This window comes from Oerskovia gallyi (assembly GCF_014836745.1).
Lineage (GTDB): Bacteria > Actinomycetota > Actinomycetes > Actinomycetales > Cellulomonadaceae > Oerskovia > Oerskovia paurometabola.
On the sequence record NZ_JACSQE010000015.1, the window covers coordinates 72,607 to 130,277 of the forward strand.

51 protein-coding genes and 2 riboswitches (1 of these 53 running past the window's edge) are annotated in these 57,671 nt (G+C 72.7%); of the genes, 19 read left to right on the forward strand and 32 right to left on the reverse strand.

From position 1 onward, the window contains the following. Positions 1-50: 50 nt before the first annotated feature. The gene (purL, locus tag H9640_RS16980) at positions 51-2,423 is read right to left on the reverse strand and encodes a phosphoribosylformylglycinamidine synthase subunit PurL (RefSeq protein ID WP_191791958.1); all 2,373 of its coding nucleotides are present in this window, start codon (positions 2,421-2,423) and stop codon (positions 51-53) included. Positions 2,424-2,631: 208 nt separating this feature from the next. On the opposite strand from purL, the gene H9640_RS19785 reads away from it, so the two are divergent. Then, positions 2,632-3,609: a DUF2599 domain-containing protein gene (locus H9640_RS19785; protein ID WP_191791959.1), complete on the forward strand. Its 978-nt coding sequence runs from the start codon at positions 2,632-2,634 to the stop codon at positions 3,607-3,609. 108 nt (positions 3,610-3,717) lie between these two features. Here H9640_RS19785 and H9640_RS16990 read toward each other — a convergent pair whose 3' ends face one another. The 3 genes from H9640_RS16990 to H9640_RS17000 all read right to left on the reverse strand — a co-directional run bounded on the left by H9640_RS16990 (position 3,718) and on the right by H9640_RS17000 (position 7,758). Next, on the reverse strand, positions 3,718-4,446 hold the full coding sequence (locus H9640_RS16990; protein ID WP_191791960.1) for a GNAT family N-acetyltransferase: 729 nt from the start codon (positions 4,444-4,446) through the stop codon (positions 3,718-3,720). Between the two features lie 406 nt (positions 4,447-4,852). Further along, positions 4,853-7,033 carry an acyl-CoA dehydrogenase family protein gene (locus H9640_RS16995; RefSeq protein ID WP_191791961.1) on the reverse strand — a complete coding sequence of 727 codons (2,181 nt, stop codon included), beginning with the start codon at positions 7,031-7,033 and terminating at the stop codon, positions 4,853-4,855. 38 nt (positions 7,034-7,071) lie between these two features. Continuing rightward, on the reverse strand, positions 7,072-7,758 hold the full coding sequence (locus H9640_RS17000) for a TetR/AcrR family transcriptional regulator (RefSeq protein ID WP_191791962.1): 687 nt from the start codon (positions 7,756-7,758) through the stop codon (positions 7,072-7,074). 323 nt (positions 7,759-8,081) lie between these two features. Here H9640_RS17000 and H9640_RS17005 point away from each other — a divergent pair, with 323 nt between their 5' ends. Genes H9640_RS17005 through H9640_RS17015 form a run of 3 tightly spaced genes read left to right on the forward strand, consistent with a single transcriptional unit; the run spans position 8,082 to position 11,907 of the window. Next, entirely contained in the window at positions 8,082-9,569 is a 1,488-nt protein-coding gene (locus H9640_RS17005; RefSeq protein ID WP_191791963.1) for an acetyl-CoA C-acetyltransferase, read from the forward strand. Between the two features lie 11 nt (positions 9,570-9,580). Then, the gene (locus H9640_RS17010; protein ID WP_191791964.1) at positions 9,581-10,933 is read left to right on the forward strand and encodes a 3-oxoacyl-ACP reductase; all 1,353 of its coding nucleotides are present in this window, start codon (positions 9,581-9,583) and stop codon (positions 10,931-10,933) included. After that, complete coding sequence (locus H9640_RS17015) at positions 10,930-11,907, forward strand: MaoC/PaaZ C-terminal domain-containing protein (RefSeq protein WP_191791965.1); 978 nt, start codon at positions 10,930-10,932, stop codon at positions 11,905-11,907. Before H9640_RS17010 ends, H9640_RS17015 begins: the two co-directional genes overlap by 4 nt. Before the next feature lie 85 nt (positions 11,908-11,992). On the opposite strand, the gene H9640_RS17020 is transcribed toward H9640_RS17015, so the two are convergent. The 3 genes from H9640_RS17020 to H9640_RS17030 form a co-directional block, all read right to left on the reverse strand. Continuing rightward, complete coding sequence (locus H9640_RS17020; RefSeq protein WP_191791966.1) at positions 11,993-14,173, reverse strand: CocE/NonD family hydrolase; 2,181 nt, start codon at positions 14,171-14,173, stop codon at positions 11,993-11,995. Between the two features lie 86 nt (positions 14,174-14,259). Beyond that, positions 14,260-15,753, reverse strand: a complete 1,494-nt coding sequence (locus H9640_RS17025) for a peptide MFS transporter (protein WP_225227383.1) — start codon at positions 15,751-15,753, stop codon at positions 14,260-14,262. Between the two features lie 104 nt (positions 15,754-15,857). Further along, positions 15,858-16,478, reverse strand: coding sequence for a GNAT family N-acetyltransferase (locus H9640_RS17030; protein ID WP_191791967.1), 621 nt, complete (start codon positions 16,476-16,478; stop codon positions 15,858-15,860). A gap of 122 nt (positions 16,479-16,600) precedes the next feature. Here H9640_RS17030 and H9640_RS17035 point away from each other — a divergent pair, with 122 nt between their 5' ends. Beyond that, positions 16,601-16,777: a CsbD family protein gene (locus tag H9640_RS17035; protein WP_191791968.1), complete on the forward strand. Its 177-nt coding sequence runs from the start codon at positions 16,601-16,603 to the stop codon at positions 16,775-16,777. Positions 16,778-16,849: 72 nt separating this feature from the next. On the opposite strand, the gene H9640_RS17040 is transcribed toward H9640_RS17035, so the two are convergent. The 3 genes from H9640_RS17040 to H9640_RS17050 form a co-directional block, all read right to left on the reverse strand. Next, positions 16,850-17,683, reverse strand: a complete 834-nt coding sequence (locus tag H9640_RS17040) for a GNAT family N-acetyltransferase (RefSeq protein ID WP_318243819.1) — start codon at positions 17,681-17,683, stop codon at positions 16,850-16,852. Positions 17,684-17,764: 81 nt separating this feature from the next. Next, positions 17,765-19,165 carry an aminotransferase class V-fold PLP-dependent enzyme gene (locus H9640_RS17045; RefSeq protein ID WP_191791969.1) on the reverse strand — a complete coding sequence of 467 codons (1,401 nt, stop codon included), beginning with the start codon at positions 19,163-19,165 and terminating at the stop codon, positions 17,765-17,767. A gap of 41 nt (positions 19,166-19,206) precedes the next feature. Beyond that, positions 19,207-19,321: riboswitch (SAM riboswitch) on the reverse strand. A gap of 80 nt (positions 19,322-19,401) precedes the next feature. Next, positions 19,402-20,244, reverse strand: a complete 843-nt coding sequence (locus tag H9640_RS17050; protein WP_191791970.1) for a phosphotransferase enzyme family protein — start codon at positions 20,242-20,244, stop codon at positions 19,402-19,404. 73 nt (positions 20,245-20,317) lie between these two features. Then, positions 20,318-20,410, forward strand: a riboswitch (SAM riboswitch). Between the two features lie 6 nt (positions 20,411-20,416). Between H9640_RS17050 and H9640_RS17055 the strand changes: the two genes are divergently transcribed. The 5 genes from H9640_RS17055 (at position 20,417) to H9640_RS17075 (ending at position 24,924) form a co-directional block, all read left to right on the forward strand. After that, a complete protein-coding gene (locus H9640_RS17055; RefSeq protein WP_191791971.1) occupies positions 20,417-20,881 on the forward strand; it encodes a rhodanese-like domain-containing protein in 465 nt (154 codons plus the stop codon). 20 nt (positions 20,882-20,901) lie between these two features. Further along, the gene (locus tag H9640_RS17060) at positions 20,902-22,161 is read left to right on the forward strand and encodes an O-succinylhomoserine sulfhydrylase (protein ID WP_191792008.1); all 1,260 of its coding nucleotides are present in this window, start codon (positions 20,902-20,904) and stop codon (positions 22,159-22,161) included. Positions 22,162-22,275: 114 nt separating this feature from the next. Next, complete coding sequence (locus H9640_RS17065; protein WP_191791972.1) at positions 22,276-23,325, forward strand: LLM class flavin-dependent oxidoreductase; 1,050 nt, start codon at positions 22,276-22,278, stop codon at positions 23,323-23,325. A gap of 66 nt (positions 23,326-23,391) precedes the next feature. After that, the gene (locus H9640_RS17070) at positions 23,392-24,186 is read left to right on the forward strand and encodes an MBL fold metallo-hydrolase (RefSeq protein ID WP_307824277.1); all 795 of its coding nucleotides are present in this window, start codon (positions 23,392-23,394) and stop codon (positions 24,184-24,186) included. A gap of 66 nt (positions 24,187-24,252) precedes the next feature. Next, on the forward strand, positions 24,253-24,924 hold the full coding sequence (locus tag H9640_RS17075; protein ID WP_191791973.1) for a DUF1345 domain-containing protein: 672 nt from the start codon (positions 24,253-24,255) through the stop codon (positions 24,922-24,924). Between the two features lie 10 nt (positions 24,925-24,934). On the opposite strand, the gene H9640_RS17080 is transcribed toward H9640_RS17075, so the two are convergent. From H9640_RS17080 to H9640_RS17100, 5 genes are all read right to left on the reverse strand, one after another. Further along, a complete protein-coding gene (locus tag H9640_RS17080; RefSeq protein WP_191791974.1) occupies positions 24,935-25,216 on the reverse strand; it encodes a hypothetical protein in 282 nt (93 codons plus the stop codon). A gap of 139 nt (positions 25,217-25,355) precedes the next feature. Further along, a complete protein-coding gene (purQ, locus tag H9640_RS17085; RefSeq protein ID WP_191791975.1) occupies positions 25,356-26,084 on the reverse strand; it encodes a phosphoribosylformylglycinamidine synthase subunit PurQ in 729 nt (242 codons plus the stop codon). Next, positions 26,084-26,356: a phosphoribosylformylglycinamidine synthase subunit PurS gene (purS, locus tag H9640_RS17090; protein WP_030151045.1), complete on the reverse strand. Its 273-nt coding sequence runs from the start codon at positions 26,354-26,356 to the stop codon at positions 26,084-26,086. The genes purQ and purS overlap by 1 nt, the downstream gene beginning before the upstream one ends. A gap of 265 nt (positions 26,357-26,621) precedes the next feature. Then, positions 26,622-27,278, reverse strand: coding sequence for a hypothetical protein (locus H9640_RS17095; RefSeq protein WP_191791976.1), 657 nt, complete (start codon positions 27,276-27,278; stop codon positions 26,622-26,624). Continuing rightward, on the reverse strand, positions 27,278-27,676 hold the full coding sequence (locus H9640_RS17100) for a PadR family transcriptional regulator (protein WP_225227384.1): 399 nt from the start codon (positions 27,674-27,676) through the stop codon (positions 27,278-27,280). Before H9640_RS17100 ends, H9640_RS17095 begins: the two co-directional genes overlap by 1 nt. 85 nt (positions 27,677-27,761) lie before the next feature. Between H9640_RS17100 and H9640_RS17105 the strand changes: the two genes are divergently transcribed. Continuing rightward, on the forward strand, positions 27,762-28,121 hold the full coding sequence (locus H9640_RS17105; protein ID WP_191791977.1) for an HNH endonuclease signature motif containing protein: 360 nt from the start codon (positions 27,762-27,764) through the stop codon (positions 28,119-28,121). On the opposite strand, the gene H9640_RS17110 is transcribed toward H9640_RS17105, so the two are convergent. Together H9640_RS17110 and H9640_RS17115 are read right to left on the reverse strand one after the other, a co-directional pair. Beyond that, on the reverse strand, positions 28,099-29,055 hold the full coding sequence (locus tag H9640_RS17110) for a phosphoribosylaminoimidazolesuccinocarboxamide synthase (protein WP_307823940.1): 957 nt from the start codon (positions 29,053-29,055) through the stop codon (positions 28,099-28,101). The two genes, H9640_RS17105 and H9640_RS17110, sit on opposite strands and share 23 nt — an antisense overlap. Before the next feature lie 5 nt (positions 29,056-29,060). Beyond that, positions 29,061-31,349, reverse strand: a complete 2,289-nt coding sequence (locus tag H9640_RS17115) for a substrate-binding domain-containing protein (protein WP_191791979.1) — start codon at positions 31,347-31,349, stop codon at positions 29,061-29,063. Between the two features lie 10 nt (positions 31,350-31,359). Here H9640_RS17115 and H9640_RS17120 point away from each other — a divergent pair, with 10 nt between their 5' ends. Beyond that, positions 31,360-32,553, forward strand: a complete 1,194-nt coding sequence (locus tag H9640_RS17120) for a LacI family DNA-binding transcriptional regulator (protein WP_225227385.1) — start codon at positions 31,360-31,362, stop codon at positions 32,551-32,553. Between the two features lie 186 nt (positions 32,554-32,739). After that, complete coding sequence (locus H9640_RS17125; RefSeq protein WP_318243820.1) at positions 32,740-35,028, forward strand: glycoside hydrolase family 6 protein; 2,289 nt, start codon at positions 32,740-32,742, stop codon at positions 35,026-35,028. A 193-nt stretch (positions 35,029-35,221) separates the two neighbouring features. Here the strand turns inward: H9640_RS17125 and purD are convergent, their stop codons facing one another. The 7 genes from purD to H9640_RS17160 form a co-directional block, all read right to left on the reverse strand. Continuing rightward, entirely contained in the window at positions 35,222-36,511 is a 1,290-nt protein-coding gene (purD, locus tag H9640_RS17130) for a phosphoribosylamine--glycine ligase (protein WP_191791981.1), read from the reverse strand. An 11-nt stretch (positions 36,512-36,522) separates the two neighbouring features. Continuing rightward, complete coding sequence (locus H9640_RS17135) at positions 36,523-37,143, reverse strand: signal peptidase I (protein ID WP_191791982.1); 621 nt, start codon at positions 37,141-37,143, stop codon at positions 36,523-36,525. A 54-nt stretch (positions 37,144-37,197) separates the two neighbouring features. Further along, positions 37,198-38,544: an RCC1 domain-containing protein gene (locus H9640_RS17140; RefSeq protein WP_191791983.1), complete on the reverse strand. Its 1,347-nt coding sequence runs from the start codon at positions 38,542-38,544 to the stop codon at positions 37,198-37,200. Positions 38,545-38,607: 63 nt separating this feature from the next. Next, entirely contained in the window at positions 38,608-39,231 is a 624-nt protein-coding gene (locus H9640_RS17145; protein WP_191791984.1) for an LPXTG cell wall anchor domain-containing protein, read from the reverse strand. Between the two features lie 136 nt (positions 39,232-39,367). After that, the gene (locus H9640_RS17150) at positions 39,368-39,904 is read right to left on the reverse strand and encodes a hypothetical protein (RefSeq protein WP_191791985.1); all 537 of its coding nucleotides are present in this window, start codon (positions 39,902-39,904) and stop codon (positions 39,368-39,370) included. Positions 39,905-40,279: 375 nt separating this feature from the next. Beyond that, positions 40,280-41,566, reverse strand: a complete 1,287-nt coding sequence (locus tag H9640_RS17155; protein WP_191791986.1) for an adenylosuccinate synthase — start codon at positions 41,564-41,566, stop codon at positions 40,280-40,282. Between the two features lie 338 nt (positions 41,567-41,904). Further along, positions 41,905-42,357: a DUF3151 domain-containing protein gene (locus tag H9640_RS17160; RefSeq protein WP_191791987.1), complete on the reverse strand. Its 453-nt coding sequence runs from the start codon at positions 42,355-42,357 to the stop codon at positions 41,905-41,907. A 69-nt stretch (positions 42,358-42,426) separates the two neighbouring features. Between H9640_RS17160 and H9640_RS17165 the strand changes: the two genes are divergently transcribed. Then, on the forward strand, positions 42,427-42,765 hold the full coding sequence (locus tag H9640_RS17165; RefSeq protein WP_191792012.1) for an STAS domain-containing protein: 339 nt from the start codon (positions 42,427-42,429) through the stop codon (positions 42,763-42,765). Between the two features lie 47 nt (positions 42,766-42,812). Here the strand turns inward: H9640_RS17165 and H9640_RS17170 are convergent, their stop codons facing one another. Beyond that, a complete protein-coding gene (locus H9640_RS17170) occupies positions 42,813-45,173 on the reverse strand; it encodes a SpoIIE family protein phosphatase (protein WP_191791988.1) in 2,361 nt (786 codons plus the stop codon). Positions 45,174-45,287: 114 nt separating this feature from the next. On the opposite strand from H9640_RS17170, the gene H9640_RS17175 reads away from it, so the two are divergent. Then, complete coding sequence (locus tag H9640_RS17175; protein ID WP_138826418.1) at positions 45,288-45,743, forward strand: STAS domain-containing protein; 456 nt, start codon at positions 45,288-45,290, stop codon at positions 45,741-45,743. 203 nt (positions 45,744-45,946) lie between these two features. On the opposite strand, the gene fbaA is transcribed toward H9640_RS17175, so the two are convergent. Then, on the reverse strand, positions 45,947-46,969 hold the full coding sequence (fbaA, locus tag H9640_RS17180; RefSeq protein WP_191791989.1) for a class II fructose-bisphosphate aldolase: 1,023 nt from the start codon (positions 46,967-46,969) through the stop codon (positions 45,947-45,949). Positions 46,970-47,138: 169 nt separating this feature from the next. Next, entirely contained in the window at positions 47,139-47,831 is a 693-nt protein-coding gene (locus H9640_RS17185) for a TrmH family RNA methyltransferase (protein ID WP_191791990.1), read from the reverse strand. 157 nt (positions 47,832-47,988) lie between these two features. Here H9640_RS17185 and H9640_RS17190 point away from each other — a divergent pair, with 157 nt between their 5' ends. After that, complete coding sequence (locus H9640_RS17190; protein ID WP_318243821.1) at positions 47,989-48,897, forward strand: DedA family protein; 909 nt, start codon at positions 47,989-47,991, stop codon at positions 48,895-48,897. After that, a complete protein-coding gene (locus H9640_RS17195) occupies positions 48,897-49,670 on the forward strand; it encodes an HAD-IIA family hydrolase (RefSeq protein WP_191791991.1) in 774 nt (257 codons plus the stop codon). Before H9640_RS17190 ends, H9640_RS17195 begins: the two co-directional genes overlap by 1 nt. Positions 49,671-49,831: 161 nt before the next feature. Here H9640_RS17195 and H9640_RS17200 read toward each other — a convergent pair whose 3' ends face one another. The 4 genes from H9640_RS17200 to H9640_RS17215 are packed head-to-tail and all read right to left on the reverse strand — an operon-like array spanning position 49,832 to position 53,522. After that, entirely contained in the window at positions 49,832-50,221 is a 390-nt protein-coding gene (locus tag H9640_RS17200; RefSeq protein WP_191791992.1) for a universal stress protein, read from the reverse strand. Next, positions 50,221-51,780 carry a tripartite tricarboxylate transporter permease gene (locus H9640_RS17205; protein ID WP_191791993.1) on the reverse strand — a complete coding sequence of 520 codons (1,560 nt, stop codon included), beginning with the start codon at positions 51,778-51,780 and terminating at the stop codon, positions 50,221-50,223. The genes H9640_RS17200 and H9640_RS17205 overlap by 1 nt, the downstream gene beginning before the upstream one ends. Beyond that, complete coding sequence (locus H9640_RS17210) at positions 51,773-52,447, reverse strand: tripartite tricarboxylate transporter TctB family protein (RefSeq protein WP_191791994.1); 675 nt, start codon at positions 52,445-52,447, stop codon at positions 51,773-51,775. Before H9640_RS17210 ends, H9640_RS17205 begins: the two co-directional genes overlap by 8 nt. A gap of 1 nt (position 52,448) precedes the next feature. After that, positions 52,449-53,522, reverse strand: a complete 1,074-nt coding sequence (locus H9640_RS17215; RefSeq protein WP_191791995.1) for a Bug family tripartite tricarboxylate transporter substrate binding protein — start codon at positions 53,520-53,522, stop codon at positions 52,449-52,451. Between the two features lie 225 nt (positions 53,523-53,747). Between H9640_RS17215 and H9640_RS17220 the strand changes: the two genes are divergently transcribed. Together H9640_RS17220 and H9640_RS17225 are read left to right on the forward strand one after the other, a co-directional pair. Then, complete coding sequence (locus tag H9640_RS17220) at positions 53,748-55,514, forward strand: ATP-binding protein (protein ID WP_191791996.1); 1,767 nt, start codon at positions 53,748-53,750, stop codon at positions 55,512-55,514. Further along, positions 55,511-56,239, forward strand: coding sequence for a response regulator (locus H9640_RS17225; RefSeq protein ID WP_191791997.1), 729 nt, complete (start codon positions 55,511-55,513; stop codon positions 56,237-56,239). The genes H9640_RS17220 and H9640_RS17225 overlap by 4 nt, the downstream gene beginning before the upstream one ends. 79 nt (positions 56,240-56,318) lie before the next feature. On the opposite strand, the gene H9640_RS17230 is transcribed toward H9640_RS17225, so the two are convergent. Next, positions 56,319-57,671, reverse strand: the 3' end of a protein-coding gene (locus H9640_RS17230; protein ID WP_191791998.1) for an HtaA domain-containing protein. Its footprint extends 2,706 nt past the window's final position; only the last 1,353 of its 4,059 coding nucleotides appear in the window; its start codon lies off the right edge, out of view; its stop codon occupies positions 56,319-56,321.

Genomic DNA, 57,671 nt, shown 5'->3' on the forward strand with positions numbered 1-57,671 from the left:
GGGCGCCCGAGGAAGACCTCGCGCGCCCCGCCCTGTCGGCGGCCTGACGACTAGCCGAAGATCCCGGGCAGCGTCGCGCGGAACACCTGGTCGGCCTCGCTCAGCGGGATCGTGAAGATGCCCTCGATCTCGAGCGACTCCCCGGTCTCGCTGACCTCGGCGGGCTCGGTGCCGGTCTCGCCGATCTTGAGGACGGGCACGCCACGCGCGACGCACGCGTCGACCAGCTTGGTCTCCTCGCCGCGCGGCACGGCGACGAGCGCACGGGCCGTCGACTCGGAGAACAAGGCCTCGAACGGGGTCACGCCGTCGCGCGCGGCGAGGGCGTCGATCGAGACCTTGGCGCCGGTACCGAAGCGCAGCGACGCCTCGAGGAGGCCCTGGACCAGGCCGCCCTCGGAGAGGTCGTGCGCGGCGGAGACCAGGTCGTCGCGGCTCGCGTTGACGAGCACCCCGGCCAGTGCGCGCTCGGCCGCGAGGTCGACCTGCGGGGGCACGCCACCGAGGTGCTGGTGGACGACGTCGGCCCAGGCGGAGCCGTCGAGCTCGGGACGGGTCGTGCCGAGGAGGTAGATCGCTTCCCCGGCCTCGCGCCAGCCGGACCCGGTGGCGTGCGCGACGTCGTCGAGCACGCCGAGGACGCCGACGACGGGCGTCGGGTGGATCGAGGAGTCGATCTGCCCGGGCTCGCCCGTGCCGTTGTAGAGCGAGACGTTGCCGCCCGTGACGGGGACGCCGAGGGTCTGGCACGCGTCGGCCAGGCCTTCGATGGCCTCGACGAGCTGCCACATGGAGTCGGGGTCCTCGGGGGAGCCGAAGTTGAGGCAGTCGGTGATGGCGAGCGGGCGGGCGCCGGTCGTGGCGACGTTGCGGTACGCCTCGGCGAGCGCCAGCTGGGCACCCGTGCGCGGGTCGAGCTTGGCGTAGCGGCCGTTGGCGTCGGTCGCGAGGGCGACCCCGAGGCCCGTGGTCTCGTCGACGCGGATCACGCCGCCGTCGTCGGGCTGGGCGAGGGCCGTGTTGCCCTGGACGAAGCGGTCGTACTGGTTGGTGACCCACTCCTTCGACGCGAGGTTGGGCGAGCCGAGCAGGCGCAGCGCGGTCGCGCGGAGCTCGTCGGCGGTCTCGGGACGTGCCAGCGCGGCAGCAACCACGGTGTCCGCGTTGAGGCCGTCCATCCACGTGGGGCGCGCGTAGGGGCGGTGGTAGGTGGGGCCCTCGTGCGCCACGGACTTGGGGTCCACGTCCACGATGCGCTCGCCCTGGTGGTCGATCGTGAGGCGACCGGTGCCGGTGACCTCGCCGATGACGGACGTCTCGACGTCCCACTTGCTCGTGATGGCGAGGAACTCGTCGAGCTTGTCGGGAGCGACGACCGCCATCATGCGCTCCTGCGACTCCGACATGAGGATCTCGCCCGCGTTGAGCGACGGGTCGCGCAGCAGGACCGAGTCGAGCTCGACGTGCATGCCGCCGTCACCGTTGGAGGCGAGCTCCGAGGTGGCGCACGAGATGCCGGCCGCACCGAGGTCCTGGATGCCCTCGACGACGCGTGCCGCGTAGAGCTCGAGGCAGCACTCGATGAGGACCTTCTCCATGAAGGGGTCGCCCACCTGGACCGAGGGGCGCTTGGCGGGGACGCCGTCCTCGAACGTCTCGGACGCGAGGATCGAGGCGCCACCGATGCCGTCGCCGCCCGTGCGCGCACCGAACAGGACGACCTTGTTGCCGACGCCCGAGGCGTTGGCGAGGTGGATGTCCTCGTGGCGCAGCACGCCGATGCACAGCGCGTTGACGAGCGGGTTGCCCTGGTACGACGAGTCGAACACGAGCTCGCCGCCGATGTTCGGCAGGCCGAGGGAGTTGCCGTAGCCGCCGACGCCCGACACGACGCCGTGCACGACGCGCGCGGTGTCCGGGTGGTCGACCGCGCCGAAGCGCAGCTGGTCCATGACAGCCACGGGGCGTGCACCCATCGAGATGATGTCGCGGACGATCCCGCCGACGCCCGTCGCGGCGCCCTGGTAGGGCTCGACGAAGCTCGGGTGGTTGTGGGACTCGACCTTGAACGTCACGGCCCAGCCGTCACCGATGTCGACGACGCCCGCGTTCTCGCCGATGCCGACGAGGAGGTGCTTCTTCATCTCGTCGGTCGTCTTCTTGCCGAACGTGCTCAGGTGCACCTTGGACGACTTGTACGAGCAGTGCTCCGACCACATGACGGAGTACATCGCGAGCTCGGCGGCCGTGGGGCGCCGCCCGAGGATGTCGCGGATGCGCTGGTACTCGTCCGGCTTGAGGCCGAGCTCCGCGAAGGGCTGCGCCTCGTCGGGGGTGGCGGCTGCGCGCTCGACCGTGTCGAGGTGCGGCCGGTGCTCGGAGGTCGCTGCGGCGGGCGTCGGGGCGTTGCTGGGGGCGGTCATCGAATCCCTCGGGGTGGCGTGCCAGCCGGCGCGTTTCGACGAGCGAGTCATCGAGGAGGCGACCGGCACGGGGCTGCACAGGTGCGGCCAGTTTACCGGCGGTCGGGAGCGGTGGGGTCGGGCGTCCAGGAACGCGTGCGGCGGACGGTTCCCGGGCACGTGGGCGGCGGGGTGCGGCCCCCTCGGCGAGCGGCGATAGCCTCGCACGGTGACTCCCGTCGTTCGCCGCCGCCCCCGCTCCACCCTCACCGTGGTGGGCGTCGTCGTGGCCGCCCTGCTGGCGGGATGTTCCCCGCCCGACGGCGCCGCTCCCGTCCCGCCCACGTCCGCGGCTTCCGAGGGGGCCGCGTCGGGCGATCCCTCGACGGCACCGTCACCCGAGCGGGCGACCGTGACGCGGGCACTCTCGGCCGACGGGATCGAGCTCGTGCTGACGGTGCCGCTCGGGGCGGCCGACGAGGCCAGCGCTGGAGGCGAGCCCGTCACGATCACCCCGGACGAGGACGGGTCGAGCCGCGTCGCGTTCGTGCTGCCCGCCGCCGAGGCGGCGAACGTCGCCTCGTCGGGGAGCACCCCGACCGGCCCCACCGACGGCACCGACGCAGTGCGCACCGCGGTACCCGCGACGCTCGACCTCGTCTCCCCCGCCGACGGCTCCCTGGTGCGCAACAGCGACGGCAGCATCACGGTCCACGACGCCGCGGGCACCCCGGTCGGCGGCCTGTCGGCGCCGGAGGTGACGGAGGCGCCCGGACCTGCGGGCCGTGCAGGAGTCGTGGTCGTGGCGCCGACCCGCGCGGAGGTGCACGTGAAGGCCCGGGGGGCGGCGCCGTCGGGCACCGGGAGCGCGACGGGCGACGCTGCCGGTCCGGGGAACGGCTGGACCGTGACCACGTGGCTCGGCGCGCAGGGCGTGCGCAGCGCGACCTGGGGGAACCGCGAGGGCGGACGCTCGCTCGCGGTCGACCCGACGCCGTGGGCGCGGCAGTCGGGCATCGTGGGCGAGGCGACCGCCTGGGCGCAGCTCGTCGCGAGCGAGCCCGAGGCCGCCTCGACGACCATGCGCGACCAGTTCGACTGCCACGCCCTGGGCGCGACCGACAAGAAGACGTGGAACCTGGAGCCGTGGCGCCCGGACGTCGGGTTCCTGGCGACGGCCGCTGCCCGCTGCAACCCCACGCCCTAGCCCCGGCGGACCCCGCCCCCTCTCGGTGCCGAACATGCGGTTGGCGTCGAGAATCGGCCGGATCCGGACGCCAACCGCATGCTCGACCGACAGCAACCGCATGGTCGCTCAGTCGAGGCCCAGCATCTCCCTGACCGGTCCGACGCCGTGGAGCGTCACCTCGGGGCGCAGCGCCTCCGGGCGCGCGTCCCAGTCCTCGCGGTCGAGGCGGTACCGGACGTCGGCCGCCGCCTTGCCCTCGCGGGCGAGCGCCGCGGTGCCGTTGGGCCGGTAGCCGAGCTTGCGCGTGACGCCGTTCGAGGGGCCGTTGTCCTCCCAGGCGGACGTCGTGGCCGTCCGGGCGTCGAACCCCGCGAAGAGGAGCTCGAGGATCATGAGCCGCGCGAGCGTGCCGACGCCGGCCCCCTGGTGCCGACGCCCCAGCCACGAGCCCGACTCCGCGGTACGTGTCACGACGAAGTCCGACGCCGTGAGGGCCTGCACGCCGAGCACCTCGCCGTCGCGGACCACGGCCAGCTCGATCGCCCAGGACGCGGGCGCGATCCGCGACGCCGCACCCCACTGGTAGGCCAGGATGCTGCGGCCGACCTCGACCGCCGAACCGCGCGACCACGGGAACATGAAGGGCATGAACCCCTCGTCGTGGATGCCCTCGCCGCCGACCACGGCGAGCCGGTACAGGAGGTCCTCGTCGAGGTGACGCAGCTCGAGGTCCCCCGAGACGACGCGCAGGCCGGACGGAGGCCAGAGCTCGGTGCGCGTCGGGTGTGCGGGGGCGGTGCCTGCCGACGCGGGGGCGTCGGGGACGGGTGCGTCGGGGACGGGGTCGGGTGCCATCGGTGCAGCCTGGCGAAGTCCGCGAGGTGCGTCAACAGCAATGCCGGGGACTCGCCGTCGGGCCGACGACGGACGACGCGCCGGGACCGCGACGGTCCGAGCGCCCGGCCCCACGGACCCACGGACGCACGGACCCACGGACCCACGGACGCACGACGGGACCCGCCGGCCCGACCTGACGGCTGGTGGTCGTCAGGTCGGGCGGGCGGGTCCCGGGTTCCCTCGGTGGCGGTACCGCTCCGCCGTCGGTCCGAGGTCGTTCGTACGCCCGCAGCCGGGCCGAACATGCGGTTGTCGTTGCTCGACCATGCGGTTGTCGTCCGGAATCACCGCGATTCCGACGCCAACCGCATGCTCGGCGCCGAGACGGCACCGCGGGCGGCACCGAGACGGCACCGAGACGGCGTCAGCGCCTGGCGACCTTCGACCCGCCGCGGGCCGCCTTCGCCGCGGCCTTCTCGCGGGCCTTGATCGACTTCTCGCTCACGGGCTCGTCGCCGCTCGCGCGCAGCTGACGGTAGTACTCGCGGGCCTCGTCCTGACGGACCTGCTCGGCGCCCGACGCGATCTTGGCGCGCAGGTGCTCGGGGCCGTAGCCCCAGGCGTCGACGAGGTCCTGGGCGTGCGGGCGCAGGCGGGCGACGAGGCGGTCGACGTACCCGCTGACGGTGCGCGCACGCTGCGCCGACAGGCGCCCGTTGATGAGGTACCACGCGAGGTTGCGCTCGATGGTCGTGAGCCCGAACAGGTCGCGCACCCACGTGAGGACCTGGCGCGTGCCCGCGTCCTCGATCGTGTCGAGGGCCTGCGTGAAGGCCTCCCAGTGCAGCAGGTCGGCGTGCGCCCTCGCCATCTCGATGAGCTCGTGCTGGTGCTCGTTGAAGAGCTCGGCGGCCTTCTCGGGCGTGGCCTTCTGGGCCGGGCGCAGGGCCGCGGCGACGTCGGCGACCATGGTCTCGACCCGGTCGGTCAGCAGGTCGCGCTGGTTGCCGACGTCCTTGAGGTGCCCGACGGCGCGGCGCGGGTCGCCCACGTCCGCGATGGTCTGCGCGGCGCGCTTGAGCGGCGTGCGGTGCAGTGCGGCGTCGGCCGCCTGCTCGACGACGAACCGGGCCATCTGCCCCGGGGAGATGTCCTTGAACTCCTTGCCGTAGTCGGCCAGGAGCCGCTTCGCGACGAGCTGGAGCAGGACCGTGTTGTCCCCCTCGAACGTGACGTAGACGTCCAGGTCGGCGCGCAGGCTCGTGAGCCGGTTCTCGGTGAGGAACCCGGCGCCGCCACAGGCCTCGCGCGCCTCCTGGAGCGTGTCGAGCGCGAACCACGTGCTCATCGGCTTGAGGGAGGCCGCCATGGTCTCGAGGTCCTCGCGCGACTCGGGGGTGTCGTTCTCCCCCGAGAACACGGTGTCGAACAGGTCGAGCAGGCGGTCGTGCGCGAAGTGCATCGCGTAGGTCTGCGCGATGCGCGGGAGGAGACGGCGCTGGTGGGTGCCGTAGTCGAGGAGGACGACCTCGTCGACGGCCGACGCACCGTTGAACTGGCGGCGCTGGTTGCCGTAGGTCACCGCGGTCGCGAGCCCCAGCTTCGACGCGGTGATCGCGGCCCCGTCGAGCGAGACGCGCCCCTGGACGAGCGAGCCGAGCATCGTGAAGAAGCGGCGCCCGGGGCTGTCGATGGGCGAGGTGTACGTGCCGTCCTCGGCGACCTGGCCGTAGCGGGCCAGGAGGTTCTCGCGCGGGACGCGGACGTGCGTGAAGTGCAGGCGCCCGTTGTCGATCCCGTTGAGCCCGCCCTTGAGCCCGTCGTCCTCCCCGCCGACGCCGGGCAGAAAAGCACCGGCCCCTCCGTCAGCAGCGGTCTCCCGGATGGGCGCGTAGAACGCGTGGACGCCGTGGTTGACGCCGTTCGTCACGAGCTGCGCGAAGATGACCGCCGCGGTCCCGTTGACGGCCGCGTTGCCCAGGTAGTCCTTCCACGCCCCGCGGAACGGGGTGTGGACGACGAACTCCTGCGTCGCGACGTCGTACGTCGCGGTCGTCGCGATGGAGGCGACGTCCGAGCCGTGACCCGTCTCGGTCATGGCGAACGCGCCGGGGACGGAGGCGTCCATCGCCCCCGGCAGCAGGCGGTCCTGCTGCTCGGGCGTGCCGAGGTGCAGGATCGCCGACGCGAACAGACCCCACTGGACGCCCGCCTTGATCTGGAGCGAGGGGTCGGCGGCGACGAGCTCCTCGAACCCGGCCAGGTTGCCGCCCGCGTCGTCCTGCCCGCCGAGCCGCGTGGGGAACCCGCGGTGCACCTGCCCGATCTCGACGAGCTGCTTGACCTGGTCCATGACGCGCTCGCGGTGCTCGGTGAGCGAGAGTCCCTCGATGCGGTGGAAGCGCTCCTCGCCGGCGGTCGCGCGAGCCTTGGCCCGCAGGTCCGCCCAACGGCCCAGGAGCTGGTGGGAGAGGTCGGCCACGTCGATGCGGACCTCGCCCGCAGGCATCGAGGGTGTGACGCCCGCGGCGGGGATCGACGTGGAGGCGGCTGCGCCGTCGCCGCGGGTGTCGCGGGCGGTGGTGCGGTCTGAGGTGGTGGTCATCGGGACTCCTGTGTGCCGGTGGTAGCCATGAGAGAGGTTCAGAGGTCGTCGGTCGAGGGGGTGGCGGTGTCGTCCGCAGCCGGTGCCGCGCCCCGACCGCGGGCCATGACCCCGACGGGCCCGCCCCACAGCCAGGCGGCGACGCGCTCGGTGAGCTCGTCGCGGTCGGGGGCGTCGGGCCCGTCGTGGTTCCCGAGCCACCACTCGCCGGCCCCGCGCACGAACCCGACGGCGCCCGCGGCCCACGCGGCGGCGTCGGCGGGGCTCACGTCGGTCGCCCGCGTGAAGGGCTGGGCGACGAGCTGGGTCACGGAGTCGAGGAACGCCGCGAGGGGCGCGGAGGCGGTGCGGGCCGTGCCGTCGGTCCCTGCGATCGCGCCCGTGCGGGTCACGAAGTAGTAGACGTTGGGCGAGCTCGCGATCATCTCGAGGTAGACGCCGACCATGGCGCGCAGCGCGCGGCGCGGGGTCTCGGCGGACTCCGCGGCCTGGGTCAGGGCGTCGTGCATCTGCCCGACGACCGAGGCGCCGATCGCGATCTGCAGCCCCGTCTTGTCCTCGAAGTAGCGGTAGATGATCGACTTGGACGTGCCCGAGGCCGCCGCGATCTCGTCCATGGACACTCCGGGGCCGCCCTTGTGGACGGCCTTGCGGGCCGCGTGCACGAGCTCGGCGCGACGGATCGCTCGGTGGTCGTCCCAGCGGGTCGAGCGGCCGTCGGTCACGGGGGCGGGGGGCGGGGTGCGTCCGGGGTCGCGAGAGAGCACGGCAGTGCGGGGTCTCCCGGCTCGTCCGTTCGTGTCGCCGTTGATCACGCAGTCCTCCAGTGGTGCCCGACGTCGGTGTCGTCCCTGGTCGTCCGTCCGGCGGTCCGCGAGTGGCCGGCCGGGCGGCGCCCCCTCGAGGCGGGTGCCGCCGGGGCGCAGGGAGCGAGGGGTGTGACCCACCTCACGGTACCGAGAGTATCAGGTACTGTGGGTCTTGGACACCGCGTGGATCGCGCCCGCGGTCCCCACCCTCAGCAACGACGCGAGAGAGAGCAGGCGAAGTGGCCACCCCGAAGACACCCCAGACCACCACCCCCGGAACCGACGAGCGGCCGGACGCGCAGCACGTCGAGCAGCCCGGGCGCACTCCCGCCCTCCGCGACGCCTACGTCCTGGGCGGCAACCGCATCCCGTTCGCCCGCGCGGGCGGCAAGTACACGGGAGCCGGCAACCAGGACATGTTCACGGCCGCCCTCGAAGGCCTCGTCGCGCGCTACGGCCTCCAGGGCGAGCGGCTGGGCGAGGTCGTCGGCGGTGCCGTGCTCAAGCACTCGCGCGACTTCAACCTGGTCCGGGAGTCCGTCCTCGGCTCCTCGCTCTCGCCGCAGACCCCCGCGTTCGACCTCCAGCAGGCGTGCGCGACGGGCCTCGAGGCCGTCGTGACCGTGTCCAACAAGATCCGCCTCGGCCAGATCGAGTCGGGGGTCGCGGGCGGCTCGGACACCGTGTCCGACGCGCCCATCGCCGTGAGCGAGGGGCTGCGCAAGGCGCTCCTCAAGGCCAGCCACGCCAAGACCCTGGGCGCTCGCCTCAAGGCCTTCGCCGCCGTGCGCCCGGGCGACCTGGCGCCGTCGACGCCCAGCACGGGCGAGCCCCGGACGGGCCTGTCGATGGGCGAGCACCAGGCGATCACGACCGCAGCCTGGGGCATCAGCCGCGAGGCGCAGGACGAGGTCGCCCTGAACAGCCACCTGAACCTCGCCGCCGCCTGGAAGGCAGGGTTCTTCGACGACCTCGTGACCCCGTTCCGCGGCCTGACGCAGGACCAGAACATGCGCGCCGACTCGTCCGCCGAGAAGCTCGCGTCGCTCAAGCCGGTCTTCGGCAAGCACCTCACGCCGAGCGCACCCACGCACGGGGCGGCGGCCGGAGGGTCCGCTGGCGCGGCGGCGGCAGGCCCCGCCCTGCCTACCATGACCGCCGGCAACTCGACCCCTCTGACCGACGGCGCCTCGGTCGTCCTGCTCGGGTCGCGCGAGTGGGCGGCCGACCACGACCTGCCCGTCCTCGCCCGCGTGGTCGACGCCGAGTCCGCTGCGGTCGACTTCGTGCACGGCCACGAGGGGCTGCTCATGGCCCCTGCGCACGCGGTCCCCCGCCTGCTCGCCCGCAACGGCCTGGCGCTCGAGGACTTCGACTTCTACGAGATCCACGAGGCCTTCGCCTCGACCGTCCTGACCACGCTGGCCGCATGGGAGGACGACGACTACTGCCGCACCGAGCTCGGGCTCGACGGTGCGTTCGGCTCGATCGACAGGTCTCGTCTCAACGTCCACGGGTCGTCGCTCGCCGCAGGTCACCCGTTCGCCGCGACCGGCGGGCGCATCGTCGCGACGGCCGCGAAGCTCGTGGCCGACAAGGCGCGCGAGACGGGCCGCCCGGCCCGCGCGCTCATCTCGATCTGCGCGGCCGGTGGCCTGGGCCTCGCCGCGATCCTCGAGAGCGCCGCGAGCCCGGCCGCCACGCCCGCACAGAGCACCGAGAGCTGAGGGAGCCCACCATGACCGACAAGTACCTGTCCGCCGTCAACTCGGGCTTCACCAAGACCCTCGCCAAGAAGCTCGGCCTGCCCCGGCCCGCGGTCCTGCGCCGCTACCGCCCGGGCGACCCGCTCGTGCCCGGCCCGGTGCTCGTGATCGGCGAGCCCGGCTCGGCCAAGGACACGAACGCCGTCGCGCAGGCCCTGCTCGGGTGGGACCTCGACGTCCGGCAGAACGCCGGCGACGGGGAGACCCGCTGGGGGGCGGTCGTCGTCGTCCTGACGGGCGCCACCAGCCCCGCTGACTTCTCGGCCCCCGTGCTCGAGCTCGGCGCGAACCTGCGCCGCCTCGCGCCGGGCGGGCGCGTCGTGACCGTCTCGCGCGCACCGGCCGACGACGACACTCCCCTGCTCGCGGCGACCCGCCAGGGCGTCGACGGGTTCCTGCGCTCGCTCGCCAAGGAGCTGCGCGCGGGCGCCACGGCCAACGGCATCCAGCTCACGGACGGCGCCGCACCGGACTCGGGGTCGGCACTGGCCACGCTGCGGTTCTTCCTGTCGGGCAGCTCGGCGTTCGTCGACGGGCAGCTCCTGCACGTGGGCCCGGCCGCGACCGAGAGCACCCCCGACTGGGACCGTCCCCTCGCGGGCCGCGTCGCGGTCGTGACGGGCGCCGCCCGCGGGATCGGCGCAGCCATCGCCCGCACGCTCGCACGCGACGGCGCGACGGTCGTCGTGGTCGACGTCCCCGCCGCGGGCGAGTCCCTCGCGAAGGTCGCCAACGAGATCAAGGGCACTGCCCTGCAGCTCGACGTGACGGCCGAGGACGCGGGAGCCCGCATCCTCGAGCACGCCCGGACCCGCCACGGCGGACTGCACATCCTGGTCCACAACGCCGGGATCCTGCGCGACAAGCTGCTCGCCAACATGTCCCCCGACAAGTGGGACGCCGTCATCGCGGTCAACCTGCTCTCGCAGCTGCGGATCAACGAGTACCTGCTGGGCGCGAACGGCTTCTCGGAGGCGCCGCACATCGTCTCGCTCGCCTCGACGAGCGGCATCGCGGGCAACCGGGGCCAGACGAACTACGGCGCCTCCAAGGCCGGGGTCATCGGGCACACGCGGGCGACCGCGCGCCTCCTGGCCCCGCTCGGCGGCTCGGCCAACGCCGTCGCGCCCGGGTTCATCGAGACCGACATGACCGCCTCGATCCCGCTCGTCCAGCGCGAGATGGCCCGCCGCGTGTCCTCGCTCCAGCAGGGCGGCCTGCCGATCGACGTCGCCGAGGCCGTCGCGTTCCTCGCGTCCCCGGCCGCGGCGGGCGTCAACGGCCAGGTGCTGCGCGTGTGCGGCCAGAGCCTGGTGGGCGCGTGACGGCCGCCGCGCAGGAGGCCCCCGAGCGCCGCAACCCGCGTCTCGTCACGCTGCCCACGCTGCCGGGGCTCGGCGGCCTGTACGCGAAGGGCGTGGCGTCGTCGGGCCGGATCGCCGTGACCCGCTCCCCCGTGGGGCGCGTCCTGCCCGGGCCGCGCGACGTCGTCCTGCCGGACGTCGTCTACCGCGTCGCCGACGTCCCGACCGCGGACGTGACCGAGCACCTGACCACGTACCAGCGGCTGGTCGGCGAGCGTGTCGACGACACCCTGCCCGCGGGCTACCTGCACGTGCTCGCGTTCCCGCTCGCGACCGCCCTCATGGTCCGCGGCGACTTCCCGCTGCCTCTGCTGGGCCTGGTGCACGTGTCGAACGCGGTGTCGCTGCATCAGCCCGTGCGGGTCGGCGACGTGCTCGAGGTGCGCGCGACCGCCGAGAACCTGCGCGCGCACCGGCGCGGGGTCCAGGTGGACCTCGTGACCGAGGTGAGCACGGGCGGCGAGCTCGCGTACCGCGGCGTCTCGACGTACCTGGCCAAGGGGTTCGGTCTGCCGTCGGAGGAGGAGGCGCCCTCTCAGCGGACCGACGAGGCGCCCCGCGAGGACTTCGTGCCACCGCTCCCGACCGCACGCTGGGAGCTCGGCAGCGGGACCGGGCGCGCGTACGGCGCGATCTCCGGCGACCGCAACCCCATCCACACCTCGGCCCTGGGCGCCAAGGCGTTCGGCTTCCCGCGGACCATCGCGCACGGCATGTACACGGCGGCTCGCGCGCTGGCCGAGGTCGGCGCCGCTCGCGGCGACGCCTACGACTGGACGGTCGAGTTCGAGAAGCCGGTCCTGCTTCCGGGCACGGTCCAGGTCGCGATCACCCGAACGCCCGACGACGCCGCTCCCCCGGGCATCTTCACGTACGCAGGCTGGAACGGCCGGAGCGGCAAGCGCCACTTCAGCGGGACGGTCACGCCCCGCTGAACGCTGTTCCTGCCGCTCGCCGAGAAGTGAGCAGACGCCCCTGATCGGGTCAGATCAGGGGCGTCTGCTCACTTCTCGGCGGAGCTCACCCCGCAGTGCGGCGGATGCTGCGCCGCCACCTGCGCTCGAACACCACGGTCTCGCCGTCGCGCGCCACGACCTCGTCGTCGGTGTGGAAGAACTCGGCGTCGCACGAGATCTCCGAGCGCGTCACGACGCTCGCGTCCCACGCGAGGTCGGACCGTGTGGCCCCTGGCCTGCGCAGCCGCACGCTCCAGTCGGAACGCGTGCGTGCGCTCAGCGGGTCGCGCCCGATCCAGTAGCGCTCGAGCGCGTCCTCGGTGAACTCGAGACCGTCCGGGTAGACGCGCGTCCCGCCGTACCGCGGGTCGACCTCCAGGAGCCATTCGTCCGCCGCGACGTCGCGCACGACGCGCCGCTCGGGCCGCTGGTCCGCGTTGTCCGGGTAGACGACACCGAGCGGGGGCGCCTGCTCGGGCTCCTCGAAGGTGACGACGGGGTGCCCGCCGGGAGCGGCGCCGTCGTGCAGCGGAAGCTCGAGCGAGCTGCCCGCGGGCGCGACCGCGAGCGCCGCACCGCCCGGCTGCGGCCACACCCACGGCCAGTACGCCGACGAGACCGCGAGCCGGAGCCGGTGCCCGGGGGCGAGGGCGTACCCGACGCCGCTGAGCTCGAACGTCACGTCGCGCGTCGTGCCGGGCTCCCAGGGGACCACGCGGTCGCGCCCCTCGCGGGCCGACAGGTTGAGCACGCCACGGGTCACGAGCGTCGACGAGCCGTCGGGGCCCACGTCGCACAGCCGCGCCACGACCTGCCCCTTGTCGCCCGCGCACGACAGGCGCAGCCGGACCCGTGCCCGGCCCAGGATCTCGAGCCGCTGGGCGAGCGGGGCCGAGTCGAAGCACACGGACCGCCCGTCCTCCTCGCGCTGGTCGGGCGGCAGGTCCGCGTCGTTGCCGAACGGGAAGAAGCGCCCCGCGTCGATCCCGGTGTGCTGCGGAGAGGCCACGAGGCACGACGGCGGCACGTCCGCCGGGGCCGTCGGCCCGCCGCTCACAGGTCCCCGGTGGGCGGGAAGCTGCGTGACGAGCGGGGCGGTCGTGCGGAGCACGGGGGCGACTGCGCCGTCGTCGGAGTCTGTATCGTCCGTACCATCCGGCGCTCCCGCGAGCGGGAGCACCGTGGGCCGGACGTGCGGGGACGGCCACTGCGCCTCCCCGACCCAGCGGCCGGGCAGCTCGTCGTAGACCGTGGCGGGCGGCACGGACTCGGTGACCCACGCGCGCAGCGCCGGTTCGTCGAGCGCGCCCGTGTCCTCGTCCTTGAGGAACTGGTCCCACCAGCGCAGGGTCTCCTGGAGGAACCCGATCGAGGGGCCGGGCGGCAGGCCACGGTCGGGGTACTGGTGCGACCAGGGGCCGACGATGCCCCGGACCGGACCGCCCAGGGCGCGGTCGCCCTCGGCCGCCTGGTCCCCCGCGGCGACGAGCCGCAGGACCGTGTCACGGTAGGGGTCGTTCCACCCGCCGACCGCGAGCACCGCGGCTGTGATCGCCGAGTAGTCCTCGATCACGCTGCCGTGGCGCCAGTAGTCGTCGCGCACCTGGTGGTCGAGCCAGGTGTGGACGAACGGCTCGGTGTGCTCGAGGCGGTCGAGCCACTGCTCCTTCCACCGTTCGCCCACGACGGCCGGGTCCGGGGGCCGGGAGCAGAACGCGAGCATGGTCGCGGCCCACGCGTGCATGTCGACCGCGAGGACGGACCCGCCCGTGTAGTGCACGTCGTTGTCGTACCGGTCGTCGGTCGAGCACACCGTGACGATCGCCGCGAGCGCCTCGGGCGCGAGGGCCGCGACCTGCAGGGCGTTGAACCCTCCCCACGAGATGCCGAACATCCCGACCTTGCCGCTGCACCATTCCTGCGCGGCGAGCCACTCGACGACCGCGACGCCGTCGGCGAGCTCGGTCGGGGAGTACTCGTCGTCCTGGTGGCCGTCCGAGTTCCCGCTGCCGCGGATGTCGACGCGCACCGACGCGTACCCGTGGCCCGCGTAGTACGGGTGGCGCTGCGCGTCGCGCGGGGCGGTCCAGTCGGACAGCCGGTACGGCAGGTACTCCAGGATCGCGGGGACGGGCGTGGGGTCGACCGGTCGCCAGACGCGCGCAGCGAGGCGTGTCCCGTCGGCGAGGGGTATCCAGTGGTCCTCGACCGTGGTCTCGAACGGGAGCTCGGTCACGTACCGCATGGTCATTCCTCCGGTGCTGGGTCGTTCGGGTGGTGCAGTCGTTCGGGTGGTGCAGTCGTCAGGGTGGTGCCGGTGGCGCGCACCGGTCAGTGGACGGGGTGCATGGTCCGCTTCATCCAGGGCGAGAGGACCAGGACGACGACCGCGACGAGCACCGCGACCGCGCCGTTGAGCGTGAAGTACAGGCCGTCGGGGATCTCGCCGTAGAACCTCACGGTCTGCGCCTGGATACCGTTCGCGAGCGCGATCGACAGGAACCACACGGCCATCGACTGGCTCGAGAACGCCGCGGGGGCGAGCTTGGTCGTCGCGGACAGGCCCGTCGTCTGGAGCAGCACGTCACCGAGGCCGAGCAGCAGGAGCGAAGCCAGGAGCCACCACACGGCGATCTTCCAGTCCCCGCTCTGCCCCGTCACGGCGGGCACGAGGACCAGGTAGGACAGCCCGCCGAGCAGCGCGCCGATCGCGATCTTCTTGGACGCGTGCGGCTGTCGGGGCCCGAGCCAGGTCCACAGCGCCGCGACCACGGGCGCGACGAGCACCTCGACGCCGCCCAGGAACGAGCTGAACCAGGCCGCGGGAGCCTCCCACCCGAAGATCGTGCGCTCGACGTGCTGGTCGGCCAGCAGGATCAGGACGCTGTACGCCTGGAAGAGCACGAAGTTGAACGCGACCGACGCGAACCACAGCACGAGGAACGGCCGCAGGCGGCCGCGCTCCTCCCCCGTCACGCGGGGGCTGCGGAACATGACGGTGAAGTAGACGATCGGGGCGGCCATGGCGACCACGGTCAGCGCGTCGACGACGCCCGCGATGCTGAGCCGCCCCACGAGCGCGAGCCCGACGGCGAGGATCACCACCCCGGCCGCGGCGCCTCCCAGGATCCACAGGGTCCGGCGCATCACGGCCGGTGGCAGGGGCGCCTCGGGGCCGCGCCCGTGCCCGGGGACGTGCTTGCGACCGACGACGTACTGGACCACTCCCGCGGTCATGCCGATCGCGGCGGCCGAGAACCCCCAGTGCCACCCGACGTCGGCGCCGAGCCACCCCGTCACGAGGGGCCCGAAGAACGCCCCGACGTTGATGCCCATGTAGTAGAGCGCGAACCCGGCGTCCCGGCGTTCGTCCGTGGTCGAGTAGAGCTTGCCCACGAGGGTCGACACGTTGGGCTTGAGCAGGCCCGTGCCCAGGCTGATGAGGACCAGCCCGAGCCACGTCGAGAGCTCGGCGGGGATCGCCATGGTGTAGTGCCCGCACGCGATGAGGATGCCGCCCCACAGGACCGCGCGGTACGAGCCCAGGACCCGGTCCGCGATCCACCCGCCCCCGACCGAGACCAGGTAGACCATCGTCCCGTAGCCCGCCGCGATCGATGCGGCCGGCCCCGCCGCCATCCCGAGCCCGTCGTCCGCGACGGTCGCCGTGAAGAACAGGACGAGGATCGCCTGCATCCCGAGGAAGGAGAACCGCTCCCAGACCTCGAGACCGAACAGGGTCGACAGGCCCCGCGGGTGCCCGAAGAAGGCCCGGTCGTCCGGGTCGACCACAGGTCCTGCCGGTCGTGCGCCCTCGGTCGTCAACAGCCCTCCAGCGGTCGGTGCGCCCACCGCAGGCTCGCGGAGGCATCCTTCCAACCTAAGGAGGATCGGGGAAAGAGGCCACAGGGGCGGCTCGCGTCAGCCCGTCACCTCGACCGCTGCCCCGGCGGCAGGCGATGCACGCGGTCCAGCAACCCGTCCCGCACGGCCGGCCACTCGTCCGCGAGGATCGAGAAGTAGGCCGTGTCGCCGCGCGACCCGTCGGGCGCGACACGGTGGCTGCGCAGCACCCCCTCGGGGATCGCGCCGAGCCGCTGGATCGCCGCGATCGACCGCGCGTTGCGAGCGTCGGCCCGCAGCGCGACGCGCTCGACGTCGAGCACCTCGAACGCGTGCTGCAGCAGCAGGTACTTGCACGCCGGGTTGGTCACGCCGCCCCACCAGGGCCGGTCGTAGAAGGTCGAGCCGAGCTCGACGCGGCCCTGCGAGGGCGACCACTCGTAGAGCGAGGTGCTGCCGCGGACGGACGTGACGCCGTCGGGCCCGGAACCCGGAGCCACCGGCCCGACGACGGCCCACGCCAGGCGCCCCGGCGCCGCCACCGCCTCGCGCACGTAAGCGGACATGGCGGGCGTCCCGCGCGGCGTGGGCGACGACATCCCGGCCCACAGGGCGTCGTCGACGAACGCGCCGAGCGCGGGCGCGTGCTGCTCGGCGAGCGGTTCGAGGCGCAGCCCGAACCCTTCCAGGACGACGTCGTTCTCCATGCGGGCATCCTGCCCGACCACTTGTGAAGGTCTCGTGGACCGCCCGTCCTCCGAGATGCGAGTCCCCGGCAGCCCTGCCTACGGTCGTCAGGAAGCACCCACCAACACCGAGGGAGGACCCCATGGGACTGGGAGACAAGATCAAGCACGGTGCCGAAGAGGCCAAGGGCAAGGTCAAGGAAGGCACCGGCAAGGCGACCGGCAACGAGCGCCTCGAGGCCGAGGGCCACGCCGACCAGGCGAAGGCCAACGTCAAGCAGGCCGGCGACGACGTCAAGGACGCCTTCAAGAAGGACTGACGCCCCGACGAAGACCGCCCCGGGACCCATCTGGGTCCCGGGGCGGTGCTGTGGACAGGGGGGACGAACCGGTCAGAGCGCGATGACCGGGGGCAGGTCGGCGGCCGCGGCGCGGTCGGGGGACGACCCTGCGACGGCGTCGAAGCCGCCGGCCCCCGCGAGCGACAGCTCGCCGACGGCCGGTACCACCGTGAGGACCGGCGGTCCCACGGGCACCCCGGCCCCAGGACCCACGGCGTCGGGCTCCCCGGTGGCGGTGAGCCCGACCGGGCCGAGCACGGGCACGATGCGCGGGCTCGTGATCCGGGCGAGCAGGCCGAGCTCGACGCCGGGCCACTCGTGCGCCAGGATCGAGAAGCACACCGAGTCGGCCCGGGTCCCGTCGGGAGCCGTGCGGTGACCACGCATGACGCCCTCCTCGTACGCGCCGAGGCGACGCATCGCGGCGAGGGAGCGCGTGTTGCGCGCGTCGACCCGGAAGCCGACACGGTGCACGTCCCACGACTCGAACGCATGTCGGAGCAGCAACCATTTCGAGACCGGGTTGACGAGGCTCCCCCACGTGGAACGGGCGTAGAAGGTCCGCCCGATCTCCACGCGCCTGTCATCGAGCGACAGGTCACGGAAAGCGGTGCTCCCCACCACGAGACCCGAGCCCGCGTCGACGACGGCGAACGCCGTCAGCGCGCGCGTGGCGCGGGTGTCCTCGATGAAGTTCACCATCCCGACCTCCCCCTCGGGGAGGGTCGTACTCATGCCTGCCCACATCGACGGATCGACGATCTGGGCCAGCGCACCGGCGTGCGCGACAGCCAGGGGTTCGAGGCGGAACCCGTGGCCTTCAAGGTGGACATCGTGCTGCACAGCGCATATCAGAACACACGCAGGCGTCGCCGCCAAGACCACGGAACGGTCGTTCGTGAACGGCGAGGTGACGCCCCGGTGAACGTTGCGCTCCAGGCAGCGTCTCCGCAGGTCAGAGGGTGCTCAGGCGGGGGCGGGTCCGCAGCCCACGGCGGCCGTGATGTTGCCCGCGGCGGCCGTCGCGAACAGGCCCGAGAGCCCCGCGACCTGCAGGAGCGGTCGCGGGTCGTCGCTCACGACCCAGCAGCCGTCCACGACCTCGTACCGGGCCTTCGCCCCCTCGCTCACCCAGGTGCGCAGCGCGGAGACGAGCCGGTCGATCTCCTCACCCGTGGTGCCGACCCCGATCGACGCCCGGATCGCCCCCGCCGGGAAGCCCAGCCGCGCCAGGAGCGGGTGCGCGCAGAAGCGGCCGTCGCGCACGCCGATGCCGTGCTCGGCCGACAGGTAGGCCGCGACCAGCCCCGCGTCGGAACCGTCGACCGAGAACGTCACGACCCCCACGGGGTCGACCGCGTCGGCCCAGGCGCGCACGACGCGCACGCCGTCGATCGCCTCCAGGCCCTCGACGAGGCGGGCCCGCAGCTCGGTCTCGTGCGCGACGAGCACGCCGGGCTCGAGGGCCGCGAGCGCGTCGCACGCGGAGGCGAGCGCGACCGCGCCGATCACGTTGGGCGACCCGGCCTCGTGCCGCGCCGGGGCGCTCTGCCACGTGGTGCCGTCGAGCGTCACGTTGCGCACCGCGCCGCCGCCGGCGAGGTAGGGCGTGCCGGTGTCGAGCCAGTCGCGGCGGCCCACGAGCGCGCCCGCACCGAACGGCGCGTACGTCTTGTGCCCAGAGAACGCGACGTAGTCCACGTCGCTCGCGGCGAGCGAGACGCCGCGGTGCGGGACGAGCTGTGCGCCGTCGAGCAGGACGCGCGCGCCGGCGTCGTGCGCCGCGGCCACGACCTCGGCGAGGGGCAGCGACTCGCCCGTGACGTTCGAGGCCCCCGTGATCGCGACGAGCGCGTACGGGAAGCGCGAGAGCTCGGCGCGCAGGCCCGACAGGGTCTCGGCGACGGTCGCACCGCCGACCAGGACCGTGGCGCCCCCCGTGCGCTGCCAGGGCAGGAGGTTCGCGTGGTGCTCGACGTCGAGGACGAGCACCCGCCCCGGCGAGCCGTCGGCCTGGGCCGGGACGCAGCCCGCGAGGAGGTTGAGGGAGTCCGTGGTGTTGCGCGTGACGATCGTGACGTCGTCCTCGCGCGCCCCCACGAACGCGCCGATGGTCTGACGCGCAGCCTCGTAGAGGGCCGTCGACACCTGGGAGAGGTAGCCCGCGCCGCGGTGCACGCTCGCGTACAGCGGCAGGACCTCGGTGACCCGGTCGGCCACGACCTGGAGCGCCGGTGCCGAGGCCGCGACGTCGAGGTTCGCGTACGGGACGCTGCGCCCGTCGACGAGGGGGACCAGGGTGTCGCTGCCCACGACGGGCAGCACGGCACACGAGGTAGGGGCTTCGATGACTGCATGTGCGCTCATGGCACGTCCTCCGGTGGTCGTCGGAGTTCGCCGTGCCGGCCCCTCCGCGCTTGCCCCCCTCCTGATAGAGAGGGACCTGGTCGTCACCCGGGGCACCCCACCGCGGAGGAGGGTTGCCGGCCAGCAAACCGGGGTTTTGCGCTGGCACTCATGACCTGGTGTCCAGGATGGTCGAGGCGCGCGGAGCGTGTCAACCGGTGGGCACAGCGTCTCGGATGATGAGCAGAGGCAACCTGTCAGGTGGGCAGATCCGGCGAATCGGACGCCGTCGCGAGACTCTCGACCCGCTGCGCGTCGGAGCGGTACATGGCCGCGTGCTCCCGGAAGTCGTCGCGTCCGGTCGCGGCCGCACGCTCGTCCGTGAACGCCGCGAGCTCGTCGAGCCGCGCGACCACGACGGTCAGGACCTCCCGGCGCGAGTACGGCATCCCGTACGCGCGGACCAGGGCGTCGAGGCGCGCCAACGGGTCCAGCCGCCCGACGACGTCGCTCCCCTCCGACTCCCCCGCGTCCGCCACGAGGGGCGCGAGCCGGTAGCCGAGGTAGGCCAGGTCCCAGATCCGGGGGCCGGGGCTCGCGGTGTCGAAGTCGATGAGCCCGACCACGGCCCCGTCACGGAAGACCAGGTTGTACGGGGCGACGTCGTTGTGGCACACGACCTCGGCAGGCTCGTGCGGTGCGGTCTGCCAGGTGGGGGCCGCCGGCGGAGCGTCGGGGACAAGGGCGGCGGCGCCTGTGTCGAGGAACCCGACGCTCGCGTCGTGCACGCGCCGCAGCAGCGCGCCCGCGTCCCGGAGCACCGACTCGTCCCAGACCCACGGTGGCAGCGGGTAGTTCCCGACGTCACCGGGGAGGAACGACAGCACCTCGCGCCCCTGCTCGTCCGTCCCGAGCGGCTCGGGCACCTCGGCGACGCCCTGTGCGCGCAGGTGCCGCAGGAGCGCCTGGACCGTGGGCGTCCAGGGCCCTGCGGTGCGGCGGACGGTGTCGCCTCGCCGCACCACGGTCGTCGAGTTCCCACCGGCCAGGGGCTCCTCGGCCTGGTCGGGCGCGCGGTCGGGTTCGGGGAGGTGGCTCATGCGCAGAACCTAGCCCGACCACCCTGCGAGACACCTGTTCTTTTCCGTGGTCACGGTGGCGTACGATCCGACGCAACCATCCAGAGCGGCTGAGTGACTTGGCACGATGACGCCGCAGCAACCCCCCGGTGACGGGCGAGGGTGCTACCGCCACGACCGATGGAGGATCACCATGAGTGCCCCCGACCGCGCGACCGCTGCCCCGGTCCCCGACGCCCGTCCCGCCGACGGGTACGCCGGCGACATCACGCCCCAGCAGGCGTGGACCCTTCTCCAGAACGACCCGAGCGCCGTCCTCGTGGACGTCCGCACCGACGCCGAGTGGCGCTTCGTCGGGGTCCCCGACCTGTCCTCGACGGGCCGCGAGCCCGTCCTGACCCAGTGGGTCGACGTCGCGGGCCGCCCGAACCCGGCGTTCGTCGCGGAGCTCACCGCGGCCGGGCTGAGCCCTGAGCGTCCGGTCGTCTTCCTGTGCCGCTCGGGAGCCCGCTCGATCGGCGCGGCCAAGGCCGCGACCGCCGCGGGGCTGGGTCCCGCGTACAACGTCCTCGAGGGTTTCGAGGGAGCGCTCGACGGCGCCGGTCACCGTGGTTCCGACGGCTGGCGCGCCGCGGGCCTCCCCTGGACGCAGTCGTGAGCGCCGCGACCGGGGACGGCGTGCTCCGCATCCCCGCCGGCATCCCGGGCGGCTCGGGTCGTGGCCCCCTCCCCCGTTCGGTCCGTCCCGACACGCTCGCGGTGCGCGGCGGCCACGCCCGCACCAACTTCGAGGAGACGAGCGAGGCGCTCTTCCTCACGCAGGGCTACGTGTACGGGAGCGCCGCGGAGGCCGAGGCCGCGTTCACGGGCGAGGTCGACCGCTTCATCTACTCGCGCTACGGCAACCCGACGGTGCACACGTTCGAGGAGCGGCTGCGCCTCATCGAGGGCGCCGAGGCCTGCTACGCGACCGCGTCGGGCATGTCCGCGGTCTTCACCTCGCTCGCGGCGCTGGTCGGTGCCGGGTCGCGCATCGTCGCGGCCCGCGCGCTGTTCGGCTCGTCGCTCGTGATCTTCGACGAGATCTTCGCCAAGTGGGGCGTGCGCACCGACTACGTCGACGGTCACGTGCTCTCGCAGTGGGAGGAGGCGCTGTCGACCCCCGCGGACGTCGTCTTCTTCGAGACCCCGTCCAACCCCATGCAGGACGTGATCGACGTGCGCCGCGTGAGCGAGCTCGCGCACGCCGCGGGTGCCGTCGTCGTGCTCGACAACGTGTTCGCCACCCCCGTCCTGCAGAAGCCGCTCGAGCTCGGCGCCGACGTCGTCGTGTACTCGGCGACCAAGCACATCGACGGGCAGGGCCGCGTGCTGGGCGGCGCGATCCTGGGTTCCGAGGAGTACGTCAAGGGACCCGTCCAGACCTTCATCCGCAACACGGGCCCCTCTCTCAGCGCGTTCAACGCCTGGGTCCTGGTCAAGGGGCTCGAGACGCTGTCGGTGCGCGTCAAGGCGCAGAACGCCTCGGCCCTCCAGGTCGCGACCGCGCTGGAGGAGCTGCCCGGCGTCACGGCCGTGCGCTACCCGTTCCTCGCCTCGCACCCGCAGGTCGAGCTCGCCAAGGCCCAGCAGAGCGGGGGCGGGACGGTCGTGACGTTCAACCTCGACGTGCCGGGCGCCGACGACCCGGGCACCGACCCCGAGCTCCTCAAGAAGCGCACGTTCCAGTTCCTCGACGCGCTGCGGGTCGTGGACATCTCCAACAACCTGGGTGACGCCAAGTCGCTCATCACGCACCCCGCGACCACGACGCACCGCAAGCTGGGGCCGGACGGGCGTGCCGCCGTCGGGATCGCGGAGACGACCGTGCGCCTGTCGATCGGCCTCGAGGACCCGCTCGACCTGATCGAGGACGTCGAGCAGGCGCTGCGCCGCTGACCGTCCGGCCGGGTGCGGAGTACGTGTCGTGAAACCTGCCCGACGACGACACGTACTCCGCACCCAGCGGCCGCGCAGGAATACCCCGGCCGTATCCCGGGGTTGCACCAGGCGATGACTACCTCGCCGCGCCTCTCCGTCCTCGACCTCGTCCCCGTCCGCTCGGGACAGTCCTCCGCCCAGGCCATCGCCGCCTCCCTGGACCTCGTGCGCCTCGCCGACCGCCTCGGCTTCACGCGCTACTGGTTCGCCGAGCACCACAACATGCCCGCGGTCGCCGCGTCCGCACCGCCCGTCATGATCTCGGCGGCCGCCGCGGTGACCGAGCGGATCCGCGTCGGGTCGGGCGGCGTCATGCTCCCCAACCACGCGCCGCTCGTCGTCGCGGAGCAGTTCGCGGTCCTGGAGGCCATGGCCCCGGGGCGCGTCGACCTGGGCATCGGGCGCGCGCCCGGCAGCGACCCGGTCGTCACCGCCCTGCTGCGCAGCAGCGGCCCGACGTCCGACGTCGACCGCTTCCCCCAGCACGTCCAGGACATCCGCTCGCTCATGAGTGCCGAGGGCGCCTCGGTCCGCCTCACGACCGGTCAGGTCTACGACGTCCACGCGACTCCGGCCGCCGAGTCGGTGCCGACCGTGTGGTTGCTCGGGTCGAGCGACTACTCCGCGCGCCTGGCCGCCGAGCTCGGCCTGCCGTACGTGTTCGCCAACCACTTCTCGGGCGCCGGCATCGACGAGATCCTCGCCCTCTACCGCGACGGCTACCGCCCGTCGGCCGAGCACCCCGCGCCGGAGACGTTCCTGACGGTCAACGTGTCGGTCGCCCCGACGCTCGACGAGGCACGCGCCCGCGCGCTGCCGCAGGCGCGCATGATGGCCCGCCTGCGCTCGGGGAAGCCGCTGGGCGCCCAGGAGACGGTCGAGGACGCCGCGTCCACGCCGCTCGACGGGCTCACGTCCCAGATGGCCGAGGAGATGCTCGACCGCTGGATCGTCGACGAGCCCCAGGCCGCGGCCCGCCGCGTGCGCGAGCTCGCCTCCCGGCACGGCGTCGACGAGGTCATGGTCGTGCCCGTCGCGGGCTCGCGCGCCGACGAGTCGCTCGACGCGACGCCCGGCCGCACGCAGACGATCGAGCTGCTCGCGGCCGCGCTCGGAGACTGACGCCGAGCCGTGACCCCACCGAGCGACGACCGCACCCGACGGCCCGCCCACGCGGCGCCGTCGGGCGTGCCCGTCCTCGTCACGAGCCAGGCCTCGGTGCTGCTCGCCCCCAACCCTGGACCCATGACGCTCGACGGGACCAGGTCCTACGTCCTGGCCGCGCCCGGGGCGGGCACCCGCGTGGTCGTCGACCCCGGGCCCGACGACGTCGCTCACCTCACGACCCTGGCCGCCGGGCCGCCCGTCGAGCTCGTCCTGATCACGCACCGCCACGCGGACCACACCGCAGGGGCGGCACGCTTCGCCGAGCTCACGGGCGCACCGGTCCGCGCGGCCGACCCCGCGCACTGCCACCCGGCTCGTTCCCGCGACGCAGCGCCGTTGCTCGGCGGCGAGACGATCCACGCGGCCGGCCTGCGGATCGAGGTGCTCGCGACACCCGGGCACACGGGCGACTCGACGAGCTTCCGCCTCCCCGACGACGGCCCGCACGGCAGCGTGCTGACAGGCGACACCGTCCTGGGCCGCGGTACGACCGTCATCGCCGAGCCCGACGGCTCGTTGCGCGACTACCTCGCGAGCCTCGACCTGCTCGAGTCGCTCGGCGCTGCGACCGTGCTGCCCGCGCACGGCCCGCACCTGGACGACCTGTCCGTCGCCGTGCGGTCGTACCGCGAGCACCGGGCCGACCGGCTCGCGCAGGTGCGCACCGCGCTCGGGGACCGGGCGGGCGAGGCGGTGACGGAGGCGCTCGTCGACGACGTGACCGCCTCGGTGTACGGCGACGTCGCCCTCGGCGTGCTCCCCGCGGCGCGCCAGAGCGTCCGGGCGCAGCTCCGGTACCTCGCCGAGGGCGCATAGCGGCGGACGCCGCGGGACGAGCCCGGCCGACGCGCCGGGCCGCGGCGCCGGTGGTTGACTGACCGCGTGACCCCCTCCCGCCCGGACCTGCCCTCGACCCCCGTCCCGCGCGACCGCCTCGGGGCCGGCCCTGCGGTGCGTCTCGCGGTCGGGCTGCTCGTCGGGGCGGGCGTCGGGTTCTGGTTCGGCTCGCAGGGATACCCGCGCTTCGCATTCCTCGCGGGGTGGAGCGTCGCGGCCCTGCTGTTCATCGCGTGGACGTGGCTCGTCATCGCCCCCATGGACGCCCGGGTCACGGCGAGCCATGCCACACGCGAGGAGCCCTCGCGCCGGGTGACGCACCTGTTCATCCTGGCGGCGTCGGTCGTGAGCCTCGTGGGGGTCGCGCTCCTGCTGCTCGCGTCGCCCGACGACAAGCGGGCCCAGGCGCTCACCGCGGTGTTCGCCGTGGGGAGCATCGCGATCTCGTGGGCCGCCGTCCACACCCTGTTCGGCCTGGCCTACGCACGCCAGTACTACACGGGCACCGACGGCGGCATCGACTTCAACCAGGCCGAGCCGCCCCGGTACCTCGACTTCATGTACGTCGCGTTCACGGTCGGGATGAGCTTCGCGATCTCCGACACCAACGTGACGTCGGGCGAGATCCGACGCACGACGCTGGGCCACGCCCTGCTGTCCTACCTGTTCGGGACCGTGATCATCGGCGCCGTCGTCAACCTGGTCGCGGGGCTCTGACCCCGCCGTCTCACCGGCTCCGGCGCGTCACGACGCTCGACACGAGCGCGGCGACCGCCGCCACGGACATGACCAGGAAGAGCGCGAGAGCTACCCGCAGCGGCGTGTACGCGATGCGCTCGGTCATCTCGCCCGCCGGGCCGAACCAGCCCCAGTCCGCGACCACGGCCTCGATGCGCGAGCCGATCGCCCCTACCCGACCCGGCGCCGCGCCGAGCACACCGGTCACCCACGCGACGCAGTCGATCATCAGGGCGCCGAACACGGAGGAACCGGACAAGAGGGTGAGCACCGGACCAGGGTAACGGGTCGGGCGGCGGGGAGGCGGGTGATATCCGTCCCCGAGGACGCCACTGCCCGACGGCGGCGCTCACCTCGGGAGGTGAGCGCCGCCGTCGGGCGGTGCGCGTGTCGCGCGGGGCGACGGGCTCTCAGGCCTGGACGAGCGTGCTCAGCACCGAGGTGAAGAAGCCCAGCCCGTCCGTGCCCGCGCGCGGGCCGGACGCGTTCGCGGGGCCGAACCCGGCCTCGACCGCGTGCTCGGGGTGCGGCATGAGGCCCACGACGTTGCCCGCCGCGTTCGAGATGCCCGCGATGTTGCGGCGCGACCCGTTGGGGTTCCAGCCGTCGTAGCGGAAGACGACGCGGCCCTCGGCCTCGAGCTCGTCGAGCGTGCGCTCGTCGGCGACGAACTGGCCGTCCTGGTTCTTGAGCGGCACCGTGATGCGCTGGCCCGCGGTGTAGTCACGCGTCCAGGCGGTGTCGGCGTTCTCCACGACCATGGTCTGCTCGCGGCAGATGAACGCGAGGTGGTCGTTCTTGATCATCGAGCCGGGCAGCAGGTGCGCCTCGGTGAGGATCTGGAAGCCGTTGCAGATGCCCAGGACGGGCAGCCCGCCCCTGGCTGCGTCGACGAGCGAGTCCATGACGGGAGCGAAGCGGCTGATCGCCCCGGCGCGCAGGTAGTCGCCGTACGAGAAGCCGCCCGGCAGCACGACCGCGTCGACCCCGTGCAGGTCCGCGTCCGCGTGCCACAGGGACACGGGCTCGCCGCCGGCCAGGCGCACCGCACGCGCGGCGTCGCGGTCGTCGAGCGTGCCGGGGAACGTGATGACACCGATCCGGGCCGTGGCCAGGCCGGTCGCTGCGGGGGCGCTCATCAGGCGCTCTCCCCGCCCAGCTCGGCCGTGAGCTCGGCGACGAGGACGACGTCCTCGATGACCGGGTTCGACAGGACCTTCTCGCCGGCCTCGCGGGCCGCGGCGAGCACCTCGGGGGTGACGTCACCCTCGACCTCGAGCTCGAACCGCTTGCCCTGGCGCACGCCGGTGAACTGGGTGAAGCCCAGGCGCGGGAGCGCCCCGACGACGGCCTTGCCCTGCGGGTCCAGGATCTCGGGCTTGGGCATGACCTCGACGACTACGCGTCCCACAGGAGCTCCTCGGGAAGTTGGTCCGGCCGGCTCGGCTCGGACAGGTCCGCACGAGGCTCGGGGCGCGCCGCGAGGGCGGCGACGAGGTCGCACGGATCTCGGTGGGTGGGGATTCCGGGGCCAGTTTACCCGGGCCGCGCACGGGGCCGGGTCGCGTCTCAGGCGTCGGTCGGGTGCCCCCTGCGGGGGTGCCCGAGAACGAGGTCGTGGCCGTTCTGCGCGCCACGGCGACCTCGACCTCGTTCTCGACCGCGGGGGTCTCCCGTCAGGAGGTCGGCCCGGCGTCCCGGGGGGTCGATGAGGCGGGCGTGGGTGCCGGACGTTCGACGCCGGGCGGCAGCGGGGCCGGTGCACGCGGCGGCACCGGCATGTTGCCCTCCATGACGTGCCGACGCCAGGCCCGACGGACTCGGTCCTTGCGGAAGGCCGTGCCCCCGACGACGATCGTCAGCGCCATGAACGCCCACCAGTACCAGGACGACAGGTAGATCGGGACGTAGACCCCCTGCCCGGTCAGGAACGCGACGGGCGTAGGCCACGTCGTGGCCAGGACGAGCATGGCGACCACCCCGGCCTGTGCCCGGAACGCGTAGGCGGCTCCGTGGATGTCGTCCGCGACCCACCACCAGTACTTCTCGGGCAGCCGCCTGTCGAACATCCGGTACAGGACCCACTGCCACAGCGGCGGGTGCTCGCGCCACCGCAGCCCCCAGCCGGCGCGCAGCAGGCTGCGGACCTCGTCGGTGCTCAACCGGTCGGGCGCGGGCGTCCCCGCGGCCTCGGCCCCCGCGTGCGCGACGTCCAGCTGGACCGCGAGCAGCTCGTCACCGTGGACCTCGCGCCAGCGGCGCGGGTAGGCGCGGGCCCACCAGCGCGCCGACCGTTCGAAGCGCTCGTAGAGTGTCAGGTCGCGGCGGCGCATCAGGCCAGCCCTCCGGCGAGCCTGCCCGACGTCGGGCGCACTGCCGTGCCGCGCGTGTCGAGGGCCTTCTGCGCCCTGGCGGCGAGCTCGCGGAGCCTGGCCGTCTCCTGCTCGGCCGCGCGGCGGCCGTCGTCGGTGATCCGGTAGTAGCGCCGGAGGCGACCGTTGACGACCTCCTCACCTGCGGGCTCGACGAGGCCGGCCCCCGAGAGCCGGTCGAGGTTGCCGTACAGGGTTCCGGCGCCGAGGGCGGTGGCGCCGTCGGACAGCTCGGCGACGGCCTGGATGACGGCGTAGCCGTGCAGCGGCTCGGGGGTGAGGGAGAGCAGGATCAGGTAGGCCTGCTCGGTCATGCGGAAGGGCTTCCCGCCGGCCGGGCCGCTCGTCGCTGTGGGCATGGTCGATATATATCGTGCGACGACCCATCGGGGCAAGAGGCAGCCCCGACCTGCGGTGTCAGAGGCTCGACCTAGGATCGAACACATGTTCGATCCGTCGCTCGCAGCCCGCCCCGGGCCAGGGGTCCAGGTGATCGCCGCCGTGCTCGCGCGGGACCGCACGTGCACGTTCCCGGGATGCTCGGTGCCCGCCTTCCGGTGCGACCTCGACCACGTGGCCCGCCCTGCGCCGCGAGAGCCGGACGCCCCCGAGCCCGACGTCCGGCCCGAGGACCTCATCTCGCTGTGCCGGCACCACCACGTGGTCCGGGCACGGTCCGGCTGGCGCCCCGAGCTCACGGCCGACGGCACGGTGCGCTGGACGTCACCGACCGGCCACCGCTACGTCCGCGAGCGCCTCGGCTCCCCGACGGGCTCAGGGCTCAGAACAGGGACTCGCCCGTGATCCGCTCGTAGGCCTCGAGGTAGCGGTCGCGCGTGCGCTCGACGACGTGGGCGGGCAGCGAGGGCGGCGGCGCGTCGGACGCACGGTCCCAGCCCGAGGCCTCGGAGGCGAGCCAGTCACGGACGTACTGCTTGTCGAAGCTGGGCTGCGAGCGCCCCGGCTGCCACTGGTCCGCGGGCCAGAAGCGCGAGGAGTCGGGAGTCAGCACCTCGTCCCCCAGGACGGTCGCGCCCGAGACGGGGTCGATCCCGAACTCGAACTTGGTGTCGGCGAGGATCACGCCGCGCGCGCGCGCGATCTCCTCGGCGCGCGAGTAGACGGCGAGCGTCAGATCGCGCAGGCGGGTCGCGGCGTCGATCCCGATCGTCTCCGCGACGACATCGAACGACACGTTCTCGTCGTGCTCCCCCACCTCGGCCTTGGCCGCGGGCGTGAAGATCGCCTCAGGCAGGCGCGACCCGTCGACCAACCCCTCGGGCAGCGGAACTCCGCACACCGTACGGTCCACGCGGTACTCGACGAGGCCGGAGCCCGTGAGGTACCCGCGGGCGACGCACTCGACCGGGAACATCTCGAGCCGGCGGCAGACCATGGCACGCCCCGCGACGGCGTCGGGCACCAGGCCGTCGCCCGGCATGGCGCTGGCCTCGGTGCTGACGACGTGGTTCGGGACCAGGTCCGCGAGCTTGTCGAACCACCACAGGCTGAGCTGGGTCAGGACGACGCCCTTGTCCGGGATGCCCGGGGACAGCACGTGGTCGAACGCGCTGACACGGTCGCTCGCGACCACGAGGACCACGTCGCCGAGCGGGTGCGCGCCACCGAGCTGCGCGAGGTCCGGCTCGTAGAGGTCGCGCACCTTGCCCGAGTAGACGTGCCGCCACCCCGGGAGATCGAGGTGGGCCGTGTCGAGGGCGTCGCGCGAGTCAGTCACGGCGCCTAGTCTCTCATCCACCCGCCCTCGCCTCGGGAGGTGATCTCCTGTCGTTCGTCCGAGCAGTCCGTCAGGACTCCGACCATGCGTGTCGGACATCCTGCGCCGTCGCTCACCGTCACGGCGCGGCAGTGCACCCGCAGGTAGCGGCCGTCGGCCGCCAGCAGCCGGTGCTCCAGGTCGAGCATCCCGCCGACGCCGCCGAGCTGGACCGCGAGCGCGACCTGGACTGCGGGAAGGTCCTCGGGATGGACCCGGTCGAGCCACTCCTCGGGGTCGGCGGTCTTCAGGTCGTCGGCGGGGAGGCCGAGCATCGCCCTCCAGGACGGCGAGAAGTAGACCGTGCCGGTCGCGACGTCCCAGTCCCAGGTCGCGTCGTACGCGGCGACCGAGGCCAGGGCGTAGCGTTCCTCGCTCACGCTGATCTCCTCCGCCAACCGTCGCTCGCGCAGCGCCGCCTCCTCGAGCTCCGTCCGCTGGGCACGCAGCGCGGCGAGGTGGTCCTCCTGGTCGAGCGCGACCGCGAGCATCGCTGCCCAGTGGTTGTACCTCTCGCGTGCGCTGGTCGCACGGGTGTCGACCGGGCCGCCGATCACGAGGTACCCCCAGTCGCTCGCGTCGGACGCCACGGGGATGACGAACGAGAGAGCGTCGGCACTCAGGAGCGCGCGCGGAGGGAACTGCGCCGCGGGAAACCTGTGCCCGACGAGCCGTCGGCCGGCCAGGCTGCCACGGACGCCGGCGACCTCCAGCGCGCCCCCTCCCGGTCCTGCACCGGGAGGGTTCCAGAGGGCGATCGCAGCCGGCCCCACCTGGCCCCTCGGCAGCCACTCGAGGTGACGCAGCGACGCGCTGTCGGCATGCATGAGCTCGAGGTCGAGCTCGTACTGGTCGACCATCGCCCGCTCGAGGTTCCCCGAGCGGACGAGCAGCGCGTGGGTGCATCCTTTGGCGAGCGCGACGAGGACCTCGGTCGTCACGTCGCTCAGCGCCAGAGAGCGTCCCTGCGGGCGTCCCCGCGCCCCGCCGACCCCGACCACGGCGCTGATCGACCCCGCCGGGCCACGGCGCTTGGTCCCGGCCCCGAGCTCGGCCTCGAGCGCACGCACGGCCGGCACGAGCAGCTCGAGCGCCTCGGGCACGGGGCGCAGCACGGCGGTGCGGTCGGCGAGCGCCCGGTAGAAGTGCGGCGTGGGCACCGTGCCGTCGCCGGCCGCGTCGGTCATCGTGCCGACGACCGCCCGCACCCATCCACCGACGGCGCTCTCGCCGGAACCGGTCGGGCCGGTGCTCCCCGGGCCTCGGCGGGCTCGCAGCACGACGGAGTCGTCGAGCACGGCGCGCGCGACGGCGTCGAGGCGGGCCGTGGCGGTGCCGGCCTCGGCCGCCTCGGCCGACGTCGGTATGCCGTCGACGAGCAGGTCCGTCCGTGTGCTGTCGACGCAGCCGCAGGACTCGCGGCAGACCAGCGTCGCCTCGGCGAGGTGCTGCCCGGGCCCCACCTGCTCACCGTGGATGCGCGCGAGCAACAGCTCGGCGGCCAGCTCACCGACCCGGTCGTGGTGGGGGTCGACCGACGAGAGCCGCGGTCGGGACCGGGCACCGCCGTCGGAGTGGTCGAAGCCGATCAGCGCCTGGTCGCGGGGTAGCACGAGGCCGGCATCGGCGAGCGACCGCAGGAAGCCCACCGCGTTGCGGTCGGTGCCCGCGACCGTCGCGGTGGTGTCGAGCCCTTCCTGGAGAGCGGCCCGTGCCGCTGCCGCCCCCGCCGCCTCCTGGTTGTCGCGGGTCTGGTAGATCCACTCGGGTCGCGGTTCGATCCCGCGGGCGCGCAGCGCGGCCTCGTACGCGGCGTGCCGCTCGACGAGGTCGTGCTGGCGCGGGTTCCCGAGAAACCCGATGCGCTCGTGGCCGTGCTGGAGGAGGTGCTCGACGGCGGCGCGCACACCACCCGCGTTGTCGGGTGTGACCACGGGCGCCCCGAGGTCGTCGACGGTCTCGCTGATCACCACGAGAGGCTTGCCCGATCGATCGAGCCCACGCAGGACGTCGTGCTCGACCGCGGACGTCACCACGATGACGCCGTCCATCACGTCGAGCCCCACGATCTGCCGGTGCGGCGGCCGGTCGGGGAACTCCTCCCGGTCCAGGTCGGCCGGATAGGTCTGGAACGCGACCACCCGGTGGCCGCCCGTCCGTAGTCCTCGTGAGATCCCCGCGAGGATCTTCCCGAAGTAGAAGCCGCCCACGACGGGCGAGAGCACACCGATCGTGAGGTTTCGTCGGTGGGTCATGACATCGACCATGGTGTCCACTCCGTCGTGTACCGCGTTCTCCGTGCGACCGGTCCGCCGTCGGGCCGGTCGGGTCGTGCTGTGTGCGCTGCCTGCGGCATGCTGTGTGACCGTGGCCACATTCTCACGTCCGGAAAGCCCGATTGCTACCGGTAGGCGTCCCACCATCACGGATGTCGCCCGCACGGCCGGGGTGTCGATCGCGGTCGTCTCCTACGCACTCAACGGGCGACCGGGCGTCTCCGAACGCACCAGACGCCGCGTGCTCCAGGTCGCCGAGGACCTCGGCTGGCGACCGAGCGTGGCGGCCAGGGCCTTGCGCGGAATGTCCGGGACGGTCGCTCTGCTCCTCGTCCGGGACGAGATCGGGACTGCGTCGACCGACGCCGATCTCGAGCTCGCCGACGGGCTCCGCGACGTCCTCGACACCGACCTCCCGTTGACCGTGCACCTCGTCGACTCCCTCCCCGAGGCGGCAGCCGGGGTCGCCACCTGGTGGGCCGAGCACCGCTACGACGCCGTCGTCATGACCGGGATCCGCACCGACGACCCTCGCCTCGCCGTCGTCGAACGGCTCGGCGTCCTGACCGTGCTGGTCGACCAGGTCTCCTGGTCCTCGGCGGCCCCGGCGGCCCCGGCGGCCCCGGCACACCCTGCCCCGCGGACGGTGGCCCTCGACCCGGCGGCAGACGTCAAGGTCGGCCGGCACCTCAGCGACCTGGGACACCGGCACGTCGCGGTGCTCGCGTCCGCGACGTCGCTCCGGTCAGGGCATGGCGCTGCGGTTGCCGTGCGTGACGAGGTCGCCCGTCGAGGTGGCACCACGCTCGTCGAGCCCTGCACGACGCTCGAGGAGGTCGCGACGACCGCCCGTCGGCTGCTCGCCACCCCGGTCCGCCCGACGGCGATCGTCACCTCGGACGCCCTGGGCGCCCTGGTCGTCCTCGACGTCGCACGCCGTGCCGGGCTGGCCGTGCCGTGGGACGTGTCGGTCGTCGCCGGTCGCGACGCCCCCGTGCTGCGCCTGTCGACCCCGCCCGTCACCGCGGTCGCGCGCCCCCTCCGCGCTCTCGGGCAGGAGGCGGGGCGCCAGGTCCTGCGCGCCGTCGGACGCCACGAGGGCGACCGCCCGGACGACGAGACCTCCCGGGAGGTCCCCGGTGGAAGGCTCGTGCTCCGTGGCACCACTGCTCCACCGCGCTGACCTCGCACGTCGCGGCGTCCACCGTCGCCTCCGTCCGCCGCCGCCGGGTGAACGACTGTGTCGTCCTAAACGTTTCATGTCGTTCCCTCCACACCCGGTCCGTGGCACGTTGCGCTCGACGCCGCACTCCCGCGGCACGGACCGGCCGGTGTCGTCCGGTCCGAGGACGAACCTCAGGAGGACCTCGTGTCACCAACCCCCCATCGGCTGCGCAAGGGCGCGACAGCCATGGCCGCTGCGGCGCTCGTCGCCGCTCCGCTCGCGCTCGCACAGGTTCCGGCCGCCGCGGCCGAGGCCCGCGTCGCGAACCCGTACGCCGGGGCCACCCAGTACGTGAACCCGTACTGGTCGGGTGCCGTGGAAGCGGCCGCCGCACGCGCCGACGACGACCTGGCTGCGAAGATGCAGGCGATCTCGGGCGAGCCCACGGCCGTCTGGATGGACCGCATCAGCGCGATCGAGGGCAATGCCGACGGCCCGGGCCTGCGCTTCCACCTCGACGAGGCGCTCGCCCAGAAGGACGCGGGCGTGCCGATCGTGTTCAACCTGGTCATCTACGACCTGCCCGGCCGTGACTGCTACGCGCTCGCGTCGAACGGCGAGCTGCCCGCCACGGACGCCGGGCTCGTGCGCTACAAGAACGAGTACATCGACCCGATCGTCGACATCCTCGACGACCCCAAGTACGACTCGCTGCGGATCGCGGCGACGATCGAGCCCGACTCGCTGCCCAACCTCATCACCAACATCAGCACGCCCGACTGCCAGCAGTCCGCCCCGTACTACCGCGCGGGCGTGAAGTACGCGCTCGACGAGCTCTACACGGTCGGCAACGTCTACTCCTACATCGACGCCGCGCACGCGGGCTGGCTGGGCTGGCCGAGCAACTCGGGCCCCGCTGCCAAGCTCTTCGCCGACGTCGTGAGGTCGACGAACGCGGGCTTCGCATCGGTCACGGGCTTCGTGACCAACACCGCGAACTCGACGCCGCTGGTCGAGCCGTTCCTCGAGGACGTACAGATCGGCGGCACGCCCATCCGGTCGTCGAGCTTCTACGAGTGGAACGCCGACTTCGACGAGGCCGACTGGACCGCGCACCTCTACGACCTCCTGGTCGCCGAGGGCTTCCCGGCCTCGATCGGCATGCTCATCGACACGTCCCGCAACGGGTGGGGCGGCGACGCCCGACCGACCGCGGTCAGCACGTCGACGAACCACAACACCTACGTCGACGAGTCCCGCGTGGACAAGCGCATCCACCGCGGCGCGTGGTGCAACCCCGCAGGCGCGGGCATCGGTGAGCGCCCGCAGGCCACACCGTCGGGCTACCCCGAGTCGCACCTGCACGCGTTCGTGTGGGTCAAGCCTCCGGGCGAGTCCGACGGCGCCTCGACGGACATCCCGAACGACCAGGGCAAGCGGTTCGACCGCATGTGCGACCCGACGTTCGTCTCGCCCAAGCTCTCCAACCAGCTGACGGGCGCGCTGGGCGGGGCCCCGCTCGCGGGCCAGTGGTTCGACGCGCAGTTCGAGATGCTCGTCGAGAACGCCTACCCGGTCATCGAGGGCGGCGGCACGACGCCCGGCGACGTGACGGCTCCCACGGCACCGACGGGCCTCACCGCGGGCACGGCCACGGCCACCTCGGTCCCCCTCTCGTGGACGGCCTCGACCGACGCGGTCGGCGTGACGGGCTACACGGTCTACCGCAACGGCGTGCAGGTCGGCACCTCGACCACGACGAGCTTCACGGCGACGGGCCTGAGCCCCGCGACCACGTACTCGTTCACGGTCACGGCGCGCGACGCGGCCGGCAACGTCTCGACGCCGTCTGCCGCCCGGTCGGTCACGACCGCGGCGGGCCAGACGGACCTGCCGCCCTCGACGCCCACGGGTCTGACCGCGGGGACGACCACGGCGAGCACCGTCCCGCTCTCCTGGAACGCGTCGACCGACGACGTCGGCGTGGCCGGCTACGTGGTCCTGCGCAACGGAGCCCAGGTCGGCACCCCGACCGGGACGTCCTTCACCGACACGGGCCTGACGGCGGGCACCACGTACTCGTACACGGTCCGGGCCAAGGACACCGCGGGCAACCTCTCGGCGGCCTCGGCCGCGGTGAGCGCGACGACCACGACGGTCGTCGTCCCGCCCCCCGGCTCGTGCACCGTCGCCTACTCGGCGAACGGCTGGGGCTCGGGCTTCACCGGCACCGTGAAGATCACGAACACCTCGACCAGCACGGTCAACGGCTGGAGCCTGGCCTTCACGTTCCCGTCGGGCCAGACGATCACCAACTCGTGGTCGGGCCAGTTCACGCAGACCGGCGCGAACGTCACGGTGACCGGGCTGTCCTGGAACGCGAACCTCGCCCCGGGCGGGTCCGCCGAGGTCGGCTTCAACGCGAGCCACAGCGGCACGAACGGCGTGCCGGCCGTCTTCACCCTCAACGGTCAGGCCTGCACGACCTCCTGACAGGCGCGCGTGCGGCCCTCGGCCGTCTGCGCACCGACGGGTCCCCTGTGTCGGACGGACCCGGACGGCGAAGGCCCGCGAGCATCGGCTCGCGGGCCTTCGTCCGTCGCCAGGTCCGCCCGCTCCTGGCCGTCTCCCGCTCAGGGGCGCCGACCGAGCGGGACGACCGGGCCGTACCGTCGGAAGGACGCGGTCAGTCCCGGGCCGCCTTCTCCGCGATGTCGGTGCGGTGGTGCGAGCCGGGCAGGACGACCTGGTCGACGCCCGCGTACACCCGGCGCCGTGCCTCGGCGAGGTCCGTGCCGCGCGCGACGACCGACAGCACGCGGCCGCCGGCGCTGCGCAGCGTGCCCTCGTCGAGCGTCGTACCGGCGTGCAGGACGTGCACGCCCTCGACCGCCTCGGCTCCCTCGATGCCCGTGATCGGGTCGCCCGTGCGGACGCTCGACGGGTACCCGTTGGCGGCGACGACCACGGTGACCGCGGCGTCGTCGGACCAGCGCAGGCGCGGGAAGTCCGCGAGCTCACCACGCGCCGCTGCGCGCAGCACCGCGGAGAGCGGGGTCGTGAGGCGGGCCAGGACGACCTGCGTCTCCGGGTCGCCGAAGCGCGCGTTGAACTCGACCACGCGGGTGCCGCGGCTCGTGAGCGCCAGACCCACGTAGAGCACGCCGGCGAACGGCGTGCCGCGGCGCGCCATCTCGTCGATCGTGGGCTGCGCGACCCGGGTCACGACCTCCTGGGTCAGGCCCTCCGGCGCCCAGGGCAGCGGGCTGTAGGCCCCCATGCCTCCCGTGTTGGGGCCGGCGTCGCCGTCGAACGCGCGCTTGAAGTCCTGCGCGGGGGCCAGGGGGACGACGCTCGTGCCGTCCGACAGGCAGAAGAGCGAGACCTCGGGGCCGTCGAGGTACTCCTCGATGACCACGACGGGGTCTCCCGCACCGGGGCGGGGCGTCGCGAAGCAGGCCTGCGCGTGCTCGAGAGCCTCCTGGCGGTCGTCGGTCACGACGACGCCCTTGCCCGCGGCCAGCCCGTCGTCCTTGACGACGTAGGGGGCACCGAACGCGTCGAGCGCCTCGGCGACCTGGTCGATGTCGGTGCAGACGTGCGCGAGCGCGGTCGGGACCGACGCGGCGGCCATGACGTCCTTGGCGAACGCCTTGGAGCCCTCGAGCGCGGCAGCCTGTGCGCTCGGTCCGAAGCAGTCGATGCCGGCCGCGCGCACCGCGTCGGCGACCCCCGCGACGAGCGGCGCCTCGGGGCCGATCACCACCAGGTCCGCGCCGAGGCGGGTCGCGAGCGCCGCGACGGCCTCCCCGTCGACCGCGCTGACCGCGTGCAGGGTCGCGAGCTCGCCGATGCCCGGGTTGCCGGGGGCGGCGTGCAGCTCGTGCGCCTCCGCACCCGTGGCCGCTGCCTCCTGGGCGAACGAGTGGACGATGGCGTGCTCGCGGGCACCCGAACCGATGACGAGGATCTTCACGGGACGGCAGTCTACCGATCGCCACCCGGGGCGACCGGGGCGTCCACGTGACCTGCGCCCGTGACGGCGCTGCCACCGGCCCCCGACGGCCCGTCGTCGGGGTCCCCGCTCGTCGCGGGGTCCTCGGCGTCCTCGTCCCGCACGGTGCGCTTCTTCGAGGAGGGCATGAGCGCGAACCCGACGAGCGCGCAGGCCGCGACGACGACGGGAATCCCGACGGTCGGGCGCCGCAGGACCTCGATCGCGTCCCGGGCTCCCGGGATCCGGACCATGGGCACCAGGGCGTCCTCGACCACGTAGGGCTCGGGGTCGTCGACCGGGTTGTTGTCGCCGCGCAACGTCAGGGTGCGGGCCGCCCCCGGTCCGTCCTCGACCTGGACGACGCGGTGCGTGACGAGGACACCTTCGCGCGTGAACACGCTCACGACGTCGCCCACCTCGAGCGTCGAGGCCGGGACACGGCGCGAGACGATGCCGTCGCCCACCTCGTAGGTGGGGATCATCGAGCCTGAGACGACCACGAGGGACTGCAGGTTGCCCGTCTGGATACCGACGAACAGCACCAGTCCGAGCACCCCGGCGATCGCGGCGACCGTGAGGAACGCGTCGCCGATGCGCTTGAGCCACTTCATGCAGCACCTCCGGGAGAGGCCGTCGGGTCGAGAGAGGTCGAGGGAGTCACGGCGTCACCCCCAGGCGGACCAGGTCTGCAGCACCGGCCACGGCCGGTACTTCTTGGGTGCCGCTGTGGGACCGCCCTCGATGCCGAGCTGCCCCTGGGCGTTGCTCCCCCAGCAGTAGACGCTGCCTGCGGTGGACATCCCGCACGCATGGTTGCTGTCGACGTCGATCGCGGCGAACTGACCGATGTCCATCTGGCCGGTCGTGATCTCGGACGGGCGGTCGACGACGGTCTGGACCCACGACTCGTCGTACCCGACACCCGCCTGCCCGGACGCGTTGTCGCCCCAGCAGTAGCCGTCCGCTCCGGTGGTGATGGCGCAGGCGGTCATGCCGCCGAGGTCGACCGAGCGGACGCCGATCTCGGTGAGAGCACCACGGACCTGGAGCGGCACGTTCGAGAGCTCGACCTGGGCCCCGTCGCTCGACTGCCCGAGCTGCTTCTTCGAGTTGTCGCCCCAGCAGAAGGTCCGCAAGGCGTTGTTCGGCCCCGAGCCGACGGCGCACGCGAAGTTCTGACCGACCGACACGTCTCCGACCGCGAAGCCGGACATGGGGCCCGTCGTCACGACCTGGACCGGGACGAGGCTCGTCGTCGTGGTCCCGTCGCCCAGCTGTCCACGGCCGTTCTCACCCCAGCAGTAGGGGACGCCGTCGGCCGTGAGGCAGCCCGACGCCTCGCCCACCCCGATGTCCGTCACGGTCGCGGACGCCGGGAGGGCACCTCCCGAGATCAGGACGGGAGTGGCGCTGCTCCCGGCCGAGGTGTGCGTCTCCCCCCAGCAGTACCCCTTGCCTCCGCTGACGACGCAGGACGAGCTCGCCCGGAGCTCGAGCTCGGTCACGGCCCCGGTCTGCGACGCTACCCGGACCGGCACGGCGGAGCTGGCGACGCCGGACACGCCGAGCTGTCCCTGGTCGTTGCCTCCCCAGCAGTACACGCCGTCGTCGGTCGCGGCACAGGCGTGCGACGTGCCGACGTCCAGCCGGGTCACGGTCTTGCCCTGCAGCTCTCCGCGCACCGGGCCGACGAAGACGTCGGAGGACGTGGTGTTCCCGGTCCCGAGCTGACCCACCGAGTTGTCGCCCGAGCACCAGACCTGCCCGCTGACGAGCGCGCACGAGAAGTTGCCCCCGGCGACGACGTCGGTCGCGGTCGCGGCGACCGCGACGTCGATCTGCCCCTGGGAGTAGACCGCGTCGGTCCAGGCAGCCGTGGTCGGCTCCGGGCGGCCCGCCCACAGGACCGCCGCGACGGCGAGCAGGAGCACGAGCAGCGTGGCCGCACGCGTGCGGAACCGGTCGGAGCCCGGAGCGTGGAGGTGCGCTCGGGTCATGGATCGGCTGGCCATGCTCTCTCCTCTCGTCCTGGTCGTCTCGTGTCCTCGGTCAGGCGTCCTGGTCGATGCGGTCGTTCAGCCGGGCGCACGGCCGTGCCGTCGGTCGCTCTCAGCATCCCGCCGACGCCGTACGAGCGCAGCCCCGATGCCGAGCAGCCCTCCGGCGAGGGCGGCCAGGGACATGACGTCCGTACCGGTGGTGGCGAGCGGTCCGCTCCCCGGCCGGCCCGCGCCCCCTGGACGGTCCGCGGCGTCGGTCCCAGTGGTTCCCGGGGGATCGTCCGGCCAGGTGGTCCCACCGCCCTGCGAGGCCTCGCCCTGCGTCTCCTGGACGGAGAGGTCGTAGCGGACGCTGCCCGTCGCACCGGCGGCGACGTCGTCGTCGAGCGTGACGGAGACCTTGAGCGACGTCGTCCCGCCGGCGGGCAGGACGACCTCCTCGCTGGATGTCCCGGCCCGCTCCCCTCTCCACCCCTCGACGAGGACAGCGGCCCCCGTCGGGCAGGAGCCGTCCTCCCAGGTGGTGCTGCACGCCTCGATCGACGTGCTGAGCGACGAGCCCAGCTCACCGCTGGTCGTCATCGCGACGCCCACGACGACTCCGTCGCTCTCGTGGGTCGAGGCAAGGTCGACGAGGGTGGACCGGGTCTGTCCCGGTGACATGCCGTCGAAGGAGAACGACTGCGGCTGGGGGATCACCTCCCCGGCCGACACCCTGGCGGGTGCGTCCACGGCGACGGCAGCGCCGGCTCCCAGGAGGGCTCCGGCGCTGCCGAGCGTGCAGGCAGTCGCTATCCCCGCGACGGCGAGAGCCGTTCGCGGGATCCGGGCCATATCAGGAAGCGATCTCCGTGCCGGTGACCTGGACGGTGATCTGCGCGGACTTCCCCTGGGCCCCGGCGTTGGGGCCCGTCGCGCTCGTGTCGGGGTTCGTGAACGCGTAGGTCACGTCGACCGGGATGACGTCGTTGGTCGCGAGGTTGTCCGGGTCCTTGCCGCCCGACGTGTCGTACGCGGCGGTGACCGTGAGGAACGAGGCTGCGTCACCCGTGACCGAGACGACCGGGGTGTCGACGAGGTCCGCCGCGTTGGTCGAGTCGGCATTCTTGACCCAGACCGTCCGCGTCACGGACTCGCCGGGGGCCAGGTCCTCGACGACGGGGATCGTGAGGGCGAGCGCTTCGCTCGACGCCTCCTCGAACCCGGTGTCGGCGCTGGTCACCGAGCCCTGCAGGTTGAAGGCGGACGTGCTGACGTCCCCCTTGAACCAGACGTTGTCGCTCCAGAGCGCGCTGGTCGCGGCCACGCCGACCCCGAGGACGACCAGGCCCGCGAGTCCTGCCTTGATCTTGCGGCTACGTGATTCCTGCATGAAACACCCATCTCTCTCGGTCAGGGCTGCGAGCGGTACGTAGCCGACGCCACCCTGAAGTTCCCTTGCGGTCACCCCAAGAAAGCGCCGTTGCATGAAGCTTCTTGGTACGCCTATACCATACTGAGAACGAGACGTGACGTGAAGACACGCACAGTCTTTACCCGGGCGACTTGTGCAGTCCTGTCCGGTTTCTGACACGCTGTTATGACGAAGATCACCCGCTGCGGCGGCGGGACGCCGAAGGGCCCCGCGTCGACGTGTCCGATCGGACGGTCGAGCGCGGGGCCCTTCGTGGTCGACGTGTCCGTCATGACGGACCTCCCCTGGTCGAGGAGGACGGCGACCGGTACCAGCGTCCCAGCGAGGCAGTTCTCAGTGCAGCAGGTCGTGGAGCGGGATGATCGCGTCGCGCGACGGCCCCACGCCGATCGCCGAGACCCGGGCTCCCGAGAGCTCCTCGAGCGACCGCACGTACGCCTGGGCGTTGGCCGGCAGGTCCTCGAACGACCGGCAGCCCGAGATGTCCTCGGTCCAGCCGTCGAACTCGGCGTAGATCGGCGTGGCGTGGTGGAACGCCGTCTGGTCCGTAGGCATCTCGTCGTAGCGGACGCCGTCCACGTCGTAGGCGACGCAGACCGGGATCTTGGGGATGCCCGTGAGGATGTCGAGCTTGGTCACCACCAGGTCCGTGATGCCGTTGATGCGGCTCGAGTACCGGGCGATCACCGAGTCGTACCAGCCGCAGCGGCGCGCGCGACCCGTGGTGACGCCGTACTCGCCACCTGCCTTGAGCAGGTACTCGCCCATCTCGTCGAAGAGCTCCGTGGGGAAGGGGCCCTCGCCGACACGGGTCGTGTACGCCTTGATGACGCCGATGACCGACGAGATCTTCGTGGGGCCCACGCCCGAGCCGGTCAGCGCGCCGCCGGCCGTCGCGTTGGACGACGTCACGAACGGGTAGGTGCCGTGGTCGACGTCGAGCATCGTGGCCTGGCCGCCCTCGAACAGGACGTTCTTGCCCGCGTCGAGCGCCTGGTTGAGGATCAGCGACGTGTCCGCGACCATCGGCTTGACGCGGTCCGCGTACGCCAGCAGCTCCTCGACGGTCTCGTCGACCGTGATCGCGCGCCGGTTGTAGACCTTGACCAGCAGGTGGTTCTTCTGGTCGAGCGAGCCCTCGATCTTCTCCGCGAGGATCTTCTCGTCGAACAGGTCCCACATGCGGATGCCCACGCGGTTGATCTTGTCGGCGTACGCCGGCCCGATCCCGCGCCCGGTCGTCCCGATGCGGCGCTTGCCCAGGAAGCGCTCGCTGACCTTGTCCATGGTGCGGTGGTATCCGGTGATGACGTGCGCGCTCCCGGAGACCAGGAGGCGCGAGACGTCCACCCCGCGCGAGATCAGGTCGTCGAGCTCCTGGAAGAGGACCTCGATGTCGACGACGACACCGTTCGCGATGACCGGGGTGACCCCGGGCGACAGGATGCCGGAGGGCAGCAGGTGCAGGGCGTACTTCTCGTCGCCGATGACGACCGTGTGCCCGGCGTTGTTGCCGCCGTTGAACTTGACCACGTAGTCGACCCGCGACCCGAGGAGGTCGGTCGCCTTGCCCTTGCCTTCGTCGCCCCACTGGGCACCGATGAGCACCACGCCTGGCATGGATTCCCCACTTTCAGACTGCCTGTTCCTCGGACCAGGTCACGGACCGGCACCGACCGGCACGTACGTCAGGACTGTCCGGTCGGCGAACGACCGCGTCGCGCACCATCGACCGGAGATCGACGTACGGCGCGTGCCGCCGACGGGTCCTGCGCGGGCCCGAGGCGCGTCCGGGCGGCAGTCACCCGGAAGCCTGGACGAGTTTACCCGCCATTGACCTCGGAAAGCCCCTCGGCCCACCGTGGGGGCTCACCGCCTCCCGACGACGCAGCGCGCGCGGCGTCGTCGGGCGGCGGGAGGGCGCACCGGCGCCGGCGCGCGGTGACCCTGCGCGGACGTCAGCCCGCGAGCGCCGCGACCTCCTCGGCCGACGTGCCCGAGTCGACGAGGAACTGGGCGCAGCGCTCGGCCTCGCCGTCCTCACCAATGAGCGACGCCGCGCGCGAGAGCGCCAGGAGCGCCCGCAGGAAGCCCTGGTTCGGCACGTGGTCGGCCGGGATCGGCCCCTGACCGCGCCACCCGGCGCGACGCAGCGCGTCGAGCCCCCGGTGGTAGCCCGTGCGGGCGAACGCGTAGGCCGTGACGGCCGCGTGCTCGTCGCCGTCGCCGTCGCCGTCGCGCAGCGTGGCCTCCGCGAGGAGGGCCCACGGGAGCGACGAGGCCGGGAACGCGCTCGCCAGGGCGAACGCGTCGTCCCCCCGGGCGATCGCCGCGTCGACGTCCGGCTCGGCCGGGAGGCGGACGGGCGCAGGCCCGTCGAGGAGGTTGCGGTGCGTGGGTGCGTGAGACATCCAGCGATTCTCGCAGGCTCCTGACGAGCGCATGTGCAACGAGACGCCCCGCACCCTAGAGTCATGAGCATGATCGAGATCTCCACGTCCCCCGCGACGACCACGCTCGTCATCGCCGGGGACCTCGATCTCGCGGAACGCGACCAGTTCCCGGAGATCGCGGCCCGCGTCGTCGGGTTGCGCCGCCAGCTCCTCGTGATCGACATGTGCCGTGTGACCTTCATGGACTCGACCGGCGCAGCCTTCCTCATCTCGCTCGCCGACTCCGGCCGCAAGCGTGGCGGGGCGACCGTGCTTCGTGGCTGCGACGACCGGGACCTGTTCGTCCTCGAGGTGTGCGGTGCGCTCGACCTGTTCCGCATCGACGCGGACCACCGGTGCGACCCGCCCGTGAGCGCCAGCGCCTGACGCGCCGGGCACGGCCCCCTCGGGCCGCTCGTCCCTCCCCGGGCCGCTCAGCCCTCCTCGGACCTCGCTGCCCGCTCGGCGCGCTCGGCGCGCTCGGCGCGCTCGCTGGCAGGTCGGATCCGGGCCCACACGAGCTTGCCCGAGCCGGCCGGCCGCCAGCCCCAGTCCGCGAGGCGCTCGACGATCTGCATCCCGAACCCGCCCATGCGGTGCACGTGCCCGTCGGTCGACACGGGCGGCGCAGGGTTCGAGTCCTCGACCTCCACGCGCAGACCGTCCCCGGTGTCGAAGAGCCGCAGCGCGAGGTGCCCCCACCCGTGCAGGACACCGTTCGCGACGAGCTCGGACACCACCAGCTCGGCGTTGGCGCTGTCGCCGAGGTCCCACGCCTGACAGGTGCGCAGGACCGCGTGCCGCGCCCGTCCGATCGACGCGGGCTCGCTCGGCAGGAGCCAGCGCCGGCTCCGCGGGCTCAGGGCCGAGGTCACGGGGTCGGTCACGGGGTCCGGGACCCGGACGACGACGAGCGCGACGTCGTCCTCGGGGGCGTCCGCAAGGCGCGACAGGAGCTCCTCGCCGATCCCCGCGGAGTCGATCGCGGTGATCGCACGGGTCGCCTCGACCAGGGCGTCGAGGCCGACGCGCAGCGCGCGGTCCCGGCGCTCGATCAGACCGTCGGTGTAGAAGAGCAGGACGTCGCCCGGGACCAGCTCGGCCCGTCCCGTCGCGCGCGTCCCCACCCCGAAGCCGACGAGCGAGCCCCCGGCCTCGTTGAGCTGCGTGACCTCGCCGTCCCGGAGCAGCAGGGGCGGCAGGTGCCCCGCCCGCGAGTACTCGATCGTCCAGCGCTGCAGGTCCCCCGCGCCCCCGTCATCGGTCCCGGAGGCGTCCTCGCCGGGCTCGTCGGACCTGTCCTCGTCCGACGGCTGCTCGCCGTGCCGTACGAGCGACGCGTACACGAGGCTCGCAGACCGCGGGATACGCATGCCGACCACGAGCTGGTCCACGCGCTCCAGGACGGGCCCGGGGGTCGTGAGCTCGTACGCGTAGGACCGCACGACCGACCGGAGCTGCCCCATGGCGGCAGCGGCCTCGACGTCGTGCCCCACCACGTCCCCGATCACGAGCCCGACGACGTCGGGCGTGATCTGCAGGACGTCGTACCAGTCGCCGCCCACCTGGGCGTGCTCGGAGTTGGGCGCGTAGTACGTCCAGACGTCGAGCCCCGTGACGTCGGCCTGCTCGGGCAGCATCGCGCGCTGCAGGGTCTCCGCGAGCCGGTGCTCACGGGCGTAGAGACGCACGTTGTCGATCGCCAGGCCCGCGCGCCGTGCGAGCGTGCGCAGGACCGCGTCGGCGCTCTCCGGGTCCGTCGCCGTCGCAGGGGAGGCCGGTAGACCGCTCGTCGCCAGCAGCCCCAGGACGCGTCGTCGGCCCGCGATCGCGTGGAGCAGGACCTCGCGTGGCGCGCCCGCGAGCGTGGAGGTGCGCTGACGGACGTCGCGGCTCAACCAGCCCGACGCCGACCACTGCGGGTACTCGGCCGACAGGTCGAGCCGCACCGGGCCGTCGATCCGGCCGTCGAGCAGGTCCTGCACGGTGTCCTGCAGGTCGATCACGGTCCCCGGGACCAGGAGCGCCGGGCCCGTGGCGTCGCCGAGCGCGTCGGTCTGCCCCATGGCGCCCTCGACGATGCCGGCGCCGTCCGCGATGTACCGACCGTGGCGCTGCCCGCGCCCGCTCGGCGGCGTCGTGGTGTCGATGCCCTCGGCGAACCGCAGGCCGTCGTCGTTCATGTAGAAGCCGGCCCACTCCACGAGCGCGCCCTCGAGGACGTCGCAGATCTCCCGCAGAGCGAGGGGATAGTCCAGGTCGTTGAGCAGGTCCGAGGTCTCGGTGATGATCGCCAGACCGGCACGCTTGCGGCGCTCGAGCTCGAGCGACGCGAGCTGGGCCGCCGACCGGTCGACGTACTCGGTGACGTCGACCATCGAGCCTGCCCAGTGGCCGACCTCGCCCCCGGACTCGTCGACGGGCGCGAGCGTGAGCTGCACCCAGATCATCGACCCGTCGTGCCGCTCGTGCTGCACCGTCCGCCTGACCTCGCGGCCCTCGAGCACCCCTGCCCGGAAAGGCTCGGCCTCCGACTGGTCCGCGAGCAGGTCGGACAGGAACTGCGGGCGACGCCCGACGACCTCGTCGGTCGCGTAGCCCGTGAGCCGGCTGAACGCGTCGTTGACCCACAGCACGGGCATGCCCCCCGAGGCCGGGCCCAGCAGGAAGGCGGCGATCCCCGCACGCTGCACGGCGCGCGCGAGAAGCTCCTCCGCGCCCTGCGGCAGCGACGCTCCTCCGGCACGCGGAACGTGGCCCCATGAGCCCAGACCCAGGCTCGACGAGCCGACCATTTCCACCTCCGAACGACACTGCCGTGAGCGCGTTACTGTCCCGAGTGGACATTCAACCGTAGATTGGTGATCTCCGAGACCTGTGCGGGTCCGGTCCACGCTGGGAGGAGCAACGTGCGCGACGGTAACACCACGGCTGGTAGCGAGCCCGAGGACCCCGAACTCGGGGCGAGCGGCGTCGTCACGGACCAGGCCGATCCTGCGAGCGTCCACGTCATCGTCGGGGCGACCCGAGCACGCATCGTGCTGTCGGGAGAGATCGACGCCGATCTCGGCGCCGACCTCCTGGACGCCACGGCCGACGCGGAGGCCACGGGTCTGCCCGTCGAGATCGACGCCCATCACGTGACCTTCATGGACTCCTCGGGCGTGGCCTTCCTCGCCCGGCTCGCGACCCGCGGGCCGCACCGGGTCCGGGTGCTGCGCGCCCCGCCGACGGTGCGGTTCCTGCTGGAGGTCACGCGCATCGGCGACATGCTCGACATCGTCGACGAGGACCCGGGCTTCGACCTGCCCGACGGCGTCACGCACCTCAACGGCAGTCGTCGCCTGCCGCGCACCGACCGCTGACGCCGGGCCGGGCGCACCGCCGTCGGTGCGCTCCGCCGTCGGGCGTCGGCTGACGTGGGCCGCCCCGCCGTCGGGCGTCCACCACCCCAGGCTCCCGAGAGCACGCAGCAGGCCCCGGTCCGTGACGGACCGGGGCCTGCTGGCACTCCAGGTGGCGGGACGTCCCCGCCGGGGTCACCGCCCTGGTGGGCGGGTCACCGGGTTCAGCGGATCTTCTGGCCCGCCGAACGCAGCTGCTGCGACGCCTCGACGATGCGCTGAGCCATGCCGGCCTCGGCCAGCTTGCCCCAGGCGCGCGGGTCGTAGGCCTTCTTGTTGCCCACCTCGCCGTCGATCTTCAGGACGCCGTCGTAGTTGCGGAACATGTGGTCGACGACCGGACGCGTGAACGCGTACTGCGTGTCGGTGTCGATGTTCATCTTGATGACGCCGTTGTCCACGGCCTCCGTGATCTCCTCGAGCGTCGAGCCCGAGCCACCGTGGAAGACGAGGTCGAACGGGTTCTCCTTGCCGATCGCTTCGCCGACGGCCTTCTGGATGTCCGCGAGGATCGACGGACGCAGCTTGACCGCACCCGGCTTGTAGACGCCGTGCACGTTGCCGAACGTGAGGGCCGTCAGGTAGCGGCCCTTCTCGCCCGCACCGAGAGCCTTGACGGTCGCGAGACCGTCCTCGACCGTCGTGTAGAGCTTGTCGTTGATCTCGGCCGTGTGGCCGTCCTCCTCGCCACCGACGACGCCGACCTCGATCTCGAGGATGGTGCGCGCGGCGACCGAGAGCTCGAGGAGCTCCTCGGCGATGACCAGGTTCTCGTCGAGCGGCACGGACGAGCCGTCCCACATGTGCGACTGGAAGGTGGGCAGGCCACCGTTCTTGACCTGCTCGGCCTCGATCGCGAGCAGCGGGCGGACCCAGGAGTCCAGGTTCTGCTTGGCGCAGTGGTCCGTGTGCAGGGCGATGGTGACGTCGTACTTCTTCGCGACCTCGGTCGCGTAGGCCGCGAGGGCGAGCGAACCGGTCACGCGGTCCTTGATCGTCGAGCCGGACGCGTACTCGGCGCCACCGACGGAGACCTGGATGATGCCGTCGGACTCGGCCTCGGCGAAGCCCTGAATGGCAGCGGTCACGGTCTGCGAGGACGTGATGTTGACGGCGGGGTAGGCGAACTTGCCTGCCTTCGCACGGTCGATCATCTCGGCGTAGACCTCGGGGGTTGCGATAGCCATCTGCAGAACTCCAATGACGGAAGGAGGTGGGTGCCGACGACACTGCCGCGCGCCCTGTTATCCCCATGATTTTGTCATGGATCCCTACCGGGGGTGTCGCCCGTCCCTCAGGTGGACGCTCGTCACCACGGGTTGGGACGTCTCACGGAGCGGGCTGCGGGCCTACCCGTCAGGGGGTCGTGAGGTGCTGCGTGACCCATGCGTGCATCGCGATCGCCGCCGCGGCGCCCGCGTTGATCGACCGCGTCGAGCCGTGCTGCGTGATGTGCAGGACGTCGCGGCTCGCCGCCCGCGCCTGGGCCGTCAGCCCCGTGCTCTCCTGGCCGAACAGCAGCACGCACTCGGGCGGGAACACGTACCCCTCGAGGGGGACCGAGCCAGGGACGTTGTCGATCCCGATGACGGGGATGCCCGCCCCGTCGTGCTGCTCCGCGGCCCAGGCCAGCAGGTCCTCGACCTGCGGGTGGTGGCTCACGTGCTGGTAGCGGTCGGTGACCATCGCACCGCGACGGTTCCAGCGGCGCCGCCCCACGATGTGCACCCCGGCCGCGTTGAACGCGTTCGCGGTGCGCACGACCGAGCCGATGTTGAGGTCGTGGCCCCAGTTCTCGATCGCGACGTGCAGACGCCGGTCGCGCGGCCTTCGCGCGTCCATGTCCGCGACGACCGCCTCGACCGTCCAGTAGCGGTACGCGTCCACGACGTTGCGGCGGTCGCCGTGCTCCAGGAGCTCGGCGTCGTAGCGCGGGTCGGTCGGCCACGCCGCCCTGCCCCCGGGCCAGGGACCGACACCCACCTCGACCTCGTCCTCGCCGCGGGGGGTCGGATCGTCGGGCTGCGGCTGTTCAGGGCGGGCGGTCACCGTCCCATTGTCGCTGCTCCCGCTCGGGTCACGGTCCCGCTCGTGACGCGCCGGGCGGGCGGCCACGGCACCGAAGACGTGCGATCCACCCACGACGTTCACCTTCGCGCCACGCCGCCCAGGGAAGGCCCGACGGCGCGCCCACTACGCTGGGTGCGTGCTCACCGACCTGCTCACGTCCGCGCTGCCCGATGCCACGGCCGCACTCTCCGCCGTCGACGGCAGCCACGTGGTCGCGCTCGGACCCGACTGGCTCGACGCGCGGAACATGATCAGCGGGTTCATCGAGCGCTTCGGCGTCTACGCGGTGTTCGGCATCGTCGCCGTGGTCTTCATCGAGACCGGCCTGCTGTTCCCGTTCCTGCCCGGCGACTCGCTGCTCTTCACCGCGGGCCTCCTGGTCGCGCAGGACGAGCTGAACCTGTCGATCTGGCTCGTGTGCGGCATGATCTTCGCCGCCGCGTTCCTCGGGGACCAGCTCGCGTACCTGATCGGCAACAAGATCGGTCCGCGGCTCTTCAAGCCCGACGCTCGCGTCCTGAAGACCAAGTACATCGACCAGGCGCACGACTACTTCGAGCGCTTCGGCGGTCGCACCGTGATCCTCGCGCGCTTCGTCCCCTTCCTGCGGACCTTCGCGCCCGTCGCCGCCGGCATGAGCGGCATGCGCTACCGCACGTTCGTGGTCTACAACCTCATCGGCGCGTTCGTCTGGGGCGTCGGCGTGACGCTGCTCGGGTACTGGCTCGGCAACGTGCAGTTCGTCAACGACCACATCGAGACCATCCTCGTGCTGATCGTCGCGGTCTCCGTGATCCCCGTCGTGATCGAGGTGCTCCGAGCCCGCCGGGAGTCCCAGCGGGTCAAGGCCCAGGGCACGGGTGCCCTCGCGGACGCCGCGACCGTCTCCGAGCTCGCCGCCGCCTCCGCGACGCCTGCCGCGTCGACCACCGGCGAGGCCGCTGCGGCCCCCGCCGCGCCCCCCACCGAGGCGACGACCGCACCGGTGACACGACCCGAGAAGTCGACGGACGCCGTCGAGCACTCCCCCGGAAAGGACGACTGATGCCTCGCGTGATCGAGAGCTGGCTCACCGACATGGACGGCGTGCTCGTCCACGAGGGCCACGCCATCCCCGGCGCCCCCGAGTTCATCCGGGCGCTGCGGGACAAGGAGCGCCCGTTCCTCATCCTGACGAACAACTCGATCTTCACGGCCCGCGACCTGCGCGCGCGCCTCGCGACCTCGGGCATCGAGGTGCCCGAGGAGTCCATCTGGACGTCCGCGCTGGCCACGGCCCAGTTCCTGAGCGACCAGGTCCCGGGCGGCAGCGCCTACGCGATCGGCGAGGCCGGGCTGACGACCGCTCTCTACGAGGCCGGCTACACGCTCACCGAGTCCGACCCCGACTACGTGGTGCTCGGCGAGACGCGCACCTACTCGTTCGAGGCCATCACCAAGGCCGTGCGCCTCATCCTGGGCGGCTCACGCTTCATCTGCACCAACCCGGACACGACCGGCCCCTCGCAGCAGGGGCCGCTGCCCGCCACGGGTGCCGTCGCGGCCATGATCACCGCCGCGACCGGGCGGGAGCCCTACTTCGTGGGCAAGCCGAACCCCATGATGTTCCGGTCCGCGCTCAACCGCATCGACGCGCACTCCGAGACGACCGCGATGATCGGCGACCGCATGGACACCGACGTCGTCGCGGGCATCGAGGCCGGGCTCTACACGTACCTCGTCATGACCGGCTCGACGAAGCTCCACGAGGTCGACACGTTCCCGTTCCGGCCCAGCAAGGTCGTCGACTCGATCGCGGACCTCGTCGACCGCGTCTGAGTCCTCTCGGCGGGCGGCCCCGTCCCCGCGGCCCTCTCGGCGCGGCCCTGCCCTCCAGGCGGGCCCCGCCTCCAGGCGGGCCCCGCCGCCCTCCCTCGGACAGCGCACCGCCCCGGCCCCCCGACCAGCTCGGGGTACCGGGGCGGCGGTCCGTGGACGCCTCAGGCCTTGACCGCCAGGACCGGGCAGCTCGCCCGGAGGAGGATCTGCTGAGGCGTCGAGCCGAGCACGAGCTTGCCCACCGGGGTCCGGCGGCGCAGGCCGACGACGATGAGCTCGGCGTCGACCTCCTCCGCGACCTCGAGGACCACGTCGGCCGGCAGGGCGCCGGACTTCAGGTGGCGCACCTCGTGGCCGACCTGCGCCTCGTCGAGGATCTCGATGACGTGGGCCAGCTCGGCCTCGTCGGCCCACCGGGGATCGACGAGCCGGTCCGCCCGGGTCGCGTTGACGATCACGACCTTCGACCCGAGCAGCGCGGCCGACCGGCCCGCCGAGCGGGCGGTGGCGGTTCCGAGGTCGCCGGGCGCGTAGGCGAGGACGACGGTCATCAGTTCACCTCCTGCGACTGGGATTCTTCGCGAATCTCCTCGCCGAGCCGGGACAGCTCGGCGTTGGCACGCTTCTCGCGGCTCTTGAGCCACAGGCCGAGGCCCACGATCACCAGGATCGAGACGTACGCGGTGGCCGCGAACGGGCTCGTCACGAGGTACGAGAGGTCTCCCTGGCTGATGGTCAGGGAGCGCCTCAGACGGTCCTCGGCCATGGGGCCGAGGATCATGCCGACCACCATGGGGGCCACGGGGTAGCCGTAGCGCCGCATGAAGAAGCCGACCACACCGATGACGAGCAGGATGAGCACGTCGATCGGGGAGAAGTTGAGCGCATACGACCCGAGCGCCCCGAACAGCAGGATGCCCGCGTACAGGTAGTGCCGGGGGATCTGCAGGACCTTGACCCACATGCCCACGAGCGGCAGGTTCAGGACGATCAGCATGAGGTTGCCGATGTAGAGGCTCGCGATGAGCGCCCACACGAGCGACGACTGCGTCTGGAAGAGCATCGGACCCGGCTGGATCCCGTACGACTGGAACGCGACGATGATGATGGCCGCGGTCGCGGTCGTGGGGAGCCCCAGGGTCAGGAGCGGGACGAGGACGCCCGAGGCCGCCGCGTTGTTCGCCGACTCCGGGCCTGCGACGCCCTCGATGGCGCCCTTGCCGAACTGGTCCTTGTGCTTGCCGGCGAGCTTGCGCTCGGTCGCGTACGACAGGAACGTCGCCACGTCGGCGCCACCGGCCGGGATGGTCCCGACGGGGAAGCCGATCGCGGTGCCGCGGAGCCAGGGCTTCCACGAGCGGCGCCAGTCCTCGGGCTTCATCCAGGAGCGCCACCCCTTCTCGACCGGGATGACGTGCACCGGTCCGTGCCGCAGGCGAGAGGCCACGTAGAGCGCCTCGCCCACCGCGAACAGGCCCACGGCGACGATGACGACGCTGAGGCCGTCGGCGAGGTTCGGGACGCCGAACGTGAAGCGCTGCTGCCCGGTCAGGGTGTCCGTGCCCATGAGGCCCAGGAACAGTCCGAGGGCCAGGGCGACCATGCCGCGCGAGACGGACTTGCCGAGGAGCGCTCCCACCGTGATGAACGCGACGATCATGAGCGCGAAGTAGTCGGGTTCGCCGAGCTGGACCGCCCACCTCGCCATGACGGGGGCCACGAGCGTCAGCAGGACGGTCGCGATGGTGCCCGCGACGAACGAGCCGATCGCGGCCGTGGCGAGTGCCGCGGCACCGCGCCCGAGCCGCGCCATCTTGTGGCCCTCGAGCGCGGTCACGATCGAGGCGGACTCGCCCGGCGTGTTGAGCAGGATCGAGGTCGTCGACCCGCCGTACATGCCGCCGTAGTAGATGCCCGCGAACACGATGATCGCGGCCGTCGCGTCGAGCGAGTACGTCAGGGGCAGGAGCAGGGCGATGGTCATGGCAGGACCGATGCCCGGCAGGACGCCGACCGCCGTCCCGATGAACACGCCGAAGAGCGCGTAGAGCAGGTACACGGGCTGCGCGACGGTCGCGAAGCCCTCCATCAGTGCGGAGAGGTTATCCACGGAACGAGCTCACCCCTTCGAGGAACGGGCCGGGGGGCAGCGACAGGCCGAGCAGTCCGCCGAAGACGAACTGGATGACGAGCGCGAGGACGACGGCGAGCGCGATCGCGCGCCACCACGGGCGGGCCCCGAGCACGATCGCCGACCCGCCGAAGAGCAGCGTCGCCGCCACCGGCCAGCCGGCGAGGTTGATCGTGTAGACGTGCGCCACGAAGATGACGCCGAGGAGCGCGACCGTCTTCCAGTCGGTCCTGACGTCCGGGTCGACGTCCTCGCCGTCGTCCTCCTCGCCGAACTTCCCGCGCAGGAGCCCGATCAGCACGAGGACGCCCGAGATCAGCAGCAGGCCGCCGACGAGGTACGGGAAGGCGCGAGGGCCCATGGTGGTCGTCGAGCCCGGGACCTGGATGGTCCCGGCGTCGGCGACCACGAACACGCCCAGGGCGATCGTGACCCCGGCGACCACGTACTCGCCGATCCGCCGCCTGGGGGCCGCGGCGGTGTGCGGCGCCCCGGCCTGCGACGGCCCGGTCCCGCCGGTGAGCGGGACCTCTTCGGTCACCGGGTCCTGTCCGCGCGAGTCGGCGCGACGGACCGTGGCGACCTGGGGGGAGGCCCCGCCCGGTGCGGGGGATTCACCGGGCGGGACGACAGGGGACGAGGACATGTCAGGCGACCAGACCGATGTCCTGCAGGACCGCCTGGATGTCGGCGATGTTCTGCTGGAGGTAGTCGTCGAAGTCCGCGCCGGTGACGAACGCGTCCGCCCAGCCCTTCTCGTCGAGCGTGGCCTGCCACTCCTCGGACGCGTGGAGCTCGGTGAGGACGTCCTCGAGCGCGGCGCGCTCGTCGTCCGTGATGCCGGCGGGGGCGAGGACGCCACGCCAGTTGGTGAGGTCGAAGCCGTAGCCCGCGTCGTGGAGCGTGGGGACGTCGGGGAGGACCTCGACCTTCTCGGGGCTCGTGACCGCGAGCGCACGCAAGGTGCCCGCCTTGACCTGCTCGGAGTACTCGCCGACGCCCGAGATGCCGGCGCTGACCTTGTTGCCGAGCAGGGCGGAGAGGGACTCGCCACCACCCGAGTACGCGACGTAGTTGAGCGTGTCGACGAGCTTCTCGGACGGGACACCGGCCTGCTTGAGGAGCATCCCCGCGAGGATGTGGTCCGCGCCGCCGGCCGATCCCCCGGTGACGGTGACGCTCTTGCCGTTGGCGACGATGTCGTCCACGAGCTCCTTGAGCGTCGTGTACTTGGACTCGGCCGGCACGACGATGACGAGCGGTTCCTCGGTGAGGCGCGCGATCGGCGTCGTGTCCTCGATGCGGGCCTGGGACTTGTTGGTCTCGACCGCACCGACCATGACGAGCCCGGTGACCATGAGGGTGTTGGGCTCGGTGACGTTCGCGAGGGAGGCCAGGCCGACGGTCCCGCCCGCACCGCCCACGTTGGTCACGTTGATGGTCTTCGCCAGCCCTGTCGCCTGCAGCTCCTTCTGGAGCGCGCGGCCCGTCTGGTCCCAGCCACCGCCGGGGTCTGCGGGGACGATGATGTCGAGCGAGGCCAGGCCGACCGCGGCGGGCTTGTCGCTGCCCTCGCCGGCCGGGGCCTCGTCTCCCGAGGCGAGACCTGCGCAGGCGCTGAGGGCGAGGGCGAGGCTCGTGAGTGCTGCTGCGCCGACCAGGCGGCGACGCCCCGGCCGGCTGGTGCTGTGCCCGCTGCGCGGGCTGACGACGGATGCCATTTCTCCTCCTTGAGCAGGCCTCGCGACGTCGTAGTCCGGGGCCGTTGGTGTGCAGCGGAGCCTAGGAGCGCGGAGGCACCGTGTGGTCCCTGAGGTCGTAATGGACGTTGTGGTCGTTGTGGTCAGGCGAGTTTCCGGCGTCAGGTCACGAGTACGTCTCGGTTCTGCGTCCGAGTGGCTGGCCGCCCCTGTGGCCTGGGGCACACTGGTCCGGTGGGATGGGCAATGCCGCTCAGGGTTCAGCTGCTCCTGCTGCAGGTCGTCATCGTCCTCGCCGTGGTCTCGGCCGCAGGCGTGGTCGCGGGGACCCTGCAGGAGCGGCAGCTTCGTGACGCGTACCTCGACCGGATGACGGGGGTCGCGCAGTCCGTCGCGGGGCTGCCTGCCATCAGGGATGCGCTGGGCTCGATCGACCCCTCGGCCACCATCCAGCCCATCGCCGAGGTCATCCGCGAGGCCTCCGACGTGACCTACGTCGTCGTGACCGACGACGAGGGCATCCGCATGTCCCACCCCACGGCGGAACGCATAGGGGAACGCGTGTCCACCGACCCCTCCGTGCCCCTGTCCGGGGGTACCTACATCGGCACCCAGACCGGCACCCTGGGTGAGTCGTGGCGCGTCAAGGTCCCCATCTACGACGAGACGGGTCGGGCCGTCATCGGGGCCGCGTCGGTCGGCATCCTCGAGTCGCAGCTCCACGCGGACTTCCGCGAGGACCTGGACGGCCTGCTCCTCGCGCTGGGCACCGCCGCGGCAGGCGGGGTCGTGTGCGCCTGGTGGGTCACGCAGCTCGTCCGCCGCAGGATCTACCGGCTCGAGCCGGAGGAGATCGCGTCCCTGCTCGAGACGCGTGACGCGATGCTCCACGGCATCAGCGAGGGCGTCGTCGCGCTGGACCGCACCGGGCGGGTCGCGCTCGTCAACGACGAGGCGCGCCGCCTCCTGGGCCTGGGGCCCGGTGAGGCCCCGGTCGGGTCGCTCGCGACCGACGTCCTCGACGGCCAGCTCCTGGAGCTCGCCGACCGGCCCGGCGACCATTCGAGCGGCGAGCTGCTCCTCGCGGGCGAACGCGTGCTCCTGGCTCGCGCCAACCCGGCCACGGTCGACGGGCGGGCCGTGGGCGCGGTGCTCGTCCTGCGGGACCACACCGAGCTGCACGCCCTCCTGCAGGACCTCGACGGCGCCCGCGACCTGACCGACGCCCTGCGCGCCCAGTCGCACGAGTTCGCCAACAAGCTGCACGTCGTGTCCGGGCTCCTCGAGCTGGGTCAGCACGTCGAGGCCGTCGCCTTCATCGAGCGTGCCGGGCACGGCGGCCTGCTCACGGCGAGCGCGATCGCACCGGGGGTCCACAGCCCGCAGGTCGCGGCCCTGCTCCTGGCCAAGGCGACCACGGCGCGCGAGCGCGGGATCGACCTCGAGGTCGACCCGTGCTCGGTGCTCGACGCCCCGGGCTCCCCCGACTCGGCCGCACTCCAGCAGGACGTCCTGACGATCCTCGGCAACGCGATCGACAACGCGATCGACGCGGCGGGCCCCGGCGGGACCGTCCAGGTCCTGGTCCAGGAGGACGCCGAGGAGGTAGCCGTCCTCGTCGACGACGACGGCCCGGGCGTCCCGACGGCGTTGCGCGCCGCGGTCTTCCGGCCCGGCTTCAGCACCAAGCACGCGGGAGCCCAGCCTGCCCGGTCCGTCCGCCGGGTGCCACGCGCCGGCACCGACACGTCCTCCTCACCCCGGTGGGACGCCCTCCGGCACGACGACGCCCCCTCCTCTCGGCTCCCACCGACGCCAGCCTCCGACGCGGGAACCGCGCGCGGCATCGGGCTCGCCCTCGTGCGACGGATCGTCGCCCGACGCGGCGGCACCGTCGGGTTCACGACCTCACCGCTCGGCGGCGCGCGCCTCACGCTGACGCTGCCCGTGCGCTCCTCCGCGGCCCCCGCAGGGGCCGCACTCGACCGACTCACCGGGACGGTGCACCGATGACTTCCACAGACGACCGACTGCGCACCCTGATCGTCGAGGACGATCCCCTCGTCTCCCGCCTGCACCGCGGGTTCGTGGAGAGCCACCCCCGCTTCGTCGTCGTCGGCGAGGCTCGCACGGGCGCGGAGGCGGTACGAGCGATCTCGGTGCTCGAGCCGGACCTCGTCCTGCTCGACATCTACCTGCCCGACACGAGCGGGTTCGCGGTGCTGAACCAGCTCCGTCGGCGGCCCGGTCCCCCGGTCGACGTGATCGCGACGACGGCGGCACGCGAGCTCGACAGCGTGCGGCGTGCCATGGCGGGCGGGGTGCAGCACTACCTCGTCAAGCCGTTCACCGCGGCCGTGCTGCGCGGCCGCCTCGACGAGGTCGTCCGGTTCCGCGCGCAGGTGCGGGCGACCGACGGCGCTCTCGACCAGGCCACGGTCGACCGGCTCGTCCGGCAGGCCCGCAACGAGGGCCCCCAGCTGCCCAAGGGCCTGTCCGACCGCAGCCTGGAGCTCGTCGTCGGGGCTCTCGTCGACGTGTGCAGGACCGGGTCGGTGGACGCCTCGGCGGTCGACGTGGCCGAGGCGACCGGCATGTCCCGGGTCAGCGCCCGGCGCTACCTCGAGCACCTCGTCACGGTCGGCCAGGCCGAGGTCAACCCGCGGTACGGCTCGGCCGGTCGACCCGAGAACCGCTACAAGCCGCTCCTCGCGGTCAGCGCGGAGTCGCCGTCCTAGCCGGCCACGGAGCAGAACGACGAAGGGCGGGCCGGGACCTCGAAAGGTCCCGGCCCGCCCTGGTCGTGCAGGTGGGTCGTCAGGCGTCGACGCGTGCCCGACGGCGCTTGCTCGCGGCGAGCAGGCCGGCGCCGCCCAGGAGCAGCATCACCCCGAAGGCCGCGACCGTCGCCGAGTCGGCGCCGGTGTCAGCGAGGCCCGAGTGCACGTCGCACTCGACGTCGCCGCCGACCGGGAAGCTGAACGTGACGGGGGCGAGCGCCGTCCCCGGCTCGTAGAAGCCCGCGAACGCCTTGGCGCCCGCGGCGGTCAGCGTGGCGGGGGCGCCCGTCCACGTGATCGTGCTGCCCGAGGTCGACTTCTTGCCCGAGAGGTTCAGGCTCGCGAACGCGACGCCCTTGCTCGTGGACTTGTTGCCCTGCATGTCGCTGCTCACCACGTCGACGATCAGGGTGCCCGAGCCACCGTCGACCTGAACGCGCGGGTTCGAGATCTGCAGGTCCAGGATGCCGTCGTGGCCCGTGAACTTCACCGAGCCGGCGAAGCTCGTGCGCCCCTTGCCGAGATCGGTGTTGAAGGATCCCTTGCCACCGCTCCACGTGTACGAGGAGCCGTTGTCCTTGACTCCGCTCGTCGAGACCGAGCCCTTGGCGATCGGGCCGGCGATGTATGCGCGGAACGCGTCGCTCACGCCCCAGCTCAGCGTCGCACCGTTGACGCCCTGCGCGTAGCACTGCTGGGCGGCGGGACCGCCCGAGGTGCTGGTCGCGCCCGTGACGGTGATGATCGCGGAGACCTTGTGGTTCGCACCCTCGAGGGACAGCGTGTGCTCCCCCGGCTCGAGGTTCTTCGGGATCGTCACCGTGGCCGACGCGGCGCCGCCGGCGTTGGCCGTGATGCCCGTCGCGAGCGTCCGCGGGGTCGACCGGATGACCGACTTGAGGCCGGCCTCGTTCGCGCCGAAGCCCACACCGCTGATCGTGACCTGGCCGCCGGGCGCGACCTGGTAGGTCGAGAGGGTGGCCTTGGCGGGGTCGACCGTCGTGGTGCCGGAACCGTCGTTCGGGGTGCCGATGCTGCCACCTGTACCACCGCCCGAGGTGCTGGTGGCACCCATCACGAAGAACAGCGGGTCGAGCTCCGTACCCGCGGGGTAGAAGCCCGAGAACGCCTTCGAACCCGCGTCGGTCAGGGTCGTGGCGACGTTGACGTAGGTGACCGAGCCGCTCTCGTGCTCGATCGCACCGTTCAGCGCGAGCGAGGCGAACCGGACGCGCTTGGCGTCGAACGTGGTCCCGTCGAGGTTTGCGGACCGCACGTCGACGACGAGGGTGCCCTTGCCGGGCGACGTCACGTCGACCGTCGGGTTCGAGAGGGTGAGGTTGAGCAACCCGTCGTGACCCGAGAACGTGACCGTCCCGCCGTACTTGGC

Coding starts and splice junctions, on each gene's coding strand:
- purL (WP_191791958.1), bottom strand. CDS start 2,423: ATGACCGCCCCCAGCAACGCCCCGACGCCCGCCGCAGCGACCTCCGAG.
- H9640_RS16990 (WP_191791960.1), bottom strand. CDS start 4,446: ATGGCACCCGACCCCGTCCCCGACGCACCCGTCCCCGACGCCCCCGCG.
- H9640_RS16995 (WP_191791961.1), bottom strand. CDS start 7,033: ATGACCACCACCTCAGACCGCACCACCGCCCGCGACACCCGCGGCGAC.
- H9640_RS17010 (WP_191791964.1), top strand. CDS start 9,581: ATGACCGACAAGTACCTGTCCGCCGTCAACTCGGGCTTCACCAAGACC.
- H9640_RS17020 (WP_191791966.1), bottom strand. CDS start 14,173: ATGCGGTACGTGACCGAGCTCCCGTTCGAGACCACGGTCGAGGACCAC.
- H9640_RS17030 (WP_191791967.1), bottom strand. CDS start 16,478: ATGGAGAACGACGTCGTCCTGGAAGGGTTCGGGCTGCGCCTCGAACCG.
- H9640_RS17035 (WP_191791968.1), top strand. CDS start 16,601: ATGGGACTGGGAGACAAGATCAAGCACGGTGCCGAAGAGGCCAAGGGC.
- H9640_RS17045 (WP_191791969.1), bottom strand. CDS start 19,165: ATGAGCGCACATGCAGTCATCGAAGCCCCTACCTCGTGTGCCGTGCTG.
- H9640_RS17050 (WP_191791970.1), bottom strand. CDS start 20,244: ATGAGCCACCTCCCCGAACCCGACCGCGCGCCCGACCAGGCCGAGGAG.
- H9640_RS17055 (WP_191791971.1), top strand. CDS start 20,417: ATGAGTGCCCCCGACCGCGCGACCGCTGCCCCGGTCCCCGACGCCCGT.
- H9640_RS17065 (WP_191791972.1), top strand. CDS start 22,276: ATGACTACCTCGCCGCGCCTCTCCGTCCTCGACCTCGTCCCCGTCCGC.
- purQ (WP_191791975.1), bottom strand. CDS start 26,084: ATGAGCGCCCCCGCAGCGACCGGCCTGGCCACGGCCCGGATCGGTGTC.
- H9640_RS17095 (WP_191791976.1), bottom strand. CDS start 27,278: ATGCGCCGCCGCGACCTGACACTCTACGAGCGCTTCGAACGGTCGGCG.
- H9640_RS17100 (WP_225227384.1), bottom strand. CDS start 27,676: ATGCCCACAGCGACGAGCGGCCCGGCCGGCGGGAAGCCCTTCCGCATG.
- H9640_RS17105 (WP_191791977.1), top strand. CDS start 27,762: ATGTTCGATCCGTCGCTCGCAGCCCGCCCCGGGCCAGGGGTCCAGGTG.
- H9640_RS17115 (WP_191791979.1), bottom strand. CDS start 31,349: ATGACCCACCGACGAAACCTCACGATCGGTGTGCTCTCGCCCGTCGTG.
- H9640_RS17120 (WP_225227385.1), top strand. CDS start 31,360: ATGGTGTCCACTCCGTCGTGTACCGCGTTCTCCGTGCGACCGGTCCGC.
- H9640_RS17135 (WP_191791982.1), bottom strand. CDS start 37,143: ATGAAGTGGCTCAAGCGCATCGGCGACGCGTTCCTCACGGTCGCCGCG.
- H9640_RS17140 (WP_191791983.1), bottom strand. CDS start 38,544: ATGGCCAGCCGATCCATGACCCGAGCGCACCTCCACGCTCCGGGCTCC.
- H9640_RS17150 (WP_191791985.1), bottom strand. CDS start 39,904: ATGCAGGAATCACGTAGCCGCAAGATCAAGGCAGGACTCGCGGGCCTG.
- H9640_RS17155 (WP_191791986.1), bottom strand. CDS start 41,566: ATGCCAGGCGTGGTGCTCATCGGTGCCCAGTGGGGCGACGAAGGCAAG.
- H9640_RS17160 (WP_191791987.1), bottom strand. CDS start 42,357: ATGTCTCACGCACCCACGCACCGCAACCTCCTCGACGGGCCTGCGCCC.
- H9640_RS17165 (WP_191792012.1), top strand. CDS start 42,427: ATGATCGAGATCTCCACGTCCCCCGCGACGACCACGCTCGTCATCGCC.
- H9640_RS17170 (WP_191791988.1), bottom strand. CDS start 45,173: ATGGTCGGCTCGTCGAGCCTGGGTCTGGGCTCATGGGGCCACGTTCCG.
- fbaA (WP_191791989.1), bottom strand. CDS start 46,969: ATGGCTATCGCAACCCCCGAGGTCTACGCCGAGATGATCGACCGTGCG.
- H9640_RS17195 (WP_191791991.1), top strand. CDS start 48,897: ATGCCTCGCGTGATCGAGAGCTGGCTCACCGACATGGACGGCGTGCTC.
- H9640_RS17200 (WP_191791992.1), bottom strand. CDS start 50,221: ATGACCGTCGTCCTCGCCTACGCGCCCGGCGACCTCGGAACCGCCACC.
- H9640_RS17210 (WP_191791994.1), bottom strand. CDS start 52,447: ATGTCCTCGTCCCCTGTCGTCCCGCCCGGTGAATCCCCCGCACCGGGC.
- H9640_RS17215 (WP_191791995.1), bottom strand. CDS start 53,522: ATGGCATCCGTCGTCAGCCCGCGCAGCGGGCACAGCACCAGCCGGCCG.
- H9640_RS17220 (WP_191791996.1), top strand. CDS start 53,748: ATGCCGCTCAGGGTTCAGCTGCTCCTGCTGCAGGTCGTCATCGTCCTC.
- H9640_RS17225 (WP_191791997.1), top strand. CDS start 55,511: ATGACTTCCACAGACGACCGACTGCGCACCCTGATCGTCGAGGACGAT.